The sequence below is a fragment of the Microvirga sp. genome (genome assembly GCF_014699075.1).
Classification (GTDB): domain Bacteria; phylum Pseudomonadota; class Alphaproteobacteria; order Rhizobiales; family Beijerinckiaceae; genus Microvirga.
In genome coordinates this window covers 114,710-172,380 of record NZ_JACXAB010000002.1, presented here as the reverse complement: position 1 = coordinate 172,380, position 57,671 = coordinate 114,710, and the positions used below count along the sequence as shown (strand labels likewise).

49 protein-coding genes (1 of these 49 cut by a window edge) are annotated in these 57,671 nt (G+C 58.1%); 38 read left to right on the top strand and 11 right to left on the bottom strand.

What is annotated here, in order from left to right:
- Positions 1-89 precede the first annotated feature (89 nt).
- The 3 genes from IC232_RS03850 to IC232_RS03840 form a co-directional block, all read right to left on the bottom strand.
- Complete coding sequence (locus IC232_RS03850) at positions 90-527, bottom strand: hypothetical protein (RefSeq protein ID WP_190843599.1); 438 nt, start codon at positions 525-527, stop codon at positions 90-92.
- 96 nt (positions 528-623) lie between these two features.
- Positions 624-773: a hypothetical protein gene (locus tag IC232_RS03845; RefSeq protein ID WP_190843598.1), complete on the bottom strand. Its 150-nt coding sequence runs from the start codon at positions 771-773 to the stop codon at positions 624-626.
- A 138-nt stretch (positions 774-911) separates the two neighbouring features.
- Complete coding sequence (locus tag IC232_RS03840; RefSeq protein ID WP_190843597.1) at positions 912-1,229, bottom strand: hypothetical protein; 318 nt, start codon at positions 1,227-1,229, stop codon at positions 912-914.
- Between the two features lie 148 nt (positions 1,230-1,377).
- On the opposite strand from IC232_RS03840, the gene IC232_RS03835 reads away from it, so the two are divergent.
- From IC232_RS03835 to IC232_RS03765, 15 genes are all read left to right on the top strand, one after another.
- Positions 1,378-1,776, top strand: coding sequence for a hypothetical protein (locus tag IC232_RS03835; RefSeq protein ID WP_190843596.1), 399 nt, complete (start codon positions 1,378-1,380; stop codon positions 1,774-1,776).
- 39 nt (positions 1,777-1,815) lie between these two features.
- Complete coding sequence (locus IC232_RS03830; protein ID WP_190843595.1) at positions 1,816-3,576, top strand: AAA family ATPase; 1,761 nt, start codon at positions 1,816-1,818, stop codon at positions 3,574-3,576.
- 275 nt (positions 3,577-3,851) lie between these two features.
- Complete coding sequence (locus IC232_RS03825) at positions 3,852-4,193, top strand: hypothetical protein (protein WP_190843594.1); 342 nt, start codon at positions 3,852-3,854, stop codon at positions 4,191-4,193.
- A gap of 140 nt (positions 4,194-4,333) precedes the next feature.
- Positions 4,334-4,801 (top strand): hypothetical protein, encoded by a 468-nt coding sequence (locus IC232_RS03820; protein ID WP_190843593.1) that lies wholly within the window; start codon positions 4,334-4,336, stop codon positions 4,799-4,801.
- Between the two features lie 42 nt (positions 4,802-4,843).
- On the top strand, positions 4,844-5,554 hold the full coding sequence (locus IC232_RS03815; RefSeq protein ID WP_190843592.1) for a hypothetical protein: 711 nt from the start codon (positions 4,844-4,846) through the stop codon (positions 5,552-5,554).
- 78 nt (positions 5,555-5,632) lie between these two features.
- Positions 5,633-6,100 (top strand): hypothetical protein, encoded by a 468-nt coding sequence (locus tag IC232_RS03810; RefSeq protein WP_190843591.1) that lies wholly within the window; start codon positions 5,633-5,635, stop codon positions 6,098-6,100.
- Positions 6,101-6,218: 118 nt separating this feature from the next.
- Positions 6,219-6,830, top strand: coding sequence for a uracil-DNA glycosylase family protein (locus IC232_RS03805; RefSeq protein WP_190843590.1), 612 nt, complete (start codon positions 6,219-6,221; stop codon positions 6,828-6,830).
- A 72-nt stretch (positions 6,831-6,902) separates the two neighbouring features.
- The gene (locus IC232_RS03800) at positions 6,903-9,293 is read left to right on the top strand and encodes a DNA cytosine methyltransferase (RefSeq protein WP_246812027.1); all 2,391 of its coding nucleotides are present in this window, start codon (positions 6,903-6,905) and stop codon (positions 9,291-9,293) included.
- Positions 9,294-9,401: 108 nt separating this feature from the next.
- Positions 9,402-9,932, top strand: a complete 531-nt coding sequence (locus IC232_RS03795; protein WP_190843589.1) for a hypothetical protein — start codon at positions 9,402-9,404, stop codon at positions 9,930-9,932.
- The gene (locus tag IC232_RS03790; RefSeq protein WP_190843588.1) at positions 9,925-10,143 is read left to right on the top strand and encodes a hypothetical protein; all 219 of its coding nucleotides are present in this window, start codon (positions 9,925-9,927) and stop codon (positions 10,141-10,143) included. Before IC232_RS03795 ends, IC232_RS03790 begins: the two co-directional genes overlap by 8 nt.
- Positions 10,140-10,448 (top strand): hypothetical protein, encoded by a 309-nt coding sequence (locus IC232_RS03785; RefSeq protein ID WP_190843587.1) that lies wholly within the window; start codon positions 10,140-10,142, stop codon positions 10,446-10,448. The genes IC232_RS03790 and IC232_RS03785 overlap by 4 nt, the downstream gene beginning before the upstream one ends.
- A 300-nt stretch (positions 10,449-10,748) precedes the next feature.
- Positions 10,749-12,446: a hypothetical protein gene (locus tag IC232_RS03780; RefSeq protein ID WP_190843586.1), complete on the top strand. Its 1,698-nt coding sequence runs from the start codon at positions 10,749-10,751 to the stop codon at positions 12,444-12,446.
- Between the two features lie 30 nt (positions 12,447-12,476).
- Positions 12,477-13,433, top strand: a complete 957-nt coding sequence (locus IC232_RS03775) for a DUF7007 domain-containing protein (RefSeq protein ID WP_190843585.1) — start codon at positions 12,477-12,479, stop codon at positions 13,431-13,433.
- Positions 13,434-13,464: 31 nt separating this feature from the next.
- On the top strand, positions 13,465-14,511 hold the full coding sequence (locus IC232_RS03770; protein WP_190843584.1) for a hypothetical protein: 1,047 nt from the start codon (positions 13,465-13,467) through the stop codon (positions 14,509-14,511).
- A gap of 40 nt (positions 14,512-14,551) precedes the next feature.
- Complete coding sequence (locus tag IC232_RS03765) at positions 14,552-14,890, top strand: hypothetical protein (protein WP_190843583.1); 339 nt, start codon at positions 14,552-14,554, stop codon at positions 14,888-14,890.
- 33 nt (positions 14,891-14,923) lie between these two features.
- Here IC232_RS03765 and IC232_RS03760 read toward each other — a convergent pair whose 3' ends face one another.
- Complete coding sequence (locus IC232_RS03760) at positions 14,924-15,601, bottom strand: hypothetical protein (protein ID WP_190843582.1); 678 nt, start codon at positions 15,599-15,601, stop codon at positions 14,924-14,926.
- 132 nt (positions 15,602-15,733) lie between these two features.
- On the opposite strand from IC232_RS03760, the gene IC232_RS03755 reads away from it, so the two are divergent.
- The 6 genes from IC232_RS03755 (at position 15,734) to IC232_RS03730 (ending at position 25,450) form a co-directional block, all read left to right on the top strand.
- Positions 15,734-16,012 carry a hypothetical protein gene (locus tag IC232_RS03755; protein ID WP_190843581.1) on the top strand — a complete coding sequence of 93 codons (279 nt, stop codon included), beginning with the start codon at positions 15,734-15,736 and terminating at the stop codon, positions 16,010-16,012.
- Between the two features lie 297 nt (positions 16,013-16,309).
- Positions 16,310-16,660 carry a hypothetical protein gene (locus IC232_RS03750; protein ID WP_190843580.1) on the top strand — a complete coding sequence of 117 codons (351 nt, stop codon included), beginning with the start codon at positions 16,310-16,312 and terminating at the stop codon, positions 16,658-16,660.
- Between the two features lie 185 nt (positions 16,661-16,845).
- On the top strand, positions 16,846-22,935 hold the full coding sequence (locus tag IC232_RS03745; protein ID WP_210335222.1) for an Eco57I restriction-modification methylase domain-containing protein: 6,090 nt from the start codon (positions 16,846-16,848) through the stop codon (positions 22,933-22,935).
- Positions 22,936-22,988: 53 nt separating this feature from the next.
- On the top strand, positions 22,989-23,495 hold the full coding sequence (locus IC232_RS03740) for a hypothetical protein (RefSeq protein WP_190843578.1): 507 nt from the start codon (positions 22,989-22,991) through the stop codon (positions 23,493-23,495).
- 168 nt (positions 23,496-23,663) lie between these two features.
- Positions 23,664-24,479 (top strand): outer membrane protein, encoded by an 816-nt coding sequence (locus IC232_RS03735; RefSeq protein WP_190843577.1) that lies wholly within the window; start codon positions 23,664-23,666, stop codon positions 24,477-24,479.
- 218 nt (positions 24,480-24,697) lie between these two features.
- A complete protein-coding gene (locus IC232_RS03730) occupies positions 24,698-25,450 on the top strand; it encodes a calcium-binding protein (protein ID WP_190843576.1) in 753 nt (250 codons plus the stop codon).
- Positions 25,451-26,165: 715 nt separating this feature from the next.
- On the opposite strand, the gene IC232_RS03725 is transcribed toward IC232_RS03730, so the two are convergent.
- Positions 26,166-27,446 (bottom strand): hypothetical protein, encoded by a 1,281-nt coding sequence (locus tag IC232_RS03725; RefSeq protein WP_190843575.1) that lies wholly within the window; start codon positions 27,444-27,446, stop codon positions 26,166-26,168.
- A 117-nt stretch (positions 27,447-27,563) separates the two neighbouring features.
- Here IC232_RS03725 and IC232_RS03720 point away from each other — a divergent pair, with 117 nt between their 5' ends.
- Complete coding sequence (locus tag IC232_RS03720; protein WP_190843574.1) at positions 27,564-29,174, top strand: DEAD/DEAH box helicase; 1,611 nt, start codon at positions 27,564-27,566, stop codon at positions 29,172-29,174.
- Between the two features lie 5 nt (positions 29,175-29,179).
- On the opposite strand, the gene IC232_RS03715 is transcribed toward IC232_RS03720, so the two are convergent.
- Together IC232_RS03715 and IC232_RS03710 are read right to left on the bottom strand one after the other, a co-directional pair.
- The gene (locus IC232_RS03715; protein ID WP_190843573.1) at positions 29,180-29,824 is read right to left on the bottom strand and encodes a hypothetical protein; all 645 of its coding nucleotides are present in this window, start codon (positions 29,822-29,824) and stop codon (positions 29,180-29,182) included.
- A gap of 14 nt (positions 29,825-29,838) precedes the next feature.
- On the bottom strand, positions 29,839-30,783 hold the full coding sequence (locus IC232_RS03710; protein ID WP_190843572.1) for a PD-(D/E)XK nuclease family protein: 945 nt from the start codon (positions 30,781-30,783) through the stop codon (positions 29,839-29,841).
- A 243-nt stretch (positions 30,784-31,026) separates the two neighbouring features.
- On the opposite strand from IC232_RS03710, the gene IC232_RS03705 reads away from it, so the two are divergent.
- The 9 genes from IC232_RS03705 to IC232_RS03665 all read left to right on the top strand — a co-directional run bounded on the left by IC232_RS03705 (position 31,027) and on the right by IC232_RS03665 (position 43,544).
- The gene (locus IC232_RS03705) at positions 31,027-32,691 is read left to right on the top strand and encodes an AAA family ATPase (RefSeq protein WP_190843571.1); all 1,665 of its coding nucleotides are present in this window, start codon (positions 31,027-31,029) and stop codon (positions 32,689-32,691) included.
- 11 nt (positions 32,692-32,702) lie between these two features.
- Complete coding sequence (locus IC232_RS03700; RefSeq protein WP_190843570.1) at positions 32,703-34,574, top strand: vWA domain-containing protein; 1,872 nt, start codon at positions 32,703-32,705, stop codon at positions 34,572-34,574.
- Between the two features lie 105 nt (positions 34,575-34,679).
- Complete coding sequence (locus tag IC232_RS03695) at positions 34,680-35,042, top strand: hypothetical protein (protein WP_190843569.1); 363 nt, start codon at positions 34,680-34,682, stop codon at positions 35,040-35,042.
- 132 nt (positions 35,043-35,174) lie between these two features.
- Positions 35,175-35,837, top strand: coding sequence for an exonuclease domain-containing protein (locus IC232_RS03690; RefSeq protein ID WP_190843568.1), 663 nt, complete (start codon positions 35,175-35,177; stop codon positions 35,835-35,837).
- Positions 35,838-35,843: 6 nt separating this feature from the next.
- Positions 35,844-39,275 (top strand): DNA polymerase III subunit alpha, encoded by a 3,432-nt coding sequence (locus IC232_RS03685; RefSeq protein WP_190843567.1) that lies wholly within the window; start codon positions 35,844-35,846, stop codon positions 39,273-39,275.
- Between the two features lie 5 nt (positions 39,276-39,280).
- Positions 39,281-39,550 (top strand): hypothetical protein, encoded by a 270-nt coding sequence (locus IC232_RS03680; protein ID WP_190843566.1) that lies wholly within the window; start codon positions 39,281-39,283, stop codon positions 39,548-39,550.
- A gap of 104 nt (positions 39,551-39,654) precedes the next feature.
- Positions 39,655-39,996, top strand: coding sequence for a helix-turn-helix domain-containing protein (locus tag IC232_RS03675; RefSeq protein WP_190843565.1), 342 nt, complete (start codon positions 39,655-39,657; stop codon positions 39,994-39,996).
- A 66-nt stretch (positions 39,997-40,062) separates the two neighbouring features.
- A complete protein-coding gene (locus IC232_RS03670) occupies positions 40,063-40,353 on the top strand; it encodes a transposase (protein ID WP_190843564.1) in 291 nt (96 codons plus the stop codon).
- A gap of 266 nt (positions 40,354-40,619) precedes the next feature.
- On the top strand, positions 40,620-43,544 hold the full coding sequence (locus IC232_RS03665; protein ID WP_190843563.1) for a zinc dependent phospholipase C family protein: 2,925 nt from the start codon (positions 40,620-40,622) through the stop codon (positions 43,542-43,544).
- A 504-nt stretch (positions 43,545-44,048) separates the two neighbouring features.
- Here IC232_RS03665 and IC232_RS03660 read toward each other — a convergent pair.
- The 3 genes from IC232_RS03660 to IC232_RS03650 all read right to left on the bottom strand — a co-directional run bounded on the left by IC232_RS03660 (position 44,049) and on the right by IC232_RS03650 (position 47,621).
- Entirely contained in the window at positions 44,049-44,474 is a 426-nt protein-coding gene (locus tag IC232_RS03660; protein WP_190843562.1) for a hypothetical protein, read from the bottom strand.
- A 720-nt stretch (positions 44,475-45,194) separates the two neighbouring features.
- Positions 45,195-45,710 carry a hypothetical protein gene (locus IC232_RS03655; RefSeq protein ID WP_190843561.1) on the bottom strand — a complete coding sequence of 172 codons (516 nt, stop codon included), beginning with the start codon at positions 45,708-45,710 and terminating at the stop codon, positions 45,195-45,197.
- A 75-nt stretch (positions 45,711-45,785) separates the two neighbouring features.
- Positions 45,786-47,621, bottom strand: coding sequence for a hypothetical protein (locus tag IC232_RS03650; protein WP_190843560.1), 1,836 nt, complete (start codon positions 47,619-47,621; stop codon positions 45,786-45,788).
- A gap of 315 nt (positions 47,622-47,936) precedes the next feature.
- On the opposite strand from IC232_RS03650, the gene IC232_RS03645 reads away from it, so the two are divergent.
- The gene (locus tag IC232_RS03645; protein WP_190843559.1) at positions 47,937-50,294 is read left to right on the top strand and encodes a DNA topoisomerase; all 2,358 of its coding nucleotides are present in this window, start codon (positions 47,937-47,939) and stop codon (positions 50,292-50,294) included.
- 58 nt (positions 50,295-50,352) lie between these two features.
- Here IC232_RS03645 and IC232_RS03640 read toward each other — a convergent pair whose 3' ends face one another.
- A complete protein-coding gene (locus IC232_RS03640) occupies positions 50,353-50,775 on the bottom strand; it encodes a hypothetical protein (protein WP_190843558.1) in 423 nt (140 codons plus the stop codon).
- Positions 50,776-51,053: 278 nt separating this feature from the next.
- Here IC232_RS03640 and IC232_RS03635 point away from each other — a divergent pair, with 278 nt between their 5' ends.
- From IC232_RS03635 to IC232_RS03610, 6 genes are all read left to right on the top strand, one after another.
- Positions 51,054-51,836, top strand: coding sequence for a hypothetical protein (locus tag IC232_RS03635; protein WP_190843557.1), 783 nt, complete (start codon positions 51,054-51,056; stop codon positions 51,834-51,836).
- 109 nt (positions 51,837-51,945) lie between these two features.
- Positions 51,946-52,761 (top strand): Flp pilus assembly protein CpaB, encoded by an 816-nt coding sequence (gene cpaB / locus IC232_RS03630; protein ID WP_190843556.1) that lies wholly within the window; start codon positions 51,946-51,948, stop codon positions 52,759-52,761.
- 101 nt (positions 52,762-52,862) lie between these two features.
- On the top strand, positions 52,863-54,314 hold the full coding sequence (locus IC232_RS03625; RefSeq protein ID WP_190843555.1) for a type II and III secretion system protein family protein: 1,452 nt from the start codon (positions 52,863-52,865) through the stop codon (positions 54,312-54,314).
- A gap of 31 nt (positions 54,315-54,345) precedes the next feature.
- Positions 54,346-55,068: a CpaD family pilus assembly protein gene (locus tag IC232_RS03620; RefSeq protein ID WP_190843554.1), complete on the top strand. Its 723-nt coding sequence runs from the start codon at positions 54,346-54,348 to the stop codon at positions 55,066-55,068.
- Positions 55,069-55,090: 22 nt separating this feature from the next.
- Positions 55,091-56,374: a CpaE family protein gene (locus tag IC232_RS03615; RefSeq protein ID WP_190843553.1), complete on the top strand. Its 1,284-nt coding sequence runs from the start codon at positions 55,091-55,093 to the stop codon at positions 56,372-56,374.
- Between the two features lie 32 nt (positions 56,375-56,406).
- On the top strand, positions 56,407-57,671 hold the 5' portion of the coding sequence (locus tag IC232_RS03610) for a CpaF family protein (protein WP_190843552.1). The gene runs 250 nt beyond the window's last position; 1,265 of the gene's 1,515 nt are visible here — the first part of the coding sequence; its start codon is at positions 56,407-56,409; its stop codon lies off the right edge, out of view.

Here is a 57,671-nt window from a genome sequence, read left to right as displayed (position 1 = left end):
GAATTTATAAAGAAGACGACCTCTCTGCCCGCGTTTGGTAAATAGAACCCGAAACAACAAGGGCGGCCAGCGCCGCCCTTTTGACGATCTTACCTGAAGGCCGGATACGTTGTACTCTTGTCCCCGGCCCAGACCCGAACCTGATTGGCGGACTGCTCTGCACCATTTTCGTCTTTGAAGTCGGGCCGGTATCCATCGCCAGCTTTGTGGCCGTACTCCACCCGGTAGACAATTGACCCACTGCCAGCGTCGTACTTCAAAACGACGCCGTCTTTGGCGATGACGCAGTTGCCAGAGGCTTGCGTGGCCTTCTCCTTGACACACCGGGCAAAGGCATCCCGGGCGTCCCTGATAATCTTTCCGGCCTGTTTCTCGGTCACCCCAGTCCTGTACTGGACAGCGTCTGTGGCGACTTCCGAGAAGTCACGGGCATAAGGCGGCACCTTTGGAGCCGGGTTGGCGGTCGCAATTGAGCTGCTCGAAAGCCCAGCTGCGACCGCTAGAACGATGGCCATTAACTTCTGCATTCTTTGCCCCATGCGTTTGTCGCTATGAGCCGCCGCTGCGGCTCTCATGACTATGGGGCGGTCATACACCGCCCCTTGGGTATATTCCTAGTCCGGCTACTCGCCCTGCTTCATTGGGATCTTTGGCCGCGCATAGCGCACAAGCCCCGCCAGTCGCTCCTTGGCTACAGGATCCTTCATCTGGACGATCAGCAAGCCAACGGCCGTCACCAGGAGGACGACCCCCAAGCTAAGAGCAACGAGCACCAGAGTCCTCCCAGCCTCCGATCGGCCCCCTTGGATGCACACATAGCCGATCAGACCAACAAACCCGATCAGGAGCAGCTCAGACCGGCGCCTGCGCCTCGTCTCCTTTGCGTCGGCCCCATTGAGGATCCCCATCGGTCAGGTCCTCTGGGCTCGGGAGGTCTCCTCTTCGAGGAGCTTGCGCTCAACATACTGGCAGAGGCTTGGATAGGTTACGAGAAAACCGTCCCCGCTCGGCTCTTCCCGGCGGCACAGGGCCGGCTTCAGGTTCTGATAATCGGCCACAGAGCCCCAGCACGCCAGGATGTAGTCGTAAATCCGCCCCTGCTGGATCTCTCGCTCGGAGATCTCGAAGTGGTGGATGAACGGTGCCCCGTCAGAATTCCTTAGGAAAATGACGCTGCACTTGGTCTTCTGCTCTTCCTGAACCGGTCTGATCTTCGATACGGCGTTCATCTGCAACTAGGCTCCCAAAGAATGGCTCGCGCCATCGCCGGAAATAAAATACGCAAATCATGATTTGCATTGCGATGGAGGGTCGCTATAACTCTTATCACAAAGGTTGGGTTGGAAGCATAGTCAAAAGCCCAAAAAAGGTGGTTCCATGCGAGGCACGCCGATAGCGATTGCCAACAGCTTCAAAAGCGCATCGCTGGCCTTCATTTTTCTTGTGGAAGTCGCCGCACCCTACATGCCCGACTTCGTTGCGAGATATGTCGTGGGGACGCTCCTTCCCATCAACGAACGGTACCCGATCCTACTGTTGCTCCTGGCCGTCTTTGCCGCGGCCTTTATTGCCGCCTCGATGACCGAGGTCCGGCATTGGGTTAAGTTCGTCTTCAACGGCCTGGTCACGATCACCGTCATCACAGCCCCCATGGTAGTCCTTGCCCGCTTCATCCCTCTGACGGCCGCCGTTGCCACCGTGACCGTCTTCTTCCTTCTGACCGGTCTGGCGGTCACCTATTTCTCGCCAAGAACGAGCGAGGACCGGCTGGCTTAAGTCGCAGCCGCCCAAGTACCACTCCCATTCAGGACCAATATGCACATCAGGCTTTCGCGCGCTGATATCGAACGCTATTGCCACGACACCAGGGATCGGGAAGATCCAGACAGCCCTGACCTTTGGCTCACTTCCAAAGCCCGCAAGATCCTGTTCCATGCCTGTGGGATCAGTCCTGCCCATCAGGAAATGATCGAAAGTCGCTATGGCGCTCGCCTTCCCTTCATTCTCGCGACCGACCCGTTCCGGATCTATGCGGAGTTTGACGGCATCTCATTCGAAAAGACCGCCAGGCTGTGGCGGAGGACAGCGGAGAACTCAGACCGGCGCTGCATCCTTCGAGCGGCTATCCTGGAAGCGTTCGACCATTTCGAAAGATCCGGCCACACCTATGCCGACAGCGACGCCATTCAGGAGCGGATGGCGAAGGTTTCAGGGGCCTCAATGCAGGAGGTCGGGTGGGCCTGGCGCCAGGCCGCCGACAATGGGTTGATCGTCGAGATGGAATGGCGTGGGATCCGCAGAGCTATGCTCCACCGGGCTTATTATGAAGAGGCGTCCATTGCTGGCGAGATCAAGTCGCGGCTCGGCAGGATGCCCTTCCCAGTCACCCCTGCCGATGTCATCCGCCATGCTGCGGCACTGGGAATGCCTCATGTGGACGAGAGCCAGATCTCGGCCGTTATCAGCGCATGCACCCATCGGACGACCATCGTTTCAGGGGGGCCAGGGACGGGGAAAACCACTATCATCAAGATCATCGCGTCGATCCTGATGGAGGCTGATCCGACCCTCGTGCCGATCTGCCTCTCCCTGCCAGCCCGGATCGCCAGGACTATCCACGAGAAAACGGGGCTCGCCGCCGATACCCTTCATACCCGCCTCGAGTACATCGACGGGCGCTTTGGCCGGAACAAGGACAACCCCCTCGATGAGCGCCTTGTTTTTCTGGAAGAGGCCTTCATGGTTGGGAACCCCCTCGTTCTCGCTCTTCTCCGCGCTCTCCGACCGTCCGCTCGCCTCGTAATCATCGGGGATGCAGAGCAGATCGAGCCTATCGGCCGCGGCAAGCCCATCGAAGCGCTCTTGTCGTCTGGAGCAGTTCCCGCCGTCATCCTCAACACAAATCACCGTTCCGGCGCAGGATCGACCATCCCGGCCTCTGGGAAGCGGGTCATGAAGGGCCTAATGCCGATTGTCGGGCCCGACATTCTCTACACCCAGACCCTCTCTCCGAAAGACACCCTGCTCGCTGCAACGAAGGCGTGGCACGCTGCCAAGAACATTGTCGGCGTGGATAACGTGCAGGTTCTGTCGGCCCGCCATTCGGGGGCCTGCGGGACGAGGGCCATCAACGACGCCATCACGGGCCGCAAGGAGTTTGCCGTCGGCGACCGGGTCATGCAGTTGAAGAATGATCGCGACCAGGACTTTTTCAACGGGGAAACCGGCACAATAGCCGACATTGAAGGCAGGACCATCAGCGTTGTGACCGATGCCGGCGTCGTCGCCGAGTTCGACATCCAGGCAACAAGCACCCTATCCAAGGCCTACTGCATTACGTTCCACAAGGCGCAAGGGCTCGAATTTGCGACCTCGATTGTTGTGGTTGACCCTGGGAGCGCCAGTATGCTGGACCGGAACATGATCAATGTCGGGATCACGCGGGCGCGCCAGAAATGCGTGCTGATCGACGAGCGGAACCAACTCCGGGCAGCCCTCAACCGCTCTTCCAGCGCCAAGCGCCGGACTCTCCTGGCTCCTCTTATGAGCACCACTGGTCTCCAGTTGCCAGGATGATGTTTTAATTCGGAATAACGTGTTATATAGCGACTCCAGATCAGGGAGCCGCTGCGATGGATGATGAGAGCCTGGAAGACCAGATGAACCAGACGAGGCGGAACCTTCCGGCTCGCATCCCGCAAGTTTACGGTCAGGAGGCCGGAGGACAGGAGCCAGGGGAAGGCCTGCGTACGGCTGCAGCCATCGACGATGACCAGGCAAAAGGCTCTGACAGGCAGCCGAAGGAAAAGCGGCGGCTTCCCGGGCCAGCCGACTACAAACAGAAGCACGCCATGTCCGACCAACGCCGGAAGATCGGCAAAGCCGTCGTGGACGCTGCCCTGTCGGCGAACAAGCTCGGGATCGAGAGCCCCGACACTGTGGCTACCGAGATGACCAAGGAGACGACCGGCATAGCTCTTCTTGGAGCAGCAGGCTTTGTTCGAGGCCTCAAATCTGGTCTTGCCTCTGCCCGTGACGACAAAAAACCGGAGAGCGAGGCCCCCATTGTCCCGGCGAGCCCTGATGCGATTGAGTCGTTTATCGCGAAACTCCCGCCGCCACCCAAGGCCATAGCCGCACCTCTCCGGCAGCTTCCTGCTCCGGGTCGACATTCAGGTGCTGAGAGAGACTGATCATGTTGGTAGATCGCCAGACCGTTTCAGACACAGCCCTCGGATTAGCCTCTCAGGGGATGAGTTCAACCACCGATTGGATCTCCGACAAGGTCTCAACAAAGGCAGCGGCTCGCCTTGCTGGTAAAGCAGGGTCGCGCATGATCCCTGGAATTGGAACAGCCCTTCTGGCCTACGATGCTGTTGATCTCGGCCTCTATGCCCTAACCGGCAAATCCCTCTCGGACCGCATCGGTGAAACAGCGGTTGGAAAAGCCGTCGGGTCAACCATCGACGAGGCTGGCGCATCCGTTTTCGGGGCAGCAGGCAAGTTGTTCGACAATATGGGATTCTCCTCGGCCGCCAATTATGTGAGGCAGGATGCGTCCTCGTACTTCTTCGGCGCCGAGGTTCCCTCCAGCACGCCAGCAAGCCGGGAAGCGGGAGTCGCCCCTTTCAAAGCGCAAGTGACTGAGATCGACAATTTCATTCCGTTCGGCACAAAGCAAAATCCCCGGAGCGTCATCGATCAAGCTCTCAAAATGTTCGGATCAGGTGACCGCATGGACGTCGCTTCCATGCCGTCACCCTTCAGCAAACAGAGAAGTCGGGACTTCGGTCTCGATTGAGCGAAGACCAGGGGAGCACAAGCCAATAAGGACGTGCTCTCGATGATCAACTATCTCCCCTCCTCCCTCGATGGCCGGTCACCACCGGCCATTTTCGCAGATAACGCGAATTCCGTATTCCTAGGCGAAAAGCGATCGACCAAAGACAACGGCGACGGCCTATTCTCGTTTACTGTGGCGGCTCGCCCGGCCGATCTCCCCGACGATCTAAAGTTTGCGCCTGTTCGGACGAGCTTCAAGCTCGCAGTGGCTGTAGTCACTGACGCTGGACCGCTCATTGAGACCACAAAGGCACAGCGGCTTCCGATCAGCGACCTCGGCAACGGCCTGGTCACTCTGGCATTTGCCGTGCTCCCTAACTCCCTCTCGAGTAACATCCTCTACGCCAAGCGAGGGACGCAAGTCAGGATGTCCGCTCATCCGGACCTTACTGATCACGTTGACCATGCCGGATACGCACCGGAACAGCGCCGGAAGACGATGCAGCGCATCGTCCTACTCTGCAAAGAAAATGAATTCCGCGAGTGGCTCTCAAAGCACCACGATCCGGCCGGATTGATCCACATGGCCGGTGGAAGTCCTGATCTCGCCGAGCAGGCGTCAGCAGAAGCCGTTCTCCGCCGGATCGGCGCGCATTCTCGGGCTGAAATACTTCGGAATGCTATCGTCTGTGAACGCGCGGAACTGATCATTCGCCTCTGGCGCGAAACCCGCTTCGATCCAATCCCGATTTCTCTTGGTATAGCTGCGTAATCGGCGGCCTGAGCGCTTGAATTGTTTGTCACAAAAGGTCATTTTCGAGAACCGATTTTAAACGATTTGAGAATTCTGATGGCCGACGACGCCGTACTAAAAAAGTTGATATCCGGTGCGGCCGAGAGAGCGGTCGATCTGATTCAGAATATCCAGGAATTCCAACACACGATGATCATGTTGGACCCGCAACATGTCGTCCGCGCCATTAGCGTTCCCTCCGATCTGGTGGAGGAAATCAACTCCAATTGCGACGACGACAATACGGTTAACGACTACCTTCGCGATAGCTATGCCTCGATCCTCCGGGTCCACAAGGCGACGTCATACGCGATCGTGACCCCCGCGTATTTCGAGGATCCCGACACAGGGCGCACGGATCTTGTTGTTGTTCTGGGAGCCTACACAGACAGCAATAGCCTGACTGGGTATTTCCCAGTCAACACTGACGCAGGGACCCATACGATCCAGCCCTTTGTCCCGGACCCTTCTGTGGAGAAGAGCTTCAACTTCCAAGGTCTTTTGGCACCGATTACGGTCCACTGAGACGACCATGGCAAACCGAGGCCCTAGTAGAGGGCAAACCCCAAAAAGATTATCCCACGACCGCCTGCAGCCGGATCGGTGTCCCGATCTGTAGCCGGGTATCAGGACACAGAAAACAATGCGCAATCATCTGCCGTTCGGAACACAGGCTGGGCCCATCGCTCCCCAGCTCCCCGGATCATCCTGGAATGGGCTCGCCATCATCGGCGAGGCTCCCGGGCGGCAAGAAATCGTCAACGGCGTGCCGTTCACCGGCCCGGCCGGCGAGTTACTCAACAAGATTCTGGAGCGGGTCGGCATCAGTCGCGACGAGACGCTGGTCACCAACTGCTTCGCGCACCAGCCGGCTTGGAGCGCCAATCAGGACGGCAAACGCCGCAACAACGACATCCTGAACTTTTTCACGCTGGATCAGACGATCGCCAATCAGAACCTGCCATCCTATCGAGGCCGGTACCTGATTGAAGAGCTCGCTGCGGATCTCCGTGCCACCTGGCGTCTCCTGCGCGAGATGAAGCCTAAGGCGATCCTCGCTATGGGCTCGACTGCCCTTTGGGGGATCGCTCACCTGGAAGGTCTCACGGAGAACAGAGGCCAAACGCTCACGACACGCGCCTGCGATGCTCCTCTGATCCCAACCTACCATCCGGCTTTTGTCCTGCACCGCAAGGACGACACGCTGGCCGATCGGATTGAAGAGGATGTGAGGAAAGTGCTTCCTCTCCTCTGACGTACGCAGAAGATCAAAAGTCAAAAACCCCACAATTCATTGGCTGCTGCCTTAACCCGTTGAGGATTCTCAATGTCCGGGAACAATCCTGCTTATTCTCGCTACGCCGCAAATGCTGCCGCTCTTGCACTCCTCGCGGAAGAATCAAGCAATTGCACTGATGTCGACAACCATATGTTGGAACTCTCGCCTAACAATGACAACGACTTGACGAGTGGCGACAACCATAAACACCAACAAAGTGCACTAGATGCGCTCGTAGGTGGCCTAATTTTAGATAGTTTTGCTGGAGGCGGCGGCGCTTCAACTGGGATCGCGATGGCGCTTGGACGCCAGCCTGACGTCGCTATCAACCACGATGGCGAAGCCCTCTCGATGCATGAGGCCAACCATCCTGAAACGATCCATGTTCGCCACGACATCTGGCGCGTTGATCCGCGTAAATATACCAACGGTCGGCCTGTAGGTCTAGGGTGGTTTTCGCCCGATTGCCGCTCTCACTCGAGGGCCGCAGGAGGCAAGCCGAAAGCCAAAAATATCCGTGACTTAGCATGGGTTGTTGTGCGCTGGGCGAAGGTCGTTCGGCCTAAAGTAATCCTTCTCGAGAACGTCGAAGAATTCGCGGAATGGGGTCCGCTGACGCCGGAGGGAATGCCTTGCCCGAAGCGTAAGGGACAGACCTTCGCTGAATGGGTCAGCAAGCTTGAACGCCTCGGCTATCGCGTCGAGAAGAAAGAGCTCCGCGCCTGCGATTACGGAGATCCAACGATCCGCAAGCGTCTTTTCATGGTCGCACGTTGCGACGGCAAGCCCATCGTGTGGCCGGTTCCGACACATGGTGATCCCAAGAGTGCTGACGTGCAATCCGGCAAGCTTCTGCCCTGGCGCACGGCCGCCGAGATCATCGACTGGGAACGTCCCTGCCCGTCAATCTTCATGTCGAAGTCTGAAGCACAGCGTTTCAAGGCTGAGACTGGCATTCAGACGAAGCGTCCGCTGGAACGTGCCACCCTAGCTCGCATAGCGAAAGGGGTGCGCAGATATGTGATAGATGCCAAGGAACCGTTCCTAGTCTCCCTCACGCACCAGGGCGGAGACCGGTCGGAAAGCATCAGCGACCCTATCCGCACAATCACTGCGGCCAACCGCGGCGAGAAGGCTCTAGTACAGCCCTTCATGACGAAGTTTCGCCAGGGCGCCGTCGGATCCGCTGCGAACGACCCGCTGCCGACAGTCACCGCTAATAGCTTCGAAAAGCGTCCTGGCTGTGGAGTACCGATGGGGCTCGTCGCTCCGGTCATGACCTATGCTCAGCAGGGCGGCCTCAACCGGTCCCCTGAGAAGCCTCTGCACACGATCACTGCAAGCCGGAAGGATCAGAACGCGGTCATCGCCCCCTATCTGGTGCCCCGCTATGGCGAGCGCGCTGGCCAGGAGCCCCGCACCTACCCGATCGACCGGCCCACGCCGACGATCGTGCCGGACGCGAACGGCGGCTCACTGGCAGCCGTATCAATGATCCGGCATTTCGGCGCGTCGGTCGGATCAGCGGCTGATGAGCCTGTTGGCGCAGCAACAGCTGGCGGTGGCGGTAAGACTGGTATGGTCGCCACGTTCCTCGCACAGAACAACACCGGCGTGATTGGCCACTCGGCTGACGAGCCCCTCTCGACAATCGTTGGCAAGGGTTGCACCCAGAGCGTCGTGGCCGCTCATCTGACCAAGTTCCAGGAGAACAGCATCGGCCAGATGCCGGACGAGCCGATCCATACGGTTATGGCCGGCGCTCCGCGCCATGGGGTGGTCGAAACCCACATGATTACGGCTCCCCACATGATCAACATGAAGGGATCGGATATGCGGTCCTCGACCGCTACCGATCCGATGCCGACCGCCACCGCGCAAGGCAATCATATTGGAACCGTCGGTGCCTCGCTTGTGGCCTATTATGGCTCCGATCAGGACACCCCTGTTACCGATCCGATCCACACGATTACAACCCGTGACCGGTTCGGATTGGCTGACGTCCAAGGAGGCATTCCGCCGCTGGCTCCGGAGCTCATGGAAAAGGCCCGGAAAGTCGCCGATTTCCTTCGGGAGTTCGGATGCTGGGATGACCGCGAGATCTGTACGGTGGGAAGTTACGTCGTCGTTGATATCGGACTCAGAATGTTAACCCCTCGGGAGCTGGCGCGCGGTCAGGGTTTCCCCGACGATTACATCCTTGAGGCGATGCACGATGGTAAGCCACTCACGCGCACATCGCAAACGCGGATGATCGGCAATTCGGTTTGCCCGGGTGTCGCAAAGGCGCTTGTACACGCGAATATCGTGACAGCGTCACTGATCAAGGAGCCTCCTCCGGTCTATCGTGCCTGGGGATCCGACCTGAAAGCTCGCCTTCTCGCCCGTCAGCAGCAGGCCGGCATCGAACAGATGTCACTCTTTGGTGAGGCGGCGTAAGCCGTCTCACTCGTCAGCAGAACGAAGATCAGGCCTGCAGGACATCCCTGCGGGCCTTTTTCGTTCGAACATCGCTCCCTTAAAACCCCAGAATTCAGAGGACCAGGCATGAGCAACCCTGTCATCGAGATCTCGGAAGACCTCCGAGACAATCTCCTTCTCCTGTTGAACGACAATCCTAATGAGCCTGTCCAAGATTTCCTCGACAAACTCCGAAAGGACCGCCTGAGGGATTTCAGGGCGTTTGTAGCCGGAGTGTCCAATCTCCCTGACCTCTCTCCCGTCAACCGGGCCCTACAGGCCACATGGTGGTTTATCGAAAACGTGCCAGAAGATGATTGGCGTCGGAACGAGATCTACTTCGAACTTCGCAGCCTGGTTCGGGAGGTCTCCGTCGACGAACAAGCTGCGGCCGAGAGCAAGCCGCCCACATACATCCGCTTTGAATGCGGCCGCGAGGATCGGTTCAGCGAAAACCACGGCCCCTTCGGGTTCGTCCAGGCCACCTATGGCACTATCCGAGTCGGCCCCGACGGCGAAAGGGAGATTGCACAGTTCGCAGACGGGCTCTGGCATACCGAAGACGGTCAGACCTGGTCCGACTTCGTGATCTACTCCGAGGCCAAGCCCAATGGCTGAAGCCCGCACCCGTTTTGAGCAGGGGATGCGGGTCCGCTGCACCGCCCACTTCGCCGGCGTTCCGAAGGACACCCTCGGGACAGTTGGGATGGTAGCCACCGGCAAGGGGCCGTCTATCTACTGCGATCCGGGCAAGAATTTGGTTTTTGTAAACTGGGACAATGGCCAGCAGAAAGGCGTTTTCCGCGGCGAGCTTGAGAGGGTCCAATGAGCGATGATCCGCTTTTCGGGGAAGCCGAAGCCAAGCAGACGGCAATTGCTGATTACCAGGCTGTGGTCGGAACAGTGATCCGTCCAGAATGGATCACCGCCTACAAAGACGACACCTCCCATGACATCAGGACAGATGGGAAAGTCGCCGCTCGGGTGAAGACAACCGTTGAGACCGACGTAACGCGGATCTGTGACACCCATGTCGATCCCTACTGGGACCTCGAGATCGTCAACGATCCTGAGAACCTGCTCGCCGGCTACACCAGTCCCTGGACCTGGGGCAAGTCGTATCGGATCCAATAGGCCTTTCTCCTCGCCTCTCCGCGGAGAACCGCCCGGAACCACAGCTAATTTACCCAAAAGGTAAGTTCTTCTTCCTCCAAAACCGGCGACGAAATAAAACGTCAAAATCTAATTAGTGGGAAAACCCGCAGACTAGGGGCAATTATGAAACAGTCTTTACTTAGCTTTAGCGTTGCGGCGCTCGGCCAGGATGCAACCCGCCCCTTCCAAAAAGGCGGGCTCGTTTACTATGCGTTCTAAGCAGCTTTAAGCTCTAAAACTTTCAGCTCATCCACTAACAATCCTCACCGAGACCCCGTCATGACTGTGCTCACGACCATTGCATCCCCCGTCCCGCAGGAAGGCACCCTCCAATTCGTCGACGGTCCTCTCGCGAAGCTTACGAAGGATGAGGCGGTCGCGGCGATGAGCCTGCTGGACCGCCGGCGCACGGAGCAGGACATCACGTTCAGCGGCGCCGCGCAGACCCGACGCTTTTACCAAGCGGACCTGCATTTCACGACTACCTTTAAGCGGCTCAGTTATGAGACGCCCGGGCGCACCCCCTACAAGGACGTGCCCTGCTACAACAACAAGGAACAGTGCGAGGACGAGGCCCGGCGCAAGGTCGCGGAATGGGCCAAGCCTGACATGTACACCGACTCCATCCGCATGGAGATGATCGACGAGAAGGCGGTGGCGAAGTTCTTCAGCGAGGGCAACGGCACCGTCGACCTGCCCAGGCGGCGCGTGGTCTCGCACACCTATCGTCACTGCGGCGCCTGCAAGGGCCAGTCCACCGTCGAGTGCGGCGACTGCAGCGGTAAGGGTTTCGTGGGCTGCCCGAGTCGGAAGTGCTATCGCGGACGGGAGCAGTGCTGGCATTGCATGGGCGACCACCGCGGCGTGTACGTGAGCACGACGGGCCAATGGATGCGATGCCCGATCTGCTATGGCGACAAGACCGTGATTTGCCAGACATGCGACGGCGACCAATGGGTGTACTGCGGCTGCGACAAGGGCCAGGTCGGATGCTCCCCCTGCCATGCGTCGGGCTGGTTCACCTTCCGGATCGAGGCGCATGGTGAGACGAGGTTCAGTTACGGCGAACCGGTCATGGGGGGACTCGGGAGCGTCAGGCCGTTTTACGATGCCTGGAAGGCGCGGGGCTTCCCGGGCGCCAACCGCAAGTCGGACGCTGGGTCGGAGCCCTTCATCAAGAAGACCGTCTCGACTCCGGTCCTCCATAACGACGGCACCATCCGATGCGTCGCGAGCGTCAGCGGCACCGTGGGATGGAGCCTGGTCACGGGCAACCTCAAGGGGAAGGCAGTAAAGGGATTCGGCATTCACCTCGACAAGCCGTACGTCGCCTTCGAGCCCTTCCTCGACGAGATCGCCGCGGAGATCACGAAGGAGGTCGTGGCGGGGGATCCAGGCCCGATGACTATGGAGAAGAGGACCGTCAACCAGCCGATCCTTTACCGGCTGCTGGGCAAGATCGCCAGGACGAAGGAGTCGTATTCCAGCCAGATGTTCAAAGAGATCTGCGAGCCGCTCAACGGCGCCCTCACGCCGGACGCGCTGAGGGGGCTGGCGGCCTCCTACTCGACCCTCAAAGATCGCTTCGCGTCGACTCTGTGGGGAGAGGCAAAGACGATGTTCGCCCTGATGATCCTGCCCCTGGCCTTCCTGTACGTGTTCCTCAACGTGCCCCATCTGCTGCAGTCCGGGGTGCCTCTGCTGGCCGAGAACGTGAACCCGTTGGTGACGACGGTGGTGCCGGCCTTCATCCTGATGATGTTGCCGACTTGGCTGGTGAGGGGGCGCATCGACCGGAAGATGCAGGCGGAGTTCGGCAAGAGCACGGCTTGGCCGGCGAAGTTCAACCGCAACCTGTTCTCCAACGTGTCGCTGGCCCTCCTGGTGCTCGTCGTGGTGGCCTGCCTCAGCCCCTATGTGACGGGACCGAAGGGTGACGGGATGTATCTGGCGAAGTCGTGGCTCTTCAGAGGCTAGACCAAGCCGCCCGGAAGAGCAGTTTGTACAATGCTGGCCAATGGCCGGAGCATCTTTTCAGTAACGAAGCCCGCCTCCTATAAAGGGGCGGGCTTTTTTATTGCCAATGTTCAATCAACCAACGGAGAGAGCCATACAGGTAAATCCCCAAAATTAGGAGCCGCTATGACCGAGCGCGAGATCGAGCAATCGACCAACCAGGAATCCGGCTACACCCTCCGTATTGTCGAACTGTGCGGGAAGTACCCAGGCTTCCGTGTCCAGCGCCTCGAAGAGGGAGTTCTTCAGAGCCAGCCATACTGGTACCAGCTCGCGTTCGAAGACACGCTTGATGCCGCCCGAGAGGAACTACGCCTGATCCATCTGGCCGGCGTCGAACTCAAGTCGCTCACCCGTGAATACACCTCTTTCGGGCGCAACGGTCCATACACCCCCGATGGCTCCTCGGCCGACTACGGTTACAAGTATGCCGAAGGGGTGACGAAACTGAACACTCCGGGCCACGGTTTCATGCACCTCGACGAGGAGCGCAATCAGCAGATCCATGGAGCCTGGCGGAACGATCGCGGATTCTACGAGGAGGACGTCTGCTGGGCCATTGTGGCTCACCACTTCCCCGATCTCTTCACAACCCGAGATCGTCGCGACGCCAAACGGACGCTCATGAACTACATGCCGCATGAGTATATGACCGTCACTGGCGAGACCCTCACACTGTCGGACAGCATGCGCCTCCAAGAAGAGGCCTTCGTCGAAGCCACCAAAGACAAGTGGGTGTCGACATCGGCGACACAAGCTAGCGATGGCATGGTCAGAGTCACGGCAACACTCGGTGGCAATAGGGTGCCTCACCGTGGTTCACAGAAGGAGCGTGTATTCCTCGTCCCGGCTGCCGACTACGACCAGCGCACACGGTTCGGCCTTATCATCGATCCTGCCAGCTATCCGGAAATACTGCCGAACCGGCCTGTCTTCGCGGCGGCCTGAAGCTGCGCCCACGAACCTTTTTGGATCTCCTATGATTGAAGTAACGGCGCGTCCGCCGCAGTTGGACTTTTTTGCGGAAAACACATCGCCGATTCTCGCCGCGCTCGGGTTAGGTGTCGATTCGGTCGCGATGTTGATCGAGCTTGTCGAGAAAGGAGAGCGTGTTGACGCTGCGCTTTTTGCCGACACGGGAGGTGAGCGTCCCCAAACATACGCGTATCTGCCAATCTTCAAAAAGTGGCTTGAAGAACGCGGCGTTCCGCTTATAGTAGTGAAGTACGAGCCGAAGAATTTCAAGAACTATCCGCCCTACCGGACACTTGAGAGCAACCTATTAACTAATGGGACTCTGCCGTCCAAAGCCTTCGGTTTTGGTTCATGCTCGAGCAAGTGGAAGATCCAGCCTCAGGAGCGTTGGGCCGACGCGTGGGAGCCTGCTCGTCGTTGCTGGGCAGCCGGCGGCAAGGTCATCAAGCTCATTGGATACGATTGCAGCCCTGCTGATCAAAAGCGGTATAACGATCGTGAAGGTCAGCATGACGCCAAATATGAATATCGCTACCCGCTTAGGGAGCTCGGCTGGAAGCGTGAAGATTGCATCGCACGCATCAAGAAAGCGGGCCTTCCGGTTCCGGTTAAAAGTGCATGCTTCTTTTGTCCAGTTACAAAGCCGCATGAACTCCACGAGCTGGAAAAGCCACTTCTGCGGCGGATTGTTCTTATGGAGGCGAGAGCGAAGCCGCGACTGCGTGAGGTCGACGGACTTTGGCGAAAGCCTGTGAAAGGATGCAGGGGTGCCACACCGCGCCCAGGCTCGATGACAGAGTACATCGTGGACAAGGGACTACTCCCAGAAGAGGAAGTCCGGATGATCGTCGAGAAAGCTCCTCAACATCTCATGTCATTCCAGGATGCCGTCGCAGATATCGACATCAGCCTGAGGCCCGAACTGCAGCGTTGGATCGATTTGTTCGACATGACCAACGGCGATCTGATGCAAACCGCCAACACACCCAACCTTTACAGCGAAATGGCGGCCAATTCACAGGAGCCGTTAGTCACGAAGCATGCGGCGTAACCCGTCGCCGCCTTGAGCCCTTTGGAAGGATTCGCGATTTATGGCGGACTCTGCAGACCCTACTCTCGTCCTTGCCTCCGAAGAGGAAGCAACGGCCATTCTCTCCATGATGGAAGGGATGCTGCACGTTCTAAAGGACGATGGACTGAAAGGCTCACCCGATGGCGAGGATCTGGAAGACGCCCGCGTTTGGCTCTCAACCGCGACCGAAGGCCAGGCCTACCCGGTTCGACTCCCCATTGAACTGTCGGCCGCCCAGCAGACGATGCTGCGCAATGCAATCGCCAATGTCGGTGACCAGGGGCAATTCTGGAACGATGGTGATGGAGCCGAGAAGCCATTCACGGCTCGGATAGAGAACTACAGCGGGAACCTTTAGAATTGGCTCTCAGCCGCAGGTCAATTGCCCTGCCTACCAGTTAGAGCAGCGGGCCTGTTCCATCCGGTAGTTCTCAACCGTGTCCAAGGGCGCGTTCAGTCGCCGGGATTCTTCCATCATCCGATTGAATACGCCGCTAGCGGCGCCAAACACCTGGTTAAAGGCAAGCTGCTGGGCTTGTGTTGAGCTCAGCTGCTGCGGTGTGAGAGTTCCAACCGCCCGATTGATGTCGAACTGTAGGCTGCCAGCGTGGTTCATGATTGAGTTTCGGTAAATCCGGACATGCTGCATTTCGTGCTGCCGGATGTTCTCGTATTCGCAGCTGCCCGGGCGGTACTTGCCCGCGATGAACACCTGGATTGGCTCATTAAAGCCAATTGTGACCGTCACCACCCGGGGGCGATAGCAGCCAGGTACAGACTCCCCTTGCATCTTGAGGTCGATCGTGGGCTTTGCCTGAGCTAACCCGTTGATGTGCCAGCCCGAAGGTGCCGACGCCCGCAGCTGGGCCGGGTTTCCCGCGGCCATCGCAACATTCTGCGGCGAGCTTAGAACGACCTGTGGCTCCGGCGTGATGACATTTACCTGCACGGGCATCGGTCTGCACTGAGCATAAGCCACGCCCGGAAGAAAAGCGGCAGTGGACAGCACCGTCAAAGCTACGTTCCGCAACGAAATCTCCTGCTCGGCAAGTGCCGAAATAAAAAACATCTTACCGCTTTATAATGCGGTTCTGCAGGCGACCAAAGCCCGATTTTTCAAACTTTCAAGATCACTGTCAGTCGACACCAAACCCTCCATCGGACTGACACCCATCAAATCCCCAAAACAGGAAAGAGACTTATGGCCACTCTGAAACTGACGACCTTCCAGGCATTTCCCGCCGAGGGTCCAAATGGCTCACCGAGAACGGCTCTCAGCCGCGCTGCCGGCACAATCCCTTATCCCGACAAGGCGGTGGAAATTAAGACTGCGGATGACGCTGTCCGTGCCTTTGATGAGTATTGCCAGGAAGTGACGCAGAACGGGCTTCCGGCCCACGCATTCGCCAGCCTCAAGAATGGCGATCGCGCCCCCCGCGGGTTCAAAGCACTGAAGCTTGATCGCTACGTCAACGTCTGACCCTCGAACCAGTCTCGGGACCCGATAATCTGATGGCAACACTCATCCTATCCTCTCACCCGGCATCATCTGACGGTTCCGGATTCAATTCGATTCATTTCCATCTCGACGGGTCGGAGCCACCGCTTCCACAGGAATCCGTCGAGATCCGAACTGCCGCAGACGCAGCGGCCGCGTTCGAACAATATTCTGAGAGGGCAACGGCCACCTCAAAAGGCATCTGGATCACGGCGAGCCTCCGCAAGGGCCAGCGTGCGCCCAACGGCTTCCGGAAGCTGAAACTGGACCGCTTCGTCAATGTCTGACGGCAACTCCACTTCGGACCTCACCGACCAGGCTTTCATCATCGAAGGGAATGGCGACACATTCGCCATCCGGGATCCCAACAGCGACTTGCTTGTCGCCGAGGTCCGGTACCATCCCATCGTGGGTCTCGATCCCCTTGAAACGCCGTCCGGTCAGATCGCAACCCAGATGGCGGCGGCGCCTGTTCTCCTCTCAGCGCTCTACGATGCCAAAGAGGAAATCGAGAATATGCTGGCCGACCTACTGGAAGACAGCGAGGAGGATGTTCTGTCAAAAAGAACACTCGCCAAGATCGATGCCGCGATCGCTCTCGCCACCCGGAACGCTCCATCGGAGAGTTAGATCCATCCGGACAACTCTCACATCAGACCAATAGAAATCGGACTTCAGATCAGGCCTGGGCGCTTAAGCGCCTGGGCCTTTTTTGTTTTTAGCCAATTCAGACGCCGGAATTTTTCAGACCAAAACCCCCAAACGCTGGCTTCGGCCAAGCAGCCTTCGGCTGAAGCAAACGAATGAGATTGTCCATGATGTCAGAAGCTTCGAACGTCGCGATCAACCTCGCGGATCAGATCGATGAGTGCCGTGAGTTCTCGCGCTCGAAGCGCGTCAATATCAGTGAGATTGCCTCTCGCTTCGGGATCACCCTCAAGGAGGCTCGCTCCCGCGTTCAACTCACTACCGTCGCTCCGCAGATCATTGCGCTGTTCCGCCAGGGCCACCTCGACCTCGACCAGATCGAGGCCTTGAGCATCAGCTCCGACTTCAAGGCGCAAGAGAAGGTCGTCTTCCATGCCCTGAACGACTGGGCTGCTGAGCCGGAGCAAATTCGCCTCATCTTGAGCCCTGTCGGAGTTCCGGAGAGCCATAGGCTCCTCGCCTTCGTCGGTATGGAGGCCTACAAGTCCGCCGGCGGCTTCGTTCAGCGCGGCCTCTTCGATGAGCCTGGCAACGGAACCCTCTCTGACCCCTCCCTTCTCGTTCAACTCGCCTCGCAGAAGCTCAATGCCATCTGCGCCCAGGTGAAGGCAGAAGGCTGGAAGTGGGTCTCCACAGGGTCCAATCCCGAAGCCGCTTGGGACATCATCTCCTATCGCTCCGAACAGCTGAGCCATCCTGATCCTCTGTTCGGCATCAACATCCCCGCCGAATGGCTGGCCGTCTCAGGTGCCCTCATCGGCCTTGATGAAAAGGGTGCCCTGAAGATCCAGCGTGGTCTCGTCAAGCCGCAGGATATAGAGGCCGCCAAGCAGCTGGCTTCTGCCAACGAGAACATTCCCGCCGCTGAGCGGACTGAGGCTGCCATCCTGCCGCACGCGGACGAGGGCACCCCCCTCACTGAGGTCGAACAGGCTGCGGCTGCTGCCGAGAGCACTGCGCCCGACGCGGCGGCAGATGTTCAGGAAGGTGCTGATCCCTTCGTAGGCGACCTGGTTGTCGAGACGGTCCTCGAGGAGCAAGACCTTGCGCCCGCCCTCCCGGTGCTCGCTCCTGAACTCGACAGTCGGCGCAATTACCGGATCCAGCCTGGCGAATTGAAGCGTCAAGGATCCTGGAAGGAAACCGCCAAGCGCAACATCGATATCATCGAGCTCGCCAAAGCGATTGCCACTGAAGGCCGCGAAGCCACCGATGAGGAGAAGTCTCTCCTCACCAAATACACCGGCTGGGGCGCCAGCGAGATCGCCAACGGTCTGTTCGGCGTCGGCTACCGGCACGACTGGTACCAGATCACGGACCGCCTGAAGAAGCTCCTGACCGATGAAGAGTACCAGGAGGCCAAGCGCACCACCCAGTATGCCCACTACACCAGCGAGCCGGTCATCTCCTCGATCTACAAGGGCCTGCAGCGCCTTGGGTTCAACGGCGGCTCAATCCTTGAGCCCGGCATGGGCATCGGTCTGTTCAACGGCCTCATGCCCGAAGATATGGCGGCCGCCAGCACCTACACCGGCATCGAGTACGATGCGGTTTCGGCCTCTATTGCCCGTCTCCTCTATCCCCGCAGCCACATCGTCACGGGCGATTACGCCAAAACGGCCCTGCCGCGGGACTTCTTCGATGCGGCCATCGGCAACCCGCCGTTCAGCTCCACCAAGGTCCTGAACGATCCGGAGTACAAGAAGCAGTCCTTCCTCCTGCACGACTACTTCATCGCCAAGACGATCGACCGCGTCCGGGAGGGCGGCCTCGTTGTCCTGATCACCAGCAAGGGCACGATGGACAAGAAGAACGACAAGGCCCGGCGCTACATCGCCGAGCGTGCCGATCTCGTGGCCGCCGTTCGCCTACCTCAGACAGCGTTCAAGGAGAACGCCGGCACCCAGGTCGTGACCGACGTGATCTTCCTGCGCAAGCGCATGGCTGGGGAGAAAGTGCGTCGCACCAGCACCGGTGCCGCCCTGTACGGGACAAACGAGCGTGGTGAGGCCGTCGGCCAGCCGATCCTCTATTTGAACGACTGGATGGAAACCGCAAAAATCGAGGTCGAAGGCTACGATTTTGAAATCAATGAGTATTTCCACGCACATCCGGAAATGGTCCTCGGGCGCCACAGCGTCAGCGGGTCGATGCACCGGGCCGTCGAATACTCCGTCGATCCCCTCACCGACGTGGCCATTGAGGATGCCTTCGAGGCTGCGGTCCAGAGCCTGCCCGAGGGTGTCTATGTCGAGCATCGGAAAACCTCGTCAGTGGCCTCTCAGGCTGCAGCAGGCCCGACCGTCGATCTCGACCCGACCAACCGCAAGGTCGGAGGCCTGTACCTCTCTGAGGACGGTACGGTCATGCAGTACGAGAACGGCATTGGCCAGCCGTTGACACAGCGTTTCAACTCCTCTGGCAAGGCCATCGATCTGCGCCCGAGCGAGCTCTTCTGGCTCAAGGGCTATATCAAGCTCCGCGACGCCCTGAAGAAAGCTCAGGCTGACCAGCTCAATGATGGAAACTGGGAATTCTCGCTGGCCCGTCTCAACGAGGTCTATGACTCCTTCGTCAAGACCCATGGCCGGATTCTGCAGTACACAGTCGTCGAGCGCACTGGTGCCGACGGTACGGTGACGGAGACCAAGCGCTTCAAGAACGATCCTCTCATCCGGATCGACGCTGAGGGGGCCCTTGCCTACGCTCTCGAAACCATCGCCGAAGATGGCGAGATCCGCCGCGGTCCGGTTCTGCAGGGTCGCGTGCTCAAGCGCGACCAGGAGCCTGCGATCAATACCACGCAGGATGCCCTGTTCGTCTCCCTCAACCGCCTCGGCCGCCTCGACATCGACGATGTTGCTCGGCTCGCCCAACTGAGCCGGTCCGAGGTCATCGCCGACCTTGGAACCTCCATCTTTGAGGATCCCGCCGGTGGCCGCTGGATCATGGCTGACGAGTACCTCTCCGGGAACGTGGTTCAGAAGTTGAGGGACGCGATGGCGGCCTGCAACCTTGACCCGCGCTATAAGCGCAACGTTGAGGCGCTCATGGAAGTGCAGCCGAAGCAGCTTGCCGCCTCGGACATCATGGTGCGCCTCGGCGCCAACTGGATCCCGACCTCGGATATCGAGGTCTTCGCCCAGGAAATGATCGGGGACCGTATGAAGGTCACCTATACCCAGTCTCTTGGGACCTGGACCGTGACCTGCCACTCCCATGCGGTGTCCGAATGGTCGTTTGACCGGATGGATTCGTCCGAAATCCTCCAGGCTCTGCTCAACAGCAAGCAGCTCAAGATCGTCGATCGCCATGAAGACGGATCCTCCAGCGTGAACGTGGAGGCCACCGAGAAGGCGAACGATATCGCGACGAAGATGCGCGAAGCGTTCCAGAAGTGGCTCTGGACCGACGCCGACCGGATGGAGCGTCTCGTTTCCTATTATAACGAGAACTTCAACAACATCGCGCCCCGGATCTTCGACGGCTCCCACCTGACGCTGCCGGGCCTCTCTCTGCGGTTCTCGCCTTACTCCCACCAGAAGCGGGCTGTTTGGCGGATTATTCAACAGGGTGACGTGTACCTGGCGCATTCGGTCGGGGCTGGCAAAACTTTCGAAATGATTGCCGGCTCCATGGAGCAGCGCCGCCTTGGCCTCATCTCCAAGCCGATGTTCGTGGTCCCGAACCATATGCTGGCCCAGTTCTCGCGCGAATTCCTTGAGATCTATCCGGCAGCGAACATCCTGGTTGCGGACGAGTACAACTTCCACACCCACAACCGCCGCCGCTTCGTGGCCCAGGCCGCGCTCAACAACCCTGACGCGATCATCATCACCCATTCGGCGTTCGGCCGGATCGGCATGAGCAATGAGTTCTACAAAGAATTCATCGATGATCAAATCCGCGAGTGGGAGTATCTGCTGCAGGACGTCGACAATTCTGATCGCCGTACGCGCAAGCAAATCGAGCGTCGCATCGAAGCTCTTGAGCGTCGCCTTGAAGCACGACTTGCCTCTGACAAGAAGGATCAGGTTCTGACCTTCGAAGAACTCGGCGTGGACTTCATCAATGTTGATGAAGCTCATGAATTTCGCAAGCTCGACTTCGCGACGAACCAGGGCAACATCAAGGGTATCGATCCGGCTGGTTCACAGCGGGCACTCGACCTTTTCATGAAGGTCGACTACCTGCGCCGAACCAATAAGGGCCGTGCGATCGTCATGGCATCCGGTACCGCGATCACCAACACCATGGGCGAACTGTTCACGGTGCAGCGGTTCTTCCAGCCTCAGCAGTTGCAGGCCGATGGCCTCGACAGCTTCGATGCCTGGGCTGCCCAATATGGCGATATCGTCGCTGGCTTCGAACAGAACGCTGCCGGCGGTTACGAGATCGTCAGCCGCTTCGCCAAGTTCTACAACGTGCCGGAACTCATGCGCCGGGTGCGCAGCTTCATGGATATCCTGTCCAGCAAGCAGCTTGGTGAACTCGTCGAACGTCCTCTCATTGAGGGCGGTCAGCGTCAGATCATGGTGACCCCGGTTCCGACCGGCTACAAGGAGTACCAGAAGGAGCTTGAAGCTCGCATCAAGGCCATCCGTAACCGGACCGGCGCCCCAAAGAAGGGAGATGACATTATCCTGACCGTCATCTCCGACGGCCGTTTCTCGGCTATCGATATGCGGTTCGTGGACCCGAACTGGCCGTCCGACCCAGACAGCAAGCTCAATCGGATGCTCGATGACGTCATCGCGGCCTATCATGAGACCGCTGACTTCGAGTTCTTCGATCCTGCCACCAAGAGGCCCGAGCCTCTGAAAGGCGGCACCTCGATCGTCTTTACCGACATCGGCCTCGGTGAGCAGTCTGCCATCAACCGTGGTTTCGATATGAAGGCATGGATGCAGCAACGGCTGGTCGAGGGAGGCGTGCGCCCGGAGCACATCGCGTTCATGCGGGATCACAAGCAGCACGCCAAGAAGGAAAGGCTGTTTGCCGAGATGCGCGAAGGCAAAAAGCGCATCTTGATCGGCGGAAAGGATATGGAGACGGGCGTAAACGTTCAAAAACGTCTCTACGACCTTTTCCACCTTGATGCGCCGTGGTTCCCGGCTTCCGTGCAGCAGCGCGAGGGCCGTATCGAACGCCAGGGCAACCAGAACAGCTCGGTCCGTCTCCGGGCCTATGCCACAAAGGGTTCCTATGACTCCACCATGTGGGGCATGAACGCCCGCAAGGCAAGGTTCATCGAACAGGCGATGAACGGCGATGACACGATCCGCAGCATGGATGACGTCTCGGAGGCCTCGGCTTTCCAGATGGCCGCAGCTCTGGCATCCGGTGACGAGCGTTACATGAAGGTCGCCGGCCTGCGCGCTGATATCGAACGCCTTGAGCGGCTTCGCCAGGCCCATAGCTCTGAGCAAGGGAAACTGCGCCATGAGCGGCTCTGGGCCGAGAAGACCATCGAGGGCTCCACATCCAAGGTTGACGTCATCAAGGCAGCGATCAAGCAGCGTCAGCCGGTCGTTGCTGGCGAGTTCATGGGCATGGTTGAAGGCCAGGTGTACGAGAAGCGGGAAGATTTCGGAAACGCTGTCATCAAGGCTGTCGCTCAGTATGTGAACCGTGGAGTCACGGGCACACGGGAGATCGGCACCCTCGCTGGCTTCAATCTCGTGTTCCTGGGCAACAAGGCTACGAACTACAATCGCTACTCGGCTGAGGTCTATATGGACCTTCCGGGCGAGCCTGACCCGATCGTCGAGTATCCCTTCAGCCCCGACCTCGCCCCGGGCGGCATCGCAACCCGTGGCCTGAATCAGGTCGGCGGACTGGAGCGCCTTCTCTACCAGCACGAGGACAACATCCTCCGGAGCCATCGGAAGATCGAGCAGATCAAGAACCGACTTGGCATCCCGTTCCCGGAAGAAGCTCAACTGCTGGAAAAGACGGCGGAGCTCAATGCCCTCGAGGCGGAACTGGCGGCTGAAAAGGCTGCTGAAGCCGCCTCTGGCGAGGAGGAAGTGGTCGAAGAAGCGGCTCACGACGACTGCCCTATCCAGGACGGCACCGAGGAGGTTGCCTTTGAAGCCCCTTTAGCATCCTCGGACCTCAACCAGTTCGAGGAGCCGCCGCCGCCTGCCAATGATGATCTTTCGTTTACCGCGATGGCCGTCGGGTATGCATCTTAATTCGGAATGCTGATATAAGGTGCAAAACAAGGACGCGATTTGCGAATCGTAATATGAAAACATCGCTGACAGACGACAGGACTATCTCAGCCGCAATTGAGGAGCGAGTGGCGCTAGCATTGCTGCTCGTTCTCAATCTCGTCGGGTTGGCAGGATGGCTGACATTAGCCATCCTTGCCCTCTTGGCAGCCGTAGGAATGCTGCGCTCGCCCAGGTACCGGCGGGTGTTACAAGCCTTTGGCCTTGAACGGATCACATGGAAAGAGGACATTTATCGCGATTGGCGGCTACGATACCTTAGGAGCCGCAATGCCGCCAAAAGCGAGGCGAGCAAGCTCCACGTCCTAAAACGTTGGCAGCGGACACTCGAATTCTACCAGAACCGAGCGGTCTATGGGCTGACCTTTGTCCTCGCTGCTGTCCCTTACGGGTTCAAGATGCCTGCGGTATTCGCTCTCGGCATCATCATCATGCACGCCTTTACCGCCACTTCCCGCTGGCTCAGCGTCCGTGAGCATGAGCGCATCGTCGCTTCGCGGAACCTTCTCGGATCATTCTAATCGGAATTCCCAGTAGGTCATTGCCAGAGACGATCTGAAAACCCCAAAAGCCCGCGCTTCCGAGCGCGCGTCGTAACGCGGGAAGAGACGCCCAATAGCCCTCTCTCCCGCAAGTCGGCAGCACATATCGGCCGGCTCGTCCTTCTCAACTCCAGAACTGAGGTTTACATGAAGTACCGTTCGTTCCTTTCGCTTGCCGCCTGCGCCGCCATGGCGATGTTCGCCCTCCCCGCTGCAGCTGCCGATCTCCCGTACTCGGCCCAGCCCGTACCAGGCCCAGCAGTGCGCGTCGCTAGCACTTCGTTCAGTTGGACCGGCTTCTACGCTGGTGTGAACGGCGGCTATGGATGGTCGCACGAGGATAACCTCTCCGTTTCGAGCGATGAGGGCTTCTTCTTCAACAATCCGGCATTCGAGGGCTTCCACCATTCGGACGGCGATGGCTTCGCCGGCGGCGCCCAGATCGGTTACAACTACCAACTCGGAAGCTTCCTCGTCGGTCTCGAGGCTGACGTCAACTATGCCGACCTTGAGAGCGCGGCTTCCGGTTCTCTCGATCAGGGCTTCACGGTTGAATCGCTGGACGCCCGTTCCAAGCTCGATTGGTTCGGCACAGTCCGCGCCCGCGTCGGCTTCATCCCCGTCAACCGTGTCCTCGTGTATGCGACCGGTGGTCTGGCCTATGGATCGGTTGAGGTCAGCGCCGTCGATACGGCCACTTACAACCGCCTTGGCCGACCCGGAGACGTTTGGACAGGCAACACATCCGACACGAAGTTCGGTTGGACGATCGGTGCGGGCGCGGAATACGCCCTGACCGACAACCTCATTCTTCGCGGTGAAGCTCTATACGTCGACCTCGGCAAGACGGAGGTCACGGGCACATACACGGGTGATTTCGATGCGCTTGCGGAGGACACCTTCGTAGCAACGTCCGACACGAAGTTCACCGTCGTTCGCGCCGGCTTGAACTACAAGTTCTGATCCTCAATCTCCCCCTTGAGGAGCAGAGAGAAGGCCCGGTGTTTTACACCGGGCTTTTTTGTTGCTCAGTTCCCCAAATCCCATAATCGCAGCCATACCGGGAGGGAACGTCGTTTATCGGGATCCTGTCTCCAGGCGCTTGCTCTAGGTGAACCGCCATGCTTCCATAGGCAAAAGCTGATACAGACGGCATCAATCTGAATTAGGGGTAGATCAACATGGCGACGTTTAAAGCCGGAGAAGCCTTCCGGGCTAGAATGGACAAGGTGGATATCTCCGGGTTGCAACGTGGCCAATGGACCAATCGCGCGGAAACTTCGTTTCGAATTGTCACGGACGGTACGGAGGTGTCGTCCTTCAAAGGCTACAACTTTAGCTACCGTGCAAATGGTGCGATTGATGGTGGTACAGTCACATCTTACTCAGAGGAGATGCAGGGGATACCGTCGTTCAGATTTACGGGCCTCAGCATCAACGTTCAAAACATGGCCGCACGGGTCCTTGCTGGAGATGGTAAAGGCTTTTTGAGCCTGCTCCTTTCAAAGAACGATTCCGTCTATGGCTCACCCCTCAATGACTATCTAATCGGTTTTGCAGGCAGAGATGTTGTCAAAGCCGCCGGTGGCGACGACACATTGGCAGGCGGTGCCGGCAATGACACCCTCTATGGTGGTGCAGGCTCCGACAGTTTTGTCTTCGACATCAAGGATACCGGCCGCGACCGGATAGCCGACTTCTCCACCCGGTCAGATAGGGTGTTGATCGACAGGCCTGGCGGAAAAGCGAAAGTCAGCGATGACTCGTTTGTTTATGGAAGCCAGGCGCTCGATAGCAATGATAAGATCGTTTACGACAAGGCTAAGGGAGCCATTTATTACGATGCAGATGGCACAGGCTATAGGCCCCAAATCACCATAGCTAATGTCAAGGCGGGACTCCACCTGACCGCGGACAACTTCTTATTCATATAACTAGGATCAGCAGTTAGAATTTGCCACAACTGTCTGTCAGCGACTGACGAAAGTCCGACTTGCGGAGATAGGGCTTTATACGCGCCATGCGCTGGAATGTTGCGATCGTCTCTTTGCATTCCTCAGGAGAGTCGGATGGAAAGTAGCGCATCCGGCAGTATTCCGGGCAGCCGGTAATCGCAAGGCCAAGATTTCCCATATTATTTGGGTTCTTGGTTCTCCGGACGATTGCCTCACGCCTTCTGATCTCTTGGTCCAAGTAGATAATAGAATCGGTGCACTGCTTCAGATCTCTCGGCCCGCCACACCATTCCCCATATCGGGCTAGTTCCGCAGCCTTCTCCTCCTCTTTAGTCAAAGCCGGAGGCGCCTCCGCTTGGGGCTTAGCTGGGCTCCGCGGGATGATAATCGGCTGGGGGAGGACAATACCAAGATCCTCCATCCTGACCGGGCCTCCCATTGTGCTTTGTGAAGCTGACGGGGCCTCGATTGCTTGGACCGCGTTAGTGGCAGCAACGCAACAGACACTCAAGGCGAGTAGCCCGTACGCAGCGATAACACAGGTCCTTGCCATCATTCAGCTCCGGGGAAGTCCACTACATCGCCGAGCGAGAATGGGCGAACTTCAATGCAATGCACAGTCGGACTGCGAGCGTTTTCAACAAAGAAACCCGGCGCTGGGAAGCGCCGGGTCGATAGCCAGGTAGTATGACAGCTAACGCGATAGGCCGTGGTCCCGCGCTGGTCCAAGCTGCCGCAGATCGATACTCCGGCTCATCGGAACCAAATTCATCGCCTTGGCTTGCTCCATCACTTTATCGGCTGCCGACAACTGTAATCCTTCAGGGAACTTCGATGGATCAGATGCAAACGCCCCGATTTGGTTCTGCAGGTTCTTCGGAAGGCTCTCGACGCCCGTTTCAGGTGAAACGGAGATCCCAGGATCCTTGACCTCTCGGCTGGACGTCGGCTTCCCGTACTGGTCGAGTTGGGAGAACACTGCCCGCCCCTCTGAGATCTCGACGGCGCCGTGCCCTTCACGGCCGGAGAACCTCGCCTCTTTGGTGACCCTGCCCTCCCGGTTCAGCATCGTCATGACATCGGTCTCACGATTGCCCGCGGAAACCGATGCCTCAAGGGGGCTCTCCTGCATAGACTTCTTGCCGATCTGAAGGGCTTTGTCCGCCTGCGCCGATATCTGAACTCCATCCGGGCCAATTTTCACCGAACCCTCCGGCAGCTCGCTCACAAAGTTCCGCTTGCGCGCGATCCCCTCCTCAGACGACTGGGAATAAGCAGAAAGGGTTTCACGACCGGCGCCTGTTGAGAGAGCGATAACACCCTGATCGCCCTTACCCGCTGGGTCTTTCTGGCCCACGACGAAGGTCTTTGTATCGGTAGAGCCCAACGAGGAAACCTTGCCTTCGGAGACAGACTTGCCACCTTCACTCTGCGGCTGACCAGGAAGATTGATCCCTGCTTGGCCAGCTATCCCGGCCAGTTTGCCGTTCGCAGCTTGCATTCCAGGCTGGTCCAGACGAACCGCTTTTTCCTCCCAGGTCTTCTTCTGGGCTTCGAGGTTGGCACTCGCTGCGGCATCAGGATCCACGCCCGTCAGGTACTTGCTCATCGTGCGACGGGCTAGGTCGAGCAACTCCATCGATCCATAGGCGAACCCGGCGGCCAGAGCCGCATAGCCGCCCCACTGGGCCAGCGTTCCACCGGCCTCCGCCAGCTTCTCGGCCCTGTTATTCCTGCCGAGGAAGGAGTTAACGGCATCGCCGAAGCCGCCGTTGTCGTCCTTCCCGTTGTCGTTCCGGCGTCGGGTGCTCGCGTCGGGCGACCTCGAATCCGCAGCATGCCCGTCTGCACGCTCATGGGGGCGGCTCTGGGAGGAAGGGCTATCCAGGTGCCTGTCTGCCTTTACCCCGAACCCGTCGTTATGTGGCTTCATCCGTGCCATTGACCACTCCTTGTAGACGGGTGCTTTTAACACATTCCCCGAATTAGAAACACATTTTTACGCTTTATTCTTCTTATGGCTCCGCTTCCGTGCTATGGTGGGGAATCCAAGTTGCGTTCCAGAGCCAACCAGCCCCTTTCGGATTCTCTGATGCCCGTTAATCACGAACTCAGACAGGCGATGCAAGATCGCGTGACCGCCCAGGCCTCTGAACTTCTGGCGGAAGGGCAAAACGTCCTCGTTGTGTCACCGACAGGGTCGGGCAAGACGAACATGTTCACGGACGTCATCGACAAAGCGATCCAGCGGAATCCGCAGGCCAACATCCTGGTCATGCAGGACCGCATCGCGGTCGCAGAACAGAACAAGCGACGGGCCGAAAGCCTTGGGCACAAGAGCACTTCCCTTGGGATCGCCGGCAATTTCGATCAGTCGGGACAGATCGTTTATGCCCTTCCTGAAACCGTCATGGCGAACGTCAACAATATGAAGATGTACGATCTCCTGATCGTCGACGAATGCCAGCACGCCAGCGACGACCCCGACTCTCAGCACTCCGCTATCATCAGCGCGGCCAGAGCTCGCAATCCTAAACTGGCCGTGATGGGCGCCACGGCGACCCATGAACGGCCGGACGGCAAGGCGCTCCACCCAGATCTTGCCCAGGCGACGATGCTTCGTGTGACCTATAAGGAAGCTCTCAGAATCGGCGCTATCGTCCCCACTAGGACCGTCACCCCGTATGTCGCCCTGAAGGACGGCTCCTCTATTGAGGCGGCGGTCAGTAAGTTTATCGACCCGACTAACCCGGTCGAGACCCAGTCTGGGATCCAGAGCCACATCCGCAAGAACCGACCGGCGGACTACCACAAGCGATGCGTTCAGGCCTGGGCACGAGAAGGTGGCTCCCAGATGCCGACCTTCGCCTATACAGGCACGATCGAGGATGCCGAGAGTCTCGCCAAGAGCTTCAAGGCTGCCAACGTTGCCGTTCAGACGGTCCACTCCAAGATGCCCAAGCCTAAGAGGGATCAGGCCTTTGCGGATTACCGTTCAGGCAAGACCCAGGTTCTTGTTTCGGTCGACATGCTCATTGAGGGTGTGGACGAGACGAAAACCGCCTGCATCCTGAACGCAAAGGAAATCACGAGCCGGGCTGAGAAGCAGCAGATGGAAGGCCGCGGAATGCGGGCTCACACGGAGCGAGACGCCAGCGGCGCGACCACCTTCGACAAGACGGAATGTCTGGTCATTGATATGGGCGCCTCCACCACTCTGCACGGGAGAATGGAGGACTACATCGAGATCGAGGCCTATCTCGTTGAAGGCTCAAAGGCGTCCAGCTACCGCCCTTGGCGAAAGCTCTCCAGGGAAGGTGATTCGACCGAAGTCATTGGTCTTCATACAGGCGATAAGACCCTGTTCGCTGTTCGTCCGGAAGGTTCGCGGGCCTACCTGCTCTTTGAGAAGACTGAAGGTAGCGCTGGGCGAAAGCAGGGACAGGTTCGCGATATCAAACCCGCTCGGCCGCACAAGGCGACCTCAAGCGATCTTTCCAGGATTGGTCATGAGGCTGTTCGCCAGAACGTCTCCTTGTTCACAGTTCTGGAGTCGACCCGGATTGAACAGCCGACCGGGAGTCAGACACGCAAGATGCGGAAGATCCTTATGGACAGCTTCAAGGAGTCCAAAGGTTCGCTATTGGCCTTCACGCGGTTCCAGGTGCAACACGCACAGAATGTTCGTGCCGTCGCGAGATGACGCCACTAAGCCGCAGCTTTGAAATGGGATTTTGCTGCAGTCAGGATCTCATCAAAGATCGGCTGTGCCGCGAGGCAAGCTTCCAATGCTGCCTCAATAGGTTTGAGAGCATCTTCGATCGACTCATTTTCGACTGCCTTCGCTAGACTCTCAGCGTCAACCCGGACCGGGCGATAGAATATGCCGTCGTCCTCGTGATAATTGAAACCCGCAGCTTTCAGCCTCTCGATATAAGGATTGACGAACTGCTTCCACTTCTTACCCTTCGGGGCGACCGTGCCCTTTTCGTACTCCCACCAGAAGGCGAGTTCGCCCCTGCCGGCGCCGCAGAGCCTCGTTAGCCAGAAATAATCGACCTGCGCATTATCATCGAAGTTGTCCCCTGGACCTGAGTAGAGATAAAAGTAGCCGTACTGGGATGGCTCATCGCTCCCCTCTTCAGTGTATTCCCATTCCTTTGGGTAGAAATACAGATCAACCTGATCCCAGCTAAAGCTACCTTCCCAACCGCTCTTCTCAGCCCATTCCTCAATAAGCACATCGATGGCTTTGCCTACTTTGGCTTCGAGTTCGTAGCTCAGCCTTCGCGCAGCAGCATCAATGTCCGAGAGATGGCGAACAATCAGAGCGTCCATTTGATTTGAAGACATCGTGCTTTTCCCGTTTAGAATCGAGCAATATGCTGGGCGAATTGCGTGAGTAAGCGGTCCACGAAAGTGGTCCCACCGCTCTGCTGGCGCTTTATTGTCTCCTCTATTGCGCGTGCTACATCATCCCACGTCGCAATGATAACCCGAGGAGAGACCACGTTTCTCGGCTTGTCGCCAGATCTGGTGAGAAAGACTAGCCCGATACGATCTCGGCCCAAGGCCTTTGCACGTCGCTCAAGCAGGTCCAGATACCGGTCGATCTGTTCTTCGCCCTCACGGGCAGCGATCTTGACCTCGATAAAAGCTGTGAAATCCGAACCATCGATAACGATGTCGACACGGTTCGCATCATTGTCTAGCGAGTAATGTTCTGTAGACACCCGATATTGCTTCGCATCGTCAACGGACAGCGGAAACTCACCAACATGCCGTTTGGAAAGGCGATCTAATAGCGCTTGGAGGATCGCGGCTCCCTTCCCGTGGGTTTGTCGCTTATCGAGGAGCCAAGCCAACACGGATGCGTTCCGAACTTCGTTCTTCCCGAGGCCCGATATCGACCAGATGTCGATCTGCTCGCCGCTTCGGATGCTTGCTTCGGAAAGCCTCCTAAAGTGCTCCAAAAAGTTTCGCAGTGTCTCCTGGTCCGGAATAACCTCGGCCGGACGCTGCGGCTCTGGAGGAACGTCGCGCCGTAGCCGGCTGAACTCCACCAGGAACGTCTCTAGCCGATATCTCGGAGCATCCTCGGCCTTGTTCAGGCTCGTAGAGTTTGGGCTCGACAGTTCTCTAAATCTCGCAAGGAAAGTCGCAAAAGAGGCCAAGCTGCTGCCAGCAGTAGTCGCCTCTGACTGTGAAGGCTCGACCAAGGCCAGTTCGGGCTTCGAAAGCCGTTGGAACTCCCTTACAAATTTTGCGAGGGAAGCCGTCTCCCTGTCGCTGGTGCCGCTGCCTCTCACCATGTGAGTATTGGTTCTCTCCCAAGAGAATGAGTAGTGGGAACGACTTGATACTGAATCATGAAACGTCCTCCCTCAACGCCACCTATCCAGAATAGTGACCCAAATTGGTGGCGGCAATATACACGCCGGTCCTGCCTCCGAGGCTCCTCATCAACCTAATTCCAGTGTCGCACCTAGTAATTACGCGGGAATGACTTTCATCGAAAACAGGAGTGGGAAAGCTACTCATAAAAGTAAACCCCAATGTTTGAGATCGACGAACAAAAATCCCAAATCCACAATCTCGTTGTCGGTCTTTACGTCAAAAAGACCTATTTCCGCCTGACCAGATTGCGAAGCGGTTCGTTTTTTGGAGAGCCTGATGAGGTCGCTGACCATATCCGCGGCGTTCTAGCAGACAAACTCGGCCCTCAACAGGCACAGACGCTTCTCGCCGCCGCTTTGGCTGACGCTCAGACCGTTGTTCGCAAAGCCATGGAGCAGGTTCGCTTCGACCCAGCCTCGGACAATCATCTCGAATTCTGCAAGGCGCTGACCGAGCCAGCCCACCAGGGCGAAATCGAGAAGCTGCGCGAGAAAATGAAGCCCGTCAGTGACAACGTCCTGGCTGAAGCGCTGGCCCAATTCGTACAGCACACCCCGGACGTCTCTGAACCCCTGCCAGCCCAGGAAGATGAGTTTGAAGAAACTCTTTCCCACGCTCCTGATCCCACCACCGGTCAGGGCGGGGAAAGCTCATATGAGCCTCTCGGGCGCCTGCACGTCGACCGCGACCTCCTCTCTACTGGCGACCGATTGATCGACCGAGCCACAAGTGGCAAGTTCAAGACGCTCGTCAGCCTCTTCGACAAGCTTCTGGAGGCCGATCGCGCTGCTATCGCAAAGCCAGCCCTCGTCGCCTCAAACCATTCTGTCTCGGCGACGGGTCAGTATCCAGAGGGCCACTCCCGCCAGGTCAAGGCTGCCGATCTTTTCGTAGATGCCCTGCGCCACCCCACCGATGCCGATAAGCTCGACTTCCCTGTCACACTCTTCGAGTGGACCGGCCGTCATTCCCGAGTCCCAGTCGTCGACCCCACTTATCGTTTCAACGTTGACGATCTGCGCCACATCCTCTGGGCCATGGAGAATGGGTACAATTCCGTCCTGACTGGTCCCCCTGGCTCCGGCAAGACCACGTGCACCAGGGAGATCGCTGCAAGGCTCCGACGCCCCTGGTACCGCATTCCCATGCACGGCGAGATGGGCAAACGGGACATGCTCGGCGGCTTCAAGCAGATCAGCACTCACCAAGGATCGGAAACCCGATGGTTTGATGGCATGCTGACCCAGGCCATCGGTCAGCCGGCGGTGATTGACCTCGATGAGATCGACCGGGCCGATCCCGATCTCCAATACATTGCTCACCAGGTTTATGAGGGCGAGGGCATAACCATCCTCGAGGACGAGGGCCGGTTTGTTCCGCCACACCGGAACGTGGCGCTTATGGCCACCGCCAACACGAAGGGCCGCGCCGATGCTCTCAATCGGTACCAGATGATCAACGAGATGGCGGAAGCCACCCGCGACCGCTTTCAGGTTTGGGTCGATTTCGACTACCAGAGTCCGGATGACGAGGCCCAGATCCTCTTTGATAGGGGTGTCATCCAGACCCAGACCGGCGCCGACAGGATCATCAAAGTCGCCAACCTCATTCGGGCCGCCTACAAGAAGGGCGAAATCAGCACGACCTGCAGCTTCCGGCAACTTGAAGCGACGGCGCGGCTTGCCACCTTCGACCGCAATGAATGTGAGGCAGTCCGGCGCATTCTCTATGGGCGCGCGCCAACCATGGCCGACGCTAAGACGATCTCCGAGCTTGCCCACCAGATCTATGGACCGGATTGGAACCCTCCGGCCCCCTTCTAAGCGACAGTACCATGAGCATGATTCCGGGATACATCCTGCGCCGGGAGATCACCTCCACTCTCTCGGCGATGGGCAACCGACGTTTCCACATTCTCTTCAGGGGCGACCAGGCATTCACCGATGGTCTCAACATCGTCCTACCTGCCATTTGGCCCCAAAGCCAATACAACGAGGCCGACGCTAAGATCCTACGCGGGTACGGAAACCACGAGGTCTTCCATCCCCTTTACAGCACTCTCGCGGCCCGCCTTCCGTGGATCGAGAGGGCAATCGGTGCGCCAGTTTCCCAGATGGATAAAGCCCAGAAGTTTCGGCTGAGGCTATTCATTAAGACGGAGAATTGCGCGGAAGACTACCGTATTGAGTCACTGGGCGGGAAAGCATTCCCCGGCTCCCATGTGAACATTGGATTCACCCGCAATCACATCGTTGCCCGGGAACTCAAGGAGCTCCAAGCACGGGATCAGACGACAGCCCCGCGGCTGATCCCAAATGTCCACCAGGCGCTCACCTGGTTCGGCACGGTGGCTAATGGCTACCCCTGCGCGCCGACAGCTCAAGTCGCCATCGAGTACATGAGGGCTCATGTGGACCAAGAGGCCATTGATATCGTAGAGCACTACTGGCCCTTGATCGTCCGCTGCCGGACCAACCCTGATATCTATCCGATCGCGCTCCACCTCTCCGATCTGCTCATTCGGCTATCTCACGAGCGCCGAAGCAAGGAACCTGCCCGAGCCTGTGATCCATCGCCGGAGGCAACCCCCTCCGTGCCTACTGGTGACAACCCAGGCCTGAGCCGCGGGGAAGGTGCTAACACCTCGGCAAGTTCAGGCCCCGGCCCCTCGTCATCTGGATCTCTCAAATCCGACTTCACCCCGGCTCTCAAAGAGCAACTCGAAAGCGATGCCGCCGCGGATCGCCTGGACGCTCCCTTACTCGATATCTCCGACGTTGTGGCACGGGTCGTTGATCGCACTAGGGTCGATGTACGAGCCTACCGCCAGGCGGTAGCCGAAGCAGAGGCTGCCGGAAGGCTCCCAAGCCAATATCGCAGAGCTTTCTCGCGCCCTTTGATGATCGCACCAAGCACTCCGGAGGCAGGCGACGACGAGGCTTTCCGGACAGTCATGGAAACCGCCAGCAGGGACGCAACGACCCTGTCAGCCGCCGTCAGGTCGCTTCTCTTGTCCCGCCAGCGAAAGGTCGTCCGCCGCCACCGGCTGGAGGGCGAGCTCGACGATCAGAACATCATGGGTATAGCCATGGGCGAGCCTGATGTCTTCCGTCGGATCCAGCGTGGAACCGGGAGCAACGCCGCCGTGCAATTCATGCTCGATGTTTCGAGGTCCATGCTTTCCTCGGATGTTGACCCAGAAGGTGCCCGGGAAACCAGCAAGCGGAGGGCCACACGGCTCGACATTCTCCTTCAGGCAACGGGAGCGGTCATCGAGGCTGTCGGCCACCAGCGCCAGATTGACCTCGCCATTGACAGTTTCACGACCGATGAGGATCTCAACCCCACCATCGTCCGTCACAAGCAATTCGGCGAGCCGCCCTCCCGGATGCGGCCGGCTGTCGGTTCGGTACTGAGACGCCAGCGCGGCGGCACGCCAACCGCTGAAGCCATCCTGGAGGGCGCTCACCAACTGTTCCGGCTGCGACACCCTAAGAAAGTTCTGATCCTGGTTACCGATGGGGAAGCCAACGACCCAATCGCCGCCGAGGAAGCCGCTCAGGTAGCCATTGCCTCAGGGATCCACCTGATCGGCATCGGCATCGGAAAGGATGCTCCTACCCTGCCGATCCCCGGCTGGCTAACCATAAATCATGTGAGTGACCTTCCCAACCAGCTCCTGGAGGCTATGCGCCGGTTTCTCTAAGGCCACGTTTCGATTACAAGCGAAGGATAATACGCAACGCTGCATTTTAATTCGCGATTCGAGAACAACATGCGCTCGGGCCGCTAAAGCAAACGAGGACCGCCAATGGCCCCCCAACGTACCTTTGCGATTTCCGGCACGCTCAACGAGGAATCGGCTCGCGGCTCTGTTTCGCTCCTCGGGAGCATCGTTCTGGAGGGTGTTACCTTTCAGGTCTCCACCCAGCAGAAGATGTCTAAGGATAAGCGCCCGTTCCAGGCGGTCTCCGGCAAGAGCGAGACGGGCGAGGTCCTCCATGGTGCCATTTTCACGTTCTCGATGACCCCTGACGACATCGCCCACCGGCGCCCCTGCTTCAAAGGCAAGCTTAACCGTGGCGAGAAGGTCTATCACGTGGCCGGCTGGTACAACACTACGCCGGAGGGACAGATCATCCGGGTCGGCGAAAATAAGCGGAAGGGTTCCTAACCCTCCAAGCCGACACGCCCTTGCCCTTTCCTGGCCCAAAAGGGTTGCATAAGGACAAAAACATAATTCGGATTTTAGCCACCTCCCCCGTGGGTGGCCAAAACCCCAAAAATAGAACCGTTGAACCCACCAATGCTCGTATCCGACCAAGATAATCCGACACCGGCCGCTCCTACGGTCGAACGTTTCTGGATTGCCGACACCGAGACAACCGGCCTGAGTGTTGATGACGGTGACCGCATCATCGAGCTCGGCGCCGTCGAAGTCGTCAACCGCACCCGAACCGGGCGAACCTTCCATTCCTACATCAACCCGGAAGGACGACGGATCTCCTATGGGTCATTCGAGGCTCACGGGATCCATGACACAGCGGTGAAGAATGCCCCACTCTTCAAGGACGTGTACCCGAAATTCCGAGAGGCAATCGGTGACGCTCCGCTGGTTTTCCATAATGCGCCTTTCGACATCGGTTTCCTAAACGATGCCTGCCAGCGGGACGGCCTCCGGATTCTGCCCAACCCGGTCATCGACTCTATCGATACCGTGAAAATTCTTTGGCCCGGCCAGACGAGCAACCTCGACGCCGTGGCGGGACGCCTCGACCTCTATGATGCGGAGCGGGCAAAAAAGCATGACGCTATCCGGGACTGCATCCTCCTGGCCGAGGTCTGGATCAGGATGCTCGCCAAGCGTGAAACCCCGCAGTCCCAGAACGATCTGTTTGCTGGTGGTCAACCATCCAAAGATACACTGACTGCCGCCGCTGTCCGCGGCTGGTCCACGAAGCTTCTGTGATCTGAGATGCCGAACAACATCAAAACCGAGTCCTACTACTCCCTCGGCCGCTCCTGCCTGTCGCCGGAGGCCATCGTCGGCCTCGCCAAGGCTGCTGGCCAGGATAGTGTCGGTATCTGCGACCGTGCGTCGATGGCTGGCGCTTACGAGTTCTGTAAGGCTGCCAAGAAAGCCGAGATCAAGCCGATACTCGGGCTTTCAGTCGAAGCCCGGATCCAGGGTGAGGAAGCGAACACCACTCTCGCCGGCTGGGTCACACTGATTGCCCGCAACGAGGCCGGACTGAAGCAGCTCTATAAGGTCGCCTCTGCCTGCCATCTCGGGCCAGTCCCGCTGCAGACGCTTCTCGATGGCCAAGCCGAGACCCTGTATTTCCTGACGGGACCCACCGAAGACGGTCTCTTGGCCAATGCCGCCCGTTCCAGCAATGCGGGTGCCTACGTCAAAACCCTGTTTTCCAGCCTGGATACGAGCGGCGTGACCTTTGCCGTTGAGATCGAGCGTCGGGACGGGCGCGATCCCATCGAAGCCAGAATGCTGGAACTCCTGAACGATGCAGGCCTAGAGCCGCCTGTCGTCGCCACCAGCGAAATCCGCCACGCCTCCCTTGAGGACCGCGAAGCTCTAGAGATTGTAGACTTCGTCTCCCGCCGCAAACGAACCAGCACCGCTGAGGCCTTGGCCGAGAAGGGCAATATCGCCCAGTCCGTCGCCTTCAAATCCTCCCCTGAACTGGAATTCCTGTTCAAGGACGTTCCCCAGGCCCTGACCAACGCCGACGCGATCGCAGCTCGGTCGGACGCTTTCGTTCATTCCAGCCAGCCCCGCATTCCTCATATGCCGGGCCTTAGCGCCGACGACGAGATCGAGGAGATCAAGCAGCGGGCGCGCGAGGGCCTGAAAGCCAGGATTGCCCAAAACCCCTACATGCAGGAGAGGCGCCAGGATTATCTCGACCGGCTTGAGTTTGAGCTCGACCACATCACCCGCTTAGGATTTGCCGGTTACTTCCTGATCGTCTCGGACTTCATCACCTGGTCCAAGGAGCACAATATCCCGGTCGGACCGGGTCGCGGCTCTGGCGCAGGATCGCTTGTTGCCTGGACGCTCTCGATCACAGAACTCGATCCCCTCCGGTTCGGGCTGCTGTTCGAGCGGTTCATCAATCCTGAGCGCGTGTCCCTGCCCGACTTCGACGTGGACTTCTGTGAAGCGCGCCGCCAGGAGGTCATGAACTATGTCATGGACCGCTACGGCGAGGACCGTGTGGCCCATATCGGCGCCTACATCACCATGGGGCCGCGGGCTGCCTTCAAGGCCGCTGCAGCCTCCCGTGGCATGACCCCTGGTGCCGTTGAAGCGTTCTCCCGGCTCATTCCGCAGGGGATTGGATCTCTGGCAGACGCCCAGGACGATCCCAACATTGCCCGCGCCCTGACCAATCCCGAATTGGCCGAAGCTTTTGAGGCGGCCAAGACCCTCGAAGGGACCGTCACCCACGCGACCAAGCACGCCGCCGGCGTGGTGATCTCCGACCGCCCTCTGCTTGAAACGGCCCCCCTGTTCCCACCTGGTACAGACCCGCTGCCGGTGGTCCAGTATGAAATGGGCGCAGCCGAGGCGACCGGACACGTCAAATTCGACTTCCTCGGGCTCAAGACCCTGACGGTCATAGAGCGCGCCCGCCGATTGCTGGAGAAGCAGGGCATATCGATTGATCCCTATGCCCTTCCTTTCGAGGATGAGCAGACCTTTACCATGCTCAACCGCGGCTGGACCCTTCGTGTGTTCCAGATCGAATCCCCGGGCATGACCAAGGCGCTCAAGGAAATTAAACCGACGCGCTTCGAGGATTTGATTGCGCTTGTCGCTCTCTATCGCCCCGGTCCGATGGAATACATCCCGCTCTATGGGGCCCGAAAAGCCGGACGCGCCAAGGTGACTTATCCGCACCCGAAGCTCGAAGCTTCCCTCGCAGAAACCTACGGCATCATCATCTACCAAGAGCAGATCATGCAGATGGCTCGGATCGTTGCAGGCTACAGCCTTGCCGAGGCCGACGTCCTGCGCAAAGCCATCGGTAAGAAAATCCCCGAGGAGATTGCCAAGCAGCGCACGATCTTCGTCGAAAAGTGCATCGCTCAGGGGGAGAGCCGCGAGGACGCTGAGGAGCTCTATAACTTCGTGCTCCCCTTCGCCGCCTATGGCTTCAACAAGAGCCACGCCGCCGCCTACGCGCTCATCACCTGGATCACTGCCTACCTGAAGCGCCATCACACCCACGAGTTCCTGGCCGCGAACATGGACCAGGAAATGTCCGGGACCGATGAACTGGCCCGAACGGTCGATGAGGCGAAGAAGCTCGGCATCATTGTCCTGCCACCAGACATCAATGTCTCCGGCCGCAGCTTCCAGATCGAGCGGCGCGAGGACGGTTCTAAGGTGATCCGGTATGCGCTCTGCGCTCTGTCTGGCATCGGTCGGGACCTTGCCGCTGAGATCGCGGCGCTTCGCCAGGAGGGGCCATTCAGGTCACTTGAGGATTTCACCGAACGAACCCTTGGCCTGATCAACAAGACGCAGATCCAGAGCCTTATTCTGGCCGGCGCCTTCGACCGCTTGCCTGTTCAGACCGCCGATCAGTTCTCGGCGCCTAAGGACAATCAGGCGCGGATCAATCTTCGGGCTCATCACCTCTCGGGGGCCGAGCCACTCCGCAAGCAGGCCACCAGCCGCAAAACGGCTGGTGTGAACCAGGGCGACCTGTTTGGCAGTTCCGCGCCGATGCCCCTTAAAATTACGGTGGAACCGTTAACGGTAGCCGATGCGATTGCCGGCGAGGAAAAGGCCTTTGGCTACCGCTTCGCCGCTCACCCGATCGATATCTATGCCGATATGATCGGAAGCAACGGGATCGTCTCACTCACGACGGCTCGCCGCACGATGCGGGAGATCACCCCAGATCAAACCGCCTTGAAGGTCCTGGTCGAAATCATCGCCATTCAGGACCGCAACGCCGATGGCAAGATCATCACTGAGGTTCAAGTTGGTGATGCCTGCTCAAGCATGAAGGCACGCTTTGGCGAAAACGTCGTTCCTCCGATCCTATCGAAGGAGCCACTGATCGTGGTGGCGGAACTCGATTGGTCTAGGGGAAGCCCGGTTATCGCCCGATGGTCCCCCGCCAATGCGGAGCAGCAGAAGGCTATCAACGCCGCTGTCGTCCGGTGCTTCGATCAAGCACTGGCCGTACAAGTCCTAGGTGAAATCCGCTCCCGCAATGCACTCAGGGCGCAAGCAACTGCAGGTTCCCGTCTGTTCATTGCAATCGGGAAGAACCCGCCAAAGGAAACGAGCCTCACTATCAAAACCGATGATCTCAGCCTCAAAGCGATCAAGGCGATGAAAGGCGTCATCGGCATCGAAATGACAGGATAACAGACATGTCACTTTCAAGGATCGAGATCCGGCTTTCGCAGAACTGCGGTGATGCCGGGCTTGCTCAGATTAGAGACGTCATCCGGGAGAAGGCGCTTCGTCCTCCAGGATCTTCTGGATTAGTGTTCATCGTGCCAACTGGTGAAGCTGAAGTGATGATCGATACCAACGTAAGGCGTCTCAACATCTCCCCCGAACTCGTTGCGGCCCTTCAGTGTCTGGACGCGGTGTCAGCTTGCGTTACAACGCACTCGCCAACCCAGGCAGTTGCTTGAACCAATTCTGATATGGTTGGACACTGGTTCTGAAGTTGTTGGGGGTTGAACGGAATCGCGGGATCTGACTCGATAGTGGTCAGGGGCTCGAGCAGAGGCTCGCCATGGCCACACCGTTGCCCCAAGATCTGCGCCAGCGCATCGTACGGGCAGTCGAGAAGGGCAGCTCGATCCGCCAGGCGGCTGCTCGATACGAAGTCAGTCCCTCGGCCGCCGAGAAGCTCATGCGGCGTCTGCGCGAGACCGCTTCGGTCCCGCCGGACCGGGTTGGAGGCCATCGTCGTCCGGTGCTCGAACCACATCAGGATTTGCTGCGCACCTTGGTAGAGGCGAAGTCCGGCATCACGCGTCCCGAGGATCCGTGCCGAACTGCACACCCGCGGAATCGAGGTGTAGGCGCTCTCGACCATTCACCTGACGCACAAACGCATGGATCTGACGCATGAAAAAGAGACGCTCCGGGCGGCCGAGCAGGACCGGCCGGATTAGCCTAGGAGCGCCGCCGCTTTCGCGTGTGGCAGCGCTTCATGGATGCCAGCCGCTTCGTCTTCCTCGATGAGACCGGCACCGCAACCAACATGACCCGGCGTTACGGCAGAGTGCCGCGCGGACAGCGGGTGGTCGATGCGGTGCCGCACGGGCATTGGCTCACCACAACCTTTGGGGCGGGCCTGCGAGAGGACGGGATTGTGGCACCGCTCGTTGTGGGCGGGCCGATGAGAGGCGAGATCTTCCACGGCTCTATCGAGCAGATGCTGGTTCCAGCCCTTATTAAGACGATAAAAACTCCGTGTTGCGCCTAGGTCATACAAAACGGTAACTAATAAGATGTAGTTTTGCTACTGATTTGGGTTATATGACTTGAATATAGCCGTCCCTAAGCCTCAGTCTGTCAAGTAAACACGCCTGATCTTTAAAAGCGGTCTGCGTTAAGGTATCCTCACGCATCAAACACCTAGCACTGATTTCGAGTGCCCCAGAGTCTTAGCTTAGCTTTTCAATAGTATCGTCCCAAACTGCTCTTTGTTGCCGCGCTTATGTGACTGATCCCCGCTTAGAGGAGGCCCAGATGCAACGTGCGTTGACCCTAGCAACCACAATTGGTTTAGCGAGCAGCCTTGCTTGCCCGAACACCGCTCTCGCTTGGAGCCTCAAGACGCACTTTTGGATTGGTCAGCAAGTACTCAACGATGCCTTGGACGATGGCCGCGTAGACCTCGTAGGCAAGTCGTATGACGTTGCTCCCCATATTCTCAATGCGCTTCGGACAAACCCAGGTCAGTATCGCATGGGCAACCTCGGTCCGGATGTATTTCCAGATCCAATAGTTGGTCAGACGACGACACATCCAGGAGTTACGAATGGATGGCAGACCGATGATTGGCTGAGGCAATTAGTCAGTCGCGCCTCATCACCCTCCGACATAGCATTCTCGTATGGCTTCGTCGCACATGCGGCGGGCGATATCTTCGCGCATTCGTACGTAAATGCGTTGGCCGGCGACATCTTCGAGCTTACCGACGATGAGCGGGAAGTGGAGCGGCGACATTTCTTGCTTGAGAAGTATATCGAATCGATAACGCCAGCGCCTTTGGATAGAGCAGGAAATGCGGTCGGCTTCGAAGCCTCCCTTAGAACGCCTGCAGAGTTTATTCGCGATACCCTAATCCTTGACGAGGATGTCGCAACTCAGAATTTCAAAGCGGCTAAGACAGGAGCGCACCTTACGGCCATGTATCATGTCCGAAATGGAGTTCGGATTGCTAAACAAGAGACCCAAAACCTGGTTGAAGGCATTACCACTTTTGGCGCCGATCACTTCAAGAAGCAGGCGAAGCTGCAAATTGATTTAGCGACGGGGAAAGCGGCGCTTGAAGCAGCCGAGGTGTCGTTGCGCGTTGCGGAGGAGCTGCTCGCTCTCAAGAAGAACGCCACAGATGCAGCCCTAGGGGCTCTAGATGCTGCCAACAGGCTTATCCAAGACTATCCTGAACTTCTGACTTTTCAGGAAAAGCTTCTTGCCGAGCAGCTCAAGGCCGCTGTAGATGCGGTTAACTTTGCTGCCCAGACTGCCGCCAATGTCGCCAACGAAATAAAGTCGCTCCAGGGGAAAATTAGCGATCTGCGCGGGAAAATTGCCGACCTTGCCTGCCATCTTCTTGTGATCCCTGACCTTGTCAAGGAATGCCAGAAAAAGGCCGGGGACCTAAACAACGAAATATCAAAGATTGAGGGAGATATTACCGGCCTCAACGCTCAGGTAGCAGCAGCCAACGAGGCTGCACGAATAGCGCAAGCGAATGTTGATGGAACGAAAAACACCATCGATGACCTCAGGAGGAGGCACGAAGAAGCGGTTAAGGGGATAGCCCAGGGCACCTATCAAGCCGCGGTCGATGTGGCCAGAGCAGAACAGGCAGTCCAGGAACAAATCGTTGCGACAGCGCGAAAGGCGGTCGAGGAGCTAAGAAAAGTACAGGAGCGCATTGCCGGTGAGCTAAATAAGGTCACGGCCATCGTAGATGAAATCAAAAAGGTGATAGATAAGTACAATACTATCACCTTACTGCTCGACAACTGGCTTGGTGATATAGACAAGGCAACGGCTGAATATATCGGCGCCAGCCACCGCGCCGGTATGAAGATGCTCCTTTCTGAAGGCAACCCTCTGTCAGAGTACACCGAATGGTATTCGTGCTACGGCTCTGTATATACCGCGGCACCGATTGAGATTGGCGAGGCCACCTGTGCCGTTCGGAATTTCGTCGAGGATCTGAACCAGAAGTTCGACGATGCAATCGAGGATCTGCCTGAATTACTCCAGTGGCTGATTTTTCCCAGCCGCACGGCTCAGAAGAAAATCGTTGAAAAACTCAAGCCCGAGCTCCGCAAGGCGGGGCTGGAAATTGTCGGCTTTCTAACCGACACGACAACACGCGACTTCCTTGACCTGCTTTCTGACCCGAGCAATGCGAGCCGGGACAGGCTGAATCAGGCGTACAGCGGTGACACCTCGGGGAAAAATCTGCTCCGGTTTAGCGACGTAGCATCCGTGGTTGATGCGGACGTGGGGCTATCCAATAATCAGCTCAATCCCGAGGTTTTCGCAGCGCTTAACAGTGCTGTTGTGCTTGCGAAACTGTCGCTCCTGCAGCCGGATGCTCTTAACGAACTCATAGCAGACCAGGTGGGTGCGGACTATACTTCCCCACGGTACGGCACACCGGTATACCCGGCCTATGCGGGCAACTTCAGTGCATTGTTCGGGGCTGTTCGAAGCATCGACGGAAATCATCAGTGGCAAGCTCACGCATTGCCCTATGCCAGAAATAACAGTCGCCCCACAGCTGGCCCTGCTAAATATAACTATGGTCACGATTATTGGAAAAACCGGCAAACGGGCCTGAGGATTTGGATTGATCCTTATTTGCGAGAAAAGGTTTTCCTGAAACTCTTCCCTAAAGGCGTATTAGGATCATCGAGCAGTCGCAATGAGCTGAAGTGGCCGCTCTACCCCTTTCCGGAATGCCCACTCAACCCGTTCCCTTCTACGCAGAGCGCTTTCACCGGCGAAATACTTCGTAACGATCGGCTCTGTGTGGACGCCTCCAACCCGAACATTCCTGCAGCGGAGCTTGAGACGTCCTCTCCGGAAGAATACGCAAATTCTTATTTGCAGTGCGGTACCGCAGCCTCTGGATTTCAGTATTGGACCTTCATTGCTTCTTACAGGACTGAGAGAGGTGCGCAACGTCATGCGCGGCTTGTCGAAGCCCAGTATGCCGACTTGAAAACAGCATTGTGGCGACCGGTTCGCGTAGGCGGGCATTGGGGTGTGCTCCTGGCGGCTTGCGCGTCAAGAGACAAGGCGGTCGCGGCCAGATCTCTGTCGCTCAGGCGAGGCATCGCCTCAGACACGTTTATTTGGAAGAGCGACAATCCGATCTGGTCAGATCATTCTGTCATCAGTGAAGCCAAACTTCCTAAACTTTAACCGACCGCGACTGCCGCGACGTTCGAAATGAACGTAGGGACTCGCATATTCCGTAGGAGTTATCTCGAGATGCTGCCGCCTTGAAAAAATGGTGGGGATCGCAAGGCAACCTCTCTCGGCAAAGAGCGCGAGGGCAGGCGCTCCTCTGCGTACGACAAGCTCTCTGGCTTCGGGAAACCCAAAATCAACAGTTCGTCGTCTGCTATTATGCTCGGAACGCCATGATCACCCTCACGGACATAAAGAAGGATCTTGTAGTCCAACTCTGAATTGCCATCACACGCGGATCCCCCACATGGGGCAGGCCATGGCCACGAATCCGTCGGCTGATTCCGCTGTCGGACAGAAAGAGTCGCAAGGCGATTGGAACCGGCATCTCACACCTGGTGAGCGTTAGGGACGCCAGCGCATGATGCTTAGCATGCTTGTCCAAAGCGTCAATATTTTCAGTGTGCGTTGGCCTTCGGCGCGTAGGAGCCTGCCAGTCTTATTGGATGCTTTCAGTCAACGTGCGCTGACAATTTCCCCGAGTATCTTCCGCATCTCGGTGGGAGTGACAGCGGGTTCGTAGTGCTCACCCACTTTCCTGAACGCCTCAGGCCGCAGAAGAAAAATCGCTGGCCCATCGTCCCAGAGCTGTTGGATCTTCCACTGCTCGTCCGATTGCATCACGCCTCGCAAGGCCTGTGCGAGTGGGTTAGCGGTAAACCGATTAACGAGATCGGCATCCAAAGGGTAGGCTGGGCCGTCTTTTGGGAAGTCTATCCAGGCGACGGGCACTGCACCCATGTGGTTCATTGCGCTTCGGCAGGATGCCATGTCAAAGCGGCAATTGACGCGATCCCAATCCGGATCGGCAGGGTCATCGGGCGACCGACCTTGGGCGAGCACAAACCTCAATCGATCGGAAATTCGATCCAGATATGCCACACCAGAACTCCATGGGCCGATCATAACGAGGCCCACGGTCAAGCAGTCCTGAACGGCAGAGGATACCGCTTCCGCCAAGCGATCCGGTCCGACCGGCCTCAACACGCGGAACGGGGACGCCTGTACGACCCGCTGCAGTCCGTTATCAAGCCGCTGTGCATCCTTCCGGGCGTCCTGAAGCCACCCCCAAGCGGGCGGCTCCGGCGCTGCCGACGCGCGACCGTTCCCCTGAATCACAATGGGATCACCCTGGGCGCCTCCGGCTGCAAGTAGACGGGCGAGGGTAAGTGCTCCCTCCGAGGCGGGAAGGATCCCGTCAGTCGCTACAACCGCGACAACGCGCCGGTTGGGGGCGATCACAGAAAGGGCGCGAAGGTCATCAAGATTAGAATCACTGTCAACAACAAGACAATCTGCTGGAGGGAGCGGGTTATCCTCAGCAATCGCCTGGGGAGGCAAACCACAGGCCAAGAGCATGACTACGAGCCAACTCGGCAGTAGAGATGACAAACGGCTAGACGTTTTTAAGCTCAACGGACCCATGTGGCACTCCTAGTCCCAAAGGGGATGTTTGTCCTGAGATCAGCGCTGGTTGAGAAAGCCCACTAGTTAATAGCTTAAGCTTGCCGGGAGACTTTTGTTGGTACGAGACCTCGGAAGAGCGATACTACTCCATTAGCGAGAGCTGCTCATGGGGCAAATCTCTAGATCGAATCTGCTCTAGTTAAGCCTGTCCAACTCTTGAAGATACGCCGCCGGAAGTTGGAAGCTCGACCTGTCTGGCCGCTTTAGGCCAATCTTCCCAGCAGCGTCATGAACAAAATCTATGCAATTTGAGTCCGTTAAGGTGTAGCCTCGTGCGTTCCAATCATTCGCAAGAGCGAGAATTTGACGGCGCTGCTCCTCACTTATTTTGGCTTTCACCGTTGTCGAAATTCGGCTGAACCGAGTTGGATTCTCCTTCAGTTCAGACTTGATGATGCCTGGCCCATCGATCAGCCCCTTCCCACCCTGCTTCGGATAGAATCCGTAGCAATCTTCCTTGATCCCATTATTGAGATGCAAGGCAATACAGGTGAAGGCGTGCCCAACATACTCAGCACTGGTCCACGATACCTGTGATCCGTAAAATTCGACAAATATGTCACCCGGCGCGGAGGCTGCTTCCTTGCCAGCACCGACTAGGCCCGTCAGAAGACAGAGAATTGCTAAGAACGGTCGAGACTTGGTCATCATGTTTTATCTCCATAGGAGATGCTCAAGAAGCAGTGACGGAGCAAGGGCCGCTCTACAGAGTTTTGCGAAGGAGCTCTATTCGCCCGGCACCACCGACGGGGAGCTTTTATCCTGAGCTTCTCTGGGAAAAATCTGGTCAACGATTGCCCTCGCACGGAAGTAGTCGAGGTGGTTCAAACGATAATCCTGATCAACGATGATGTTGTTAGCGCTCTTGTTTTTTTTCGTCCCAGCTGCTGAGACATTGCCACCAACATAGTCACTGGTTCGGTAGAAATTCTTCCAAATCCGGACAGAAGGCGGACGGGGCAGCTCAATTCCCAGGAACGTCTTATAAAGGGAGTCGAGCGGAGACCCAGCTGTGATCAGGTCTATGTTTTGGGCGTCATAGTTCCTCAAGGTGTCCACTGCGATAACCGTTCCTTGGCTGTGCGCCAGAAGATGAATGCTTACATTCGGTCCAATCGCCTTTAGGAGATCAGCGAGGCGCCTTCGGGCGCTGCGACGGTAGCTCAGGGTTTCTTCTTCGGGGAGGTACCTTCGAGCGCTGTTACGATAGCTTAAGGTTTTTTCGGGAGCCAGCCACAGCACTACGTCGGCGATAATCGCAGCAGGTTGGCGGAGTTTGCCGAACAAGGACGGAATAAAGCTTACGATTCGTGTGCTTGAGGCCGCATAGATGGAGAACGCCGTGATGGCTGTCCCAGATTGGCTTGAGTCGTCTCCCTCGATCTTACGCACTATGGCCTCGCCGAACCGAAGCAGCAGGTCATGAGCATCTCTCAAAAGTCCGAATTGAAGAATTTCGTCCCTTGGGAAGAGAAACACGTTCACGACATAGAGCGCTGATACAATCGTGTTCCCCACAACGAGCACAAGGAGTGCAGGAACAATACTGCCTCTTAGAAACTCGCCGAGTTTCCCTGATTGGCTTTCTGAAGGTCCGAACTTGATGCACACAAAATAGATGGCGCCGGCAATAGCAAACACGGCTCCGAATGAAAATGTTGCCGCTGCAAAGGCAAACTCTAGGAGCGCGAGATCAAACGGCAACGCCTTGGTATACGCGGTATTCCATTGGGAGAGCGATCCAGGCCCGAAGTATGTACTGAGCCATAAGTTGAAGGCCCACGACAGAGCCCCTAAGCCTCCACCCAACAGTGAAAATGGCAAGGATAGGGCTGCAAACCGTACCAAGTAGCAGCGAAACGACAGACGATTTGATGCTAGCACACCCCTGATTGTGACTCCGACAGCCGCACTCAAGGCTAGAACTATCACTGCGAGATAGATTAATGAGAGTAGCCAAGCAGCGATTTCCGCGCTTCTATCGGTGCTGACCCAGCCCTTATACCCAGCGAAGATGGACACTGCGCCAAGCATCGGCGTCAGATAAGCTGAAAAGCAGACCGAAGTGTCAAGGTTGCGCAGCGAGAAGGCTAGCAGCCAAGTTGGTAGGATCGAGACAAGTGCCACGCCTATACTGACTGGTTGAGGCAACACCGTCATGTGGAGTAATGGAAAGTAGATCGCAGAAAGCGACAGCGCGAGTCCCCACATAAACCTGTGCAGCAAATTCCCGGCCTGGCTATATCCATTAATGCCAGACTCACCGTCGTCCCATCCCACTGCCCCGATTTGCGAGAGCGCGAGCATCACCTGTACGGGACGACCCCAGCGAGCGCGTTTCGTGTTTCCGCCAGGTTTCAGATCTGCCCAATATAACTCGTATGCAGTCTGGTATCGTCGTCCATCGGTCGGGATTAGCTTTGGGGGAAGATCCTTAACGTTAAGATCACGCTCGAAGGGTCCAGCGAGCTCTCCGCAGAGTTCACGGACCATCGTGCCGGGCTCAACAGCTCCAACACCATGAACTACCACCAGAACCATCGGCTTGGAGACGGGAGCCACTTCTTCCTCCGCCGCTAAGTGAAATCGCGCTTGAGAACAGAGATTCTAGAAGGCTCAACTCACGCAACCAAAATGTACCAACGATTTCCGAACGCTAAGGGGCGAGTCTTGCCGCAGACGGGCCGTTTAGCAAGATCATAGCGGTTACCCTGATGGAGTAGTGACGGGGAATAACTGCCGGCTTCCGTCTCCGCGGGCCGCGAAATAAATTGAGGCGCATGGAATTAAACTGTAGTCTGCGACACCCGTGCTCTCGTCCCCAAACCTCGAGCATGGTACCGGTTGATTCCAGAACGATAGCAGAACACGCGATCCATGCCCTCCATTGTCATTTGCGAAAAACCGTCCCAAGCCCGTGACGTTTCGACAGCCGTCGGAACCACCTATGGGCAGGTCCTCGCCGCGCAAGGCCATCTCCTGCGGCTGCAGCTGCCAGGTGAGGTCAACCCAGCCTGGGAGAAGTGGACCGACGATCTCCTCTACCCCCAGGGCGGGCGCTACGGGTACGTTCCTGGTGAAGGCGGCGGCAAGAAGGAAGCCCTGGAGAAGATCAAGCGGGCGCTGGCCACAGCCGACGAGGTTGTCATCGCTACCGACTGTGACCGAGAGGGCCAAGGGATCGGCCAGTCCCTCCTGGAGTTCTTCAAGTTCCGGGGCAAAGTCCGGCGAGCCATGTTCACCGCCCAGGACCCTGTGACCCTGAAAGCGGCGTTCAAGGCGCTCAAGCCCAATTCCGAGTACCAGGGCATGTACGATGCTTTCGTGGCTCGCCAGCAGGCCGACCAGATTTATAATCTCTCCCTCACTCGGGTTGCCACCAACAATCTGAGGCCAGAGGGCAGCAAGAAGCCGGTCGGGATCGGCCGCGTCCGGAGCCCCACCCTCGGTATTCTGTGCCGGCGGGAACTCGAGATCCGGAACTTCGTCCCAAAAGAGTATTTCGAGATCCGGCTTAACGTGCTCGGCGCCTCGGGCCCGGCCAATCTCTTCTATGCCCCCTCAGACGATGCCCGCATTTTCGTGCGTGGGACGGCGCAACTCATCGCACAAGCCGCCAAAGCCTATTCTGGGCCGGTGAACGTCAAGACGGAGCGCAAAGAGCGCGCCCCAGCCAAACCTATGGACCTGCCCACGCTCCAGAAGCGGGCGTCCCAATGGGGCTGGACTGCCAAAAAGACCCTCGACACGGCTCAGGCGCTCTACGAGACCTTCAAGATCATCACCTATCCCCGCTCGGAAACCCGCTATCTGCCTGAGACGATGATCCCGGAGGCGCCCCAGCTTCTGACCATGCTCAAGGAGGTTCAGGACTATGCCTCCTATTCCCTGAAGGCTCCCGTGATCCGCAAGGGCAAGAGCGGCATCTTCAGCGACAAGCAGCTGGAGGGCGTGTCGCACCACGCCATCGTTCCGAACGTCAACTGCCCGGGAGGGTTCGCCAAGACGGTCGCCCAGCTTAACCCCGACCAGAAGCGTCTCTTCGATCTCATCGCCCGGACCTATCTTGCGGCCATCGGCGAGCAGCACATCTACGACCAGACCAAGATCTGGGTGGACGTTCGGGCCGCCGAGGTTCCGCCTGGCAAGTTCACCTTCTCGGTCACAGGATCGGTCCCGGTCTATGCAGGCTGGAAAGAGATCTTCGAGGACAAGTCCGATGACGACGAGGAGGAGACTAAGCTTCCCCCTCTCAAGAACGGTGAGCCCGTCACAGCGCAGGAAACCGAAGTGCTGGTCAAAATGACCAAGCCACCGCCGCGCTATACCGAAGGCAGCCTGATTGAGGCCATGCAGGAGGCCTGGAAGTTCGTCGACGATCCGGCAGAGCGGGAGCGCCTCAAGGAAGCCAAGGGCATTGGCACCCCGGCGACCCGCGACACCATCATCGAAGGGTTGAAGCTCCAAGGGCAGATCATGGTTCAGAAGAAGAACCTTGTTCCCACAGACCTCGGTCTGCAGCTTTACCAGATCCTGGTCTCGGCCGCCCCCGTGGTTGTCGATCCCGCCGCGACAGCCCGAATGGAAGCGCGCCTCGACGATATCCTGAGCGGACAGGCAACAGCCGACCAGATCATCAAGGAAATCTCGAAGGTCGCCTACAATCTGATCCCGAGCATCAAGCAGAAGAAGGGTTCTGTTACGGCAGCAGTGGCAACTCCCCCAACCAAAGCCATGGTCACTTACGCTCAGAATATCGCCGGCCGTAAGAACATCCCCCTACCCCGAGAGGTCACGAAAAACTTCAAAACGTGCAAAGCCTTCATCGACCAGCATACCGGAGCATCCCAAACCGAGGGCGGTTCTGGTGACTGGCTCCTCGACAAAGCCCAGCGGCTCGCCCAGGCAACGAACACTCCCTTACCGGACGCCATCAAGGAAGATCGCGACGCCCTCAAAAAGTTCGTCGAGGAGATTGCAAAGAAGCGTGGCACCGAGCCTGCCACGCCAGGCCAGATGGATTGGGTGAAGAAGCTCGTAGAAAAGGGCGCAACGCCGCCAGAAGGGTACCCCGACAACGTGTCCAAGGTCGCCGCTGGCAAATTCCTGGACGAGGCTTTCGCTAAAAAAGCCGGTTCTGGCGGGTCGGGCGGCAAATCCCCAGCACCAAAAGCGGGAGGGCAGAGGCGCCCGGCCGCAACTTCAGCCAAACGCTTCGCTGGTGCAAAAAAATAGGGAGCGCGCAGCGCTCCCCTCAATTGCAAAGGCCGGGAATTTCTCCTGGCCTTTTGTTTTAGCTCTCGCTGGGCAGTTGAAACATGCCCTCGATCTCGGCTTCCGCCCTGGCAAACACGTCATAAGGGAGGGAGTGCTTCTCTGTAATCTCAGCGAAGATCTCTCGCATAACGTGCTTGTTCCCGCAGAGCGAGAATAGGGTCGCAGCGTCTTCCACAGCCGCACGCTGCCCCGTAAACCCAGGATCCTCTGGCCGGCTGTTATAAATCTGGACGGAAGCGCTAAAAATAGAGCCCTGAATTTCCTTTGGGGTGAACCCCTCAGGCGGAGGCAACTGGTCAGGGGATACGCTAACCGTTTCCGCCACAGCCTCGTCTATCTCGGGAGCTGGCTCCTCGTCTGCGCCTGCGCTAATCGGCACCACAGCCGTACCAGTCGGCGGAACGATATCAGGGACATCCTTAAACAAATCATCGGCCATTCGGGCGGCTCCTTTCTGGCTGCTAACTTTAATTCGGATTAGCACATTAAAACGGATGGCGCGACATCAGTAATGCAGGATATTGGCGGATAGCTGAACCAAGAAGGCAGAACCAAACCGCCATGATTCGAGACCTATCCTCCTCCGCTCGTACCCCTTTCCTCCGGTCCAGCTTCGAAATCGTCTATGACCCAGGTGCGACGTCCTCGGCCGACGGTCATTATGAGCCGATCCTTCTCAGCGGACGTGGTGCCTCTGCCGAGATCCTAGCCAGGGCCTTGAGCCTTATCGTTAACCGCAGTGCGACCGCCCAGAACGAGCGTGAAGTTCTCGATCTGCGCTACTTGTCCGCCGCCTTGGCCCTTTCGGACGGGACCGACACCAAGGATGTCGAGCAAACGCAAATCATGCATCGCGCCAGAGCCATATTCCTTGCGGCTGACGATACCGAAGGCGTGCTCCAAAGAACTCAGTTCGCTCTGTCATCCTTCTCAAAACCCGGGCAAAAGACACTCGCCGTCGAATTGCCCGCTGTCCTGAATGGTCTGAGGGATCTCGTCTGGGGTCGAGCCCTCGAGAGCCTGAAGGGGTCTCATTGCATTGAGCCAAACCTCCTTGCCACAGCCCAAGCTCTTGCATTCTCAAGCATCTGCCGGCCTTGCCAGTGGTTCAGTCCCGACACAGGCATCATTGTGCGAACCGGTTCCGTCATTCGCACGTCCGGTCGAGGCTACCGGCTAACCCTCCCCTGGTCCCACTCGCTGCTGCGCCTCTCCCATGAGGCATGCGCCGCAGTCATCAAGGCTGGATTCGAGCGAGGCCTAACAGAAATGGAACTATTGGAAACTCTGCTGTCTCTGAAACATATCGCCAGCCAGTCAAATCCCCTGGAAAATCAAAGCGCTGCGGCCGAGCGGGGCCGGGATTACGTCGTCTATGACTATGCCGTTGAGGCCTATGCCAGCGTCGAACGCCAGGAAGAGATATTCGCCGATCCGGTTCTAACACTGGCCGCCGCCACAGCCGCCGCTCTGACCGTTAACCACTGGACGTCTGAATAAGAGCTGCTGGCCAATAAAAACCGAGTTGCTGCGGTAAAAAAAGATATAAAAGGGCCATGCGAAGTTTAATTCGCCAAACACGAATCATTACACGCATCGGACACGGCTCATGAACAAAAAGACCGCAGCTCTCCTCGGGATCACGGCCGTATCGGCTTCCCTCGCCTTCATCATGTCGAGTGCGATGACCCCGGAACCTGCCCCGGCAGCGCCTGTTGCAGCCATCGAGGCTCCCGCTGCCCCGGATCCGCGTGACCTGACCGAGATCCTCGTGGCCAGTGAGGACATTAAGATCGGTCAGCAGGTCAGGTCGACGATGCTCGGCTGGCAGACCTGGCCGAAAACCTCGGTTCCCCCGAATGCGATCCAGCGTGATGCGCAGCCGGACGCCCTGAGCCATTACGAAAAGGCCACGGCTACCGCCATGATCATGAAGGGCGAACTGATTGTCGATGCCCGTCTCCTGCGCACCGACAAATCTGGATTTCTCGCGACCGCTCTCCCAGAAGGCTACCGGGCTTTCTCCCTCAGGCTTGATGCCGGTGGAGCAAACGCCGCCGGCGGCATGATCCTGCCGAACGACAGAGTGGACATCTATGTGACCGGACAGGCCCCGGCCGCTGGCCGCACAGACGTCGACTCTACGATCCTCATGCAGGATATCCGCATCATCGCGATCGATCAGACCATCGAGAAGAGCGATGGGGCCCATTCGATGATCGGCAGCACCGCTACCCTCGAAGTGACCCCGGAGCAGATCGTCTCGCTCAATAAGGCGCAGAGGAACGGGTCTCTGTCCTTCGCACTGCGCCCGATCCGCGAAAAGACCGCCGAAACGATCTCAACCGCTAAGGGCCCGGCGCCGAAGGCTCGTCCTGCAGACATTCAGCTGATCCGCTTTGGCGTGTCATCGACCCTGAACTGAAACACCTTTTCTCCAAAACTCGGACAACGATAATGACAATCACCAGGACCCGGGGCGCTCGAAACCATCGCGGCGCTATCATCAGCGGAGTTGCCCCGCTAATGGCACTCGGCCTCAGCGCCGGGATCGCGAGCCCGGCGTATGCCGCCGATCCGGTCGCTGACCCTCTGAGCAGCGTCTCGACGAACATCAACGTAACCAACAGGGTCATCTCAGTCATGATCGGGAAGTCCACCTTCCTTGATCTGAAGGCAGATGCCCGCGATGTGATTGTCACCAACCCTGGCGTAGTTCAGGCGACGATCCGCTCTGAGCGGAAAATGATGCTTCTGGGCCTCAACGAGGGCGAAACCCAGGTCTACGTCATGGATGCGGAAGGCCGCCGGATCACCAGCTACCTCATTCAGGTCGCTCGTGACACGGGCCGCCTGGAAGAAGTTCTGCGCGAGGTCATTCCGGGATCGACCATCAAGACGAAAATGGTCGGCCACAGCGTCATCCTGTCAGGCGAAGTCGACAACGACATGCAGGCCAAGCAAGCGGTGGATATTGCAACGGCCTATCTGGGGGCCAGTGTACGCTCCCCTGACGCTGGGGGCGGTAGCAGCGTCTCGACGGGTGGCGCCGCCGAGGCTTCCCTGGGTCCTGTGATCAGCGCCCTCACCATCAAGGGCCGCGACCAGGTCATGCTCAAGGTGACCATTGCTGAGATCCAGCGCAATGTCCTCAAGCAGCTCGGCATCAACTCGACTGGATCCTGGACACTCCAGGACGCCACGATCAATGCCGCAACCTCGTCCGTCTTCCCGGTCGCCGGCTCTTCGCTGGCGAAGTCCGCGCTGAGCGCCACCTGGGGCTCCGGCGATACCATCAGCCTCCAGGCAATGGAGCAGGCCGGGGTTGCCCACACCCTCGCAGAACCGACCCTGACGGCCATCTCCGGCGAGTCAGCTAACTTCCTCGTCGGCGGAGAAATGCCCGTCCCGAGTGGCACGTCCTGCAGTGACGATAGCGGCAGCTGCCAGCCGACAATCACCTATAAGAAGTTCGGTGTGAGCCTCAGTTTTACCCCTGTCGTCCTGTCATCGGGTAAGATCAATCTCAAGGTTGGAACCGAAGTCTCGGAGATCGACCCTAGCAACCAGATCATCGTCCCGGCCGGTAAAGATCAGAGCCTCGCCATCCCTGGCTTCAAGGTCCGCAAGCAGGACACCACCGTGGAAATGCCGTCGGGCGCGGCTCTGGTCACGGCTGGCCTGATCCAGCAGCAGACCAAGCAGGCCGTTAACGGGCTGCCCGGCTTGATGAACTTGCCGGTTCTCGGCGCCCTTTTCCGGTCCCGTGATTTCCAGAAGCAGGAAACCGAGCTCCTGATCGTTGTGACCCCCTACATCGCAAAGCCTGTCTCGCCCCAGAAGATTGCCCGCCCCGATGACGGTTTCGTGCCTGCGTCCGAGCCGAGCGCCGCCTTCCTCGGCCAGATGAACCGCAAGAACACTCAGAAGAAGACCGCCAAGCCCCTCTACAAGCAGCCTGGCTTCATCATCAACTAACGCCGCCGCTCATTTCCTGAAGGATCCTACAATGATCAGAAACCTTGTGACGGCGACGTGCCTCTCGCTTCTGGCCGCAGCCTGCGCCGATCTTGAGAAGCCCGCCTATACCCTTCCCTATGCTCCTGATGTCCGAGACCGTCACCCGATGGTCCTGAAGAACGAGCTGACCACCCTCGACATCTACCCCACTCAGGTTGGTGGGCTGGAACTGCGCCAGAAGGTCGACCTCCAGGATTTCGCCCGCACTTACGGCCCTGCCGGGAAATCCGCCCTTGTCGTCTCATCCCCCTACAAGGGATCGGGAGCTGACAATGCCTCTGTCGACCAGCATGTCGGCTACGTCGTGAAAGCCCTTGTTTCGGCGGGCGTTCCCCGTTCGTCGATCGAACTCAAGAAGTATCAGGCCCTTCAGTATGACCGCATTGAGCCGATCAAGCTCGCCTACGTCCAACTGGAGGCTGGTCTGCCCCACGAGTGCGGCCAATGGCCGGACGATCTCGGGGCCGACAGCGGCATCGCCAATCTCGAGAACCTGACACACGCGAACTTCGGCTGCGCCCATCAGCAGAACATTGCGGCTCAGATCGCCAATCCGATGGATGTGGTTCGTCCTGCCCGTGAGACTGCCCCTGACTCGACGCAGCGGGTCCTCATGCTGCGCAAGTTTGTGGCCGGTGAGCCGACATCGACCAGCCGTCCCCCGGCCCAGTCCGGCGGCGGCGATAGCGTCTCCAGCTCATCCGCTAACTGATCTCACGGCAAGGACCTCGCTCATGAACCACATGAACCCTCACCTTAGCCACTCCATGGCAGCCCCGCTGGCTCCAGTCCCACGGATTACCATGGACGCTTTCTGCCAGACCAAGCCTGTGGCGAAGATCGTAAACGAAGCCTTCAAGGACCCGATCCTGACCCGCGCCAAAGCGGGTATCATGGAAGGTGGGCTCCGCGATGCCATCGACTACTACTCGAAGACCCCTACCCCGAGCGTGATTGTTCTTGAGGTGGCTCCGGAAGAGGCAAACTTTCTTTCGGCGCTCGATGACCTCGCCACCCATTGCTCCCAGACCACGAATGTTATCGTCATCGGGCATGTGAACAGCGTTCGTATTCATCGCGCCCTGCAGGATCGCAACGTCAGAGACTACCTCGTCGTTGAGGAACTCGACCGTCTCGACCTCGTCAGGGCCGTTTCCCGGATCTACTCGGAGACGTCTGGCGTTGACCACGGCCATGTGACCGCAGTCATTGGCAGCGTCGGCGGTGCTGGGACATCGACGATTGCCTGCAATCTGGCCTCGAACCTAGCCAGCCTCGTTTCTTCCTCAGTACTGGTTGACCTGAATTTCGGCTTTGGCGCCGCAGCCTTCAATTTCAACCAGGAGCCAAAGCAGGACGTCTCGGAGGCTCTGTTCACGCCAGAGCGTATCGACGCAAACTTGCTTGAGCGCCTTCTCGTCCAATGCGACGACAACCTCGCCATCCTGCCGGCTCCCGCCAACCTGGAGAAGACCTGGGATATTCGTGAAGATGCGGTGGCCCGCATAATCGAGACCCTGCGCCGGGACAACAGCAACCTCGTCCTCGATATGCCCCGCGTCTGGACCCAGTGGACCTCCCTGGCTCTTCAGGTCTCGAATGAAGTTATCCTCGTCGTTACCCCCACCCTGCTCAGCCTTCGCAACGCGCAGGAAACCGTCGCTGCCCTTGACCGCCTGGGCAAGCGGCCTCGCCTGATCGTCAATCAGCATGCTGGTTCGAAGAGCTCGGACCTCTCGATTGAGGATATCTCCAAGAGCCTGAGCGGGCTGGAGCCGACCGCCGTTCTGCCCTTCGACCGTGCACTGCACCGGGAAGCCTCTGAGGAGGCCCGGATGCTGGCGCAGGTCCAACCCAATGGGATTGCAACCCTCGCACTTCGCGAGCTCGCCCGTTCCCTCGCCGGGGTCAACACCCTGGAAGACAATACGGCCGCAGGATCGGGAAAGACTTCCGGGCTGGCAGGGCTCATGCGCCGCTTCTCCGGCATCGTCCCGCAAAAGACGAAGTCCAAGTGATTCAACACGAATTCTGATAAGGCGAAACAGTCATGGGTTTCGGAACAAAGAAAATCGATCCTCGGTCGGTGAGTGATACGGTGGGTACTCCGTCCCCGCGCCAGGTTCCTGGGGTTTCCTTCGGCGGCAACGGGGCTCGCCCAGCTGGATTCGGGCTTGGCAAGACGGCCCCGGGCCAAGGCACATCGGCGCCGACTCCCGTCACAGCCATTCGCGCCAATTCTGTCACCAAGGGTACTCTCCCGGCTTCAGTGGCAGACGACCAGGCAGTTTCAGTCAATTACTACGACTGGAAAAAGCAGGTCATGGACGAGATCCTTGGCTCACCGGACATGATGCAGCGGCTGGACGCGCTTGATAGAAATCAGGCGGCCATCGAGATCAAAGAAAGCGCCAAGCAGTTCATCGCCGATCTGCAGATCGCGATCTCGAAGAATGAGCATGACCGGATGCTCAATGACTTGGTGGACGACATTCTGGGGTTCGGTCCGCTGCAGCCTTTGCTCGACCGTGATGATATCGCCGATATCATGATCAATGGCGCCACCGAGGTCTACATCGAGGTCGGCGGAAAGATTGAGAGAGCGCCAAACTGCCGCTTTACCGACGAGACCCATCTGTTCAATATCGCCCAGCGCATCGTGGCCCAGCGCGGCCGCAAGGTCGATGAGGCAACCCCGATGTGCGACACCCGTCTCAATGACGGTTCCCGTGTTAACGTCACTGTGCCGCCTCTGGCCAAGAACACCACCATCACGATCCGTAAGTTCAAGCGCGACCGTCTCAGACTCGACGATCTCGTGAAATACGGCGCCATTCACCCGGATGGAGCCGAACTGCTTCGGATTATCGGCCGCGTTCGGCTGAACGTGATCGTGGCCGGCGGTACCGGGTCCGGTAAGACCACCCTTCTCAACTGCTTGACGGCCTCCATCGACCACGGCGAGCGGATCCTCACCTGCGAGGATACGGCAGAACTGCAGCTCCAGCAGCCCCATGTTGTGACCCTTGAATCCCGGCCGCCTGGACTCGAAGGCAGTGGCGAGATCACTATGCAGGACCTGGTTCGCAACAGCCTCCGTATGCGCCCAACGCGCATCATCATCGGTGAGGTTCGCGGCGAGGAGATGTTTGATCTTCTGCAGGCCATGAATACGGGTCATGAAGGCTCGATGGGAACCCTCCACGCCAACGATCCTCGGCTGGCACTCAGCCGTATGGAGTCGATGGTCATCATGGGCAAGCCAAACCTCAATGTCCGCAACGTGCGAGAGATGATTGCGGAGTCGGTCCATAT

Bases quoted from the DNA above. Each gene is read 5' to 3' on its own strand.
- IC232_RS03850 (WP_190843599.1), bottom strand. From the start codon at position 527: ATGCAGAAGTTAATGGCCATCGTTCTAGCGGTCGCAGCTGGGCTTTCG.
- IC232_RS03840 (WP_190843597.1), bottom strand. From the start codon at position 1,229: ATGAACGCCGTATCGAAGATCAGACCGGTTCAGGAAGAGCAGAAGACC.
- IC232_RS03835 (WP_190843596.1), top strand. From the start codon at position 1,378: ATGCGAGGCACGCCGATAGCGATTGCCAACAGCTTCAAAAGCGCATCG.
- IC232_RS03830 (WP_190843595.1), top strand. From the start codon at position 1,816: ATGCACATCAGGCTTTCGCGCGCTGATATCGAACGCTATTGCCACGAC.
- IC232_RS03825 (WP_190843594.1), top strand. From the start codon at position 3,852: ATGTCCGACCAACGCCGGAAGATCGGCAAAGCCGTCGTGGACGCTGCC.
- IC232_RS03820 (WP_190843593.1), top strand. From the start codon at position 4,334: ATGATCCCTGGAATTGGAACAGCCCTTCTGGCCTACGATGCTGTTGAT.
- IC232_RS03815 (WP_190843592.1), top strand. From the start codon at position 4,844: ATGATCAACTATCTCCCCTCCTCCCTCGATGGCCGGTCACCACCGGCC.
- IC232_RS03810 (WP_190843591.1), top strand. From the start codon at position 5,633: ATGGCCGACGACGCCGTACTAAAAAAGTTGATATCCGGTGCGGCCGAG.
- IC232_RS03805 (WP_190843590.1), top strand. From the start codon at position 6,219: ATGCGCAATCATCTGCCGTTCGGAACACAGGCTGGGCCCATCGCTCCC.
- IC232_RS03800 (WP_246812027.1), top strand. From the start codon at position 6,903: ATGTCCGGGAACAATCCTGCTTATTCTCGCTACGCCGCAAATGCTGCC.
- IC232_RS03795 (WP_190843589.1), top strand. From the start codon at position 9,402: ATGAGCAACCCTGTCATCGAGATCTCGGAAGACCTCCGAGACAATCTC.
- IC232_RS03790 (WP_190843588.1), top strand. From the start codon at position 9,925: ATGGCTGAAGCCCGCACCCGTTTTGAGCAGGGGATGCGGGTCCGCTGC.
- IC232_RS03785 (WP_190843587.1), top strand. From the start codon at position 10,140: ATGAGCGATGATCCGCTTTTCGGGGAAGCCGAAGCCAAGCAGACGGCA.
- IC232_RS03780 (WP_190843586.1), top strand. From the start codon at position 10,749: ATGACTGTGCTCACGACCATTGCATCCCCCGTCCCGCAGGAAGGCACC.
- IC232_RS03775 (WP_190843585.1), top strand. From the start codon at position 12,477: ATGCTGGCCAATGGCCGGAGCATCTTTTCAGTAACGAAGCCCGCCTCC.
- IC232_RS03770 (WP_190843584.1), top strand. From the start codon at position 13,465: ATGATTGAAGTAACGGCGCGTCCGCCGCAGTTGGACTTTTTTGCGGAA.
- IC232_RS03765 (WP_190843583.1), top strand. From the start codon at position 14,552: ATGGCGGACTCTGCAGACCCTACTCTCGTCCTTGCCTCCGAAGAGGAA.
- IC232_RS03760 (WP_190843582.1), bottom strand. From the start codon at position 15,601: ATGTTTTTTATTTCGGCACTTGCCGAGCAGGAGATTTCGTTGCGGAAC.
- IC232_RS03755 (WP_190843581.1), top strand. From the start codon at position 15,734: ATGGCCACTCTGAAACTGACGACCTTCCAGGCATTTCCCGCCGAGGGT.
- IC232_RS03750 (WP_190843580.1), top strand. From the start codon at position 16,310: ATGTCTGACGGCAACTCCACTTCGGACCTCACCGACCAGGCTTTCATC.
- IC232_RS03745 (WP_210335222.1), top strand. From the start codon at position 16,846: ATGATGTCAGAAGCTTCGAACGTCGCGATCAACCTCGCGGATCAGATC.
- IC232_RS03740 (WP_190843578.1), top strand. From the start codon at position 22,989: ATGAAAACATCGCTGACAGACGACAGGACTATCTCAGCCGCAATTGAG.
- IC232_RS03735 (WP_190843577.1), top strand. From the start codon at position 23,664: ATGAAGTACCGTTCGTTCCTTTCGCTTGCCGCCTGCGCCGCCATGGCG.
- IC232_RS03730 (WP_190843576.1), top strand. From the start codon at position 24,698: ATGGCGACGTTTAAAGCCGGAGAAGCCTTCCGGGCTAGAATGGACAAG.
- IC232_RS03720 (WP_190843574.1), top strand. From the start codon at position 27,564: ATGCCCGTTAATCACGAACTCAGACAGGCGATGCAAGATCGCGTGACC.
- IC232_RS03715 (WP_190843573.1), bottom strand. From the start codon at position 29,824: ATGTCTTCAAATCAAATGGACGCTCTGATTGTTCGCCATCTCTCGGAC.
- IC232_RS03710 (WP_190843572.1), bottom strand. From the start codon at position 30,783: ATGGTGAGAGGCAGCGGCACCAGCGACAGGGAGACGGCTTCCCTCGCA.
- IC232_RS03705 (WP_190843571.1), top strand. From the start codon at position 31,027: ATGTTTGAGATCGACGAACAAAAATCCCAAATCCACAATCTCGTTGTC.
- IC232_RS03700 (WP_190843570.1), top strand. From the start codon at position 32,703: ATGAGCATGATTCCGGGATACATCCTGCGCCGGGAGATCACCTCCACT.
- IC232_RS03695 (WP_190843569.1), top strand. From the start codon at position 34,680: ATGGCCCCCCAACGTACCTTTGCGATTTCCGGCACGCTCAACGAGGAA.
- IC232_RS03690 (WP_190843568.1), top strand. From the start codon at position 35,175: ATGCTCGTATCCGACCAAGATAATCCGACACCGGCCGCTCCTACGGTC.
- IC232_RS03685 (WP_190843567.1), top strand. From the start codon at position 35,844: ATGCCGAACAACATCAAAACCGAGTCCTACTACTCCCTCGGCCGCTCC.
- IC232_RS03680 (WP_190843566.1), top strand. From the start codon at position 39,281: ATGTCACTTTCAAGGATCGAGATCCGGCTTTCGCAGAACTGCGGTGAT.
- IC232_RS03675 (WP_190843565.1), top strand. From the start codon at position 39,655: ATGGCCACACCGTTGCCCCAAGATCTGCGCCAGCGCATCGTACGGGCA.
- IC232_RS03665 (WP_190843563.1), top strand. From the start codon at position 40,620: ATGCAACGTGCGTTGACCCTAGCAACCACAATTGGTTTAGCGAGCAGC.
- IC232_RS03655 (WP_190843561.1), bottom strand. From the start codon at position 45,710: ATGATGACCAAGTCTCGACCGTTCTTAGCAATTCTCTGTCTTCTGACG.
- IC232_RS03645 (WP_190843559.1), top strand. From the start codon at position 47,937: ATGCCCTCCATTGTCATTTGCGAAAAACCGTCCCAAGCCCGTGACGTT.
- IC232_RS03640 (WP_190843558.1), bottom strand. From the start codon at position 50,775: ATGGCCGATGATTTGTTTAAGGATGTCCCTGATATCGTTCCGCCGACT.
- cpaB (WP_190843556.1), top strand. From the start codon at position 51,946: ATGAACAAAAAGACCGCAGCTCTCCTCGGGATCACGGCCGTATCGGCT.
- IC232_RS03625 (WP_190843555.1), top strand. From the start codon at position 52,863: ATGGCACTCGGCCTCAGCGCCGGGATCGCGAGCCCGGCGTATGCCGCC.
- IC232_RS03620 (WP_190843554.1), top strand. From the start codon at position 54,346: ATGATCAGAAACCTTGTGACGGCGACGTGCCTCTCGCTTCTGGCCGCA.
- IC232_RS03615 (WP_190843553.1), top strand. From the start codon at position 55,091: ATGAACCACATGAACCCTCACCTTAGCCACTCCATGGCAGCCCCGCTG.